Below are 56479 nucleotides of genomic sequence, written 5' to 3'. Positions count from 1 at the left end.
GCGACTTGTCGCCGTGCAGCGCCGAAGTCTTCAGCCCGTCGCGCTCGAACGCACGCGCCAGCCGGGCCGCGCCCAGCTTCGAGTTGACGAACACGATGCTCTGGGAGATGGAACGGTCGCGCAGCAACTGGCGCACGGCACGGCGCTTGTCGTCTTCTTCGACGCGGTAGAAGCGCTGCTCCACGGTGGACGCGGTGGCGTTGGGCCGCGCCACTTCCACCAGCACCGGGTTCTGCAGGTAGCTCTGGGCCAGCTTCTTGATCTCGGGCGAGAACGTGGCTGAAAAGAGAAGCGTCTGCCGCTGCTGCGGCAGGTAGCTGAGGATGCGCTGCAGGTCGGGCAGGAAGCCGATGTCGAGCATGCGGTCGGCTTCGTCGAGCACCACGTACTCGACCTGGCCGAGCGAGCAGTTCTTGGCCTGGATGTGGTCGAGCAGGCGGCCCGGGGTGGCGATCAGCACCTCCACGCCCCGCTTCAGCTCAGCCGTCTGCGGCGCCATGTCGATGCCGCCGAACACGACGGTGGAGCGCAGCTGCGTGTGCCTGGCATAGGCCTTCACGTTGACGGCCACCTGGTCCGCCAGCTCCCGGGTGGGGGCCAGCACCAGGGCACGCACCGGGTGGCGCGCCGGCGAAGCGCTGGAGTTCTCGTGCCGCAGCATCTTCTGCAGCAGGGGCAGCGAGAAGGCGGCCGTCTTGCCGGTGCCGGTCTGGGCCGCGCCCATCACGTCGCGCCCCTCGAGCACGATCGGGATGGCCTTGGCCTGGATGGGGGTCATCGTCGCGTAACCGGAGTCGGCTACGGCGCGCTGCAGCTTGGCATCGAGCGGCAGGGTATCGAAGCGCGCCGGGGCCGGCTGCTGTTCCACGGGGATTTCGGTCATCCGGGGATTATCCGCGAGTCGACGGTTTGGCCTTGCGTACCACAAGGACTCTGGGTGTGTTGAAGCGCACGATGCTGCGGTACAGGGACACGTACGAAGCCACGAACACGGCGATGAAGGCCGCCAGCACGCCCGTGCTATCCCACCACAGGACGGCCGGCGCGACCGACAAGGAGCAGAGGAGCCACAGGTACGGCGAAGTCATCGAGTTGCGGCGCACCAGCACCTCGGCGTCCTTGCTGCCGACCGCCCAGCGCATCAGCCGGCGGTAGATCAGCGTGTGCAGGTGGATGCCGTCCGGCATGCCGATGGCCCGCCCGCGCACGAACTTGCGGCGATACATGGAGAACATCGTCTCGAAGATCGGGTAGGCGCACAGCAGCACCGGAAAGATCGGTGACACGTCCGGATTGCGGTGCACCAGCAGGATGCTCAGCTCGACGAGGACAAAACCGAGGAAGTAGGCCCCGCCGTCGCCGAGGAAGACCAGGCCTCGCGGGAAGTTCCAGAGGAAGAAGCCGAGAGACGCCCCGACGGTTGCGAGCGCCAGGCCGGCGACGAGCGGGTCACCGACCTGCAGGGCCACATAGGCCAGGCCCGACAGCATGATGGACGAGCACATGGAAGCCAGGCCGTTCATGCCGTCGATGATGTTCACCGAGTTGGCAACACCGGCCACCATGAACAGCGTGACCAGCCAGGCGCCGAGCGGAATGCTCACCACCAGCTCGAGGCCCGGAATGTCGGTGCGCAGGATGATGGCGTCGAGCAGCCACACGCCCAGCGCCCCAGACAGCACCGTGGCTGCCAGGCGCCTGCGCGGTGAAATGCTTTTCGTGAGGTCCTCCCACAGGCCCACTGCAAACGCCGGCAGGCTGCAGAGCAGCATGGCCCAGACCAGCCAGCTCTGGCTGGCCGAACGGCTCGAAAGCGCCGCAACACCGAAGGCGAATCCGACGAAGATGCCGATGCCGCCGATGCGAGGCACCGCGCGTGCATGCATCTTCTGGGGACCGGAGAGGTCGAAGTCGCCGGTGATGTGCCCATGCATGCGCGCCGAACGAATGACAAGCAAGGTAGCCACGGCAGCGGCCGCGAACGCGAGAAGCAGGACAAAAAGCATCGCGCGAGTGTAACGGCGCACCACTGCACCTTCATCATCCGAAACAACGGGTGATGAAACCGGCTCCCTCGAGACACGGCCAGTAAACTCGGCCCCGTCACAGTTGCGACCGGCGGGCACCGCCCTTCAGACAAGTTCACGAAACATGATCCTCATCACTGGCGGCGCCGGCTTCATCGGCGGCAACTTCGTCCACCACTGGTTTTCGCGCAGCGACGAGCCCGTGGTCGTGCTGGACAAGCTCACCTACGCAGGCAACCCGCTCACCATTGCCGCCCACCTGAAGAGCGGCCGAGCCACGCTGGCCAAGGCAGACATCTGCGATCGCGAAGCGGTGCGCGGGCTGCTTCAGCAGCACCGCCCGCGCGCGGTGCTGCACTTCGCCGCCGAGAGCCACGTCGACCGCTCGATCCACGGCCCCGGCGAGTTCATCCAGACCAACATGGTCGGCACCTTCAGCCTGCTGGAGGAGACCCGCGCCTACTGGAGCGCGCTCGCCGGCGACGAAAAGGCAGCCTTCCGCTTCCTGCATGTCTCGACCGACGAGGTCTACGGCTCGCTTTCCGAGACGGACCCCGCGTTCAGCGAGACCACGCCCTACGCGCCGAACAGCCCTTACTCGGCCAGCAAGGCGGGCAGCGACCACCTGGTCCGCGCCTACCACCACACCTATGGCCTGCCCACGCTGACCACCAACTGCAGCAACAACTACGGGCCGTACCATTTCCCCGAGAAACTCATCCCCTTGATGATCCTCAATGCGCTGGATGGCAAGCCGCTGCCGGTGTACGGCGACGGGCAGAACATCCGCGACTGGCTCTACGTGCGCGACCACTGCGAGGCGATCTGCCAGGTGCTGCAGAAGGGGCGCCTGGGCGAGACCTACAACGTGGGCGGCAAGAACGAGGTGAAGAACATCGACGTCGTCACCACCATCTGCCGCAAGCTCGACGCGCTGCGCCCCAAGGCCGGCGGCGCCCGCTACGAAGAGCAGATCACCTACGTGGCCGACCGGCCCGGGCATGACCGCCGCTACGCGATCGACCCGCGCAAGATCGAACGCGAGATCGGCTGGCGGCCGGCAGAAACCTTCGACAGCGGCATCGACCAAACCGTGCGCTGGTACCTGGAGAACACCGAGTGGATCGATAGCGTGCGCACCGGCGCGTACCGCGACTGGATGGACACCAACTACGCCGCGCGATGAAGCTGCTGCTGCTCGGAAAGAACGGTCAGGTCGGATGGGAACTGCAGCGTGCGCTGGCGCCGCTGGGCGAAGTCACGGCGCTCGACCGGCAGGGTCATGACGGCATGCATGGCGACCTGTCCCGGCTGGACGCGCTGCGCGAGACGGTGGGGCGCCTGCGGCCCGATGTCATCGTCAATGCCGCTGCCTACACGGCGGTGGACAAGGCCGAAAGCGAGCCCGACGTCGCGCGTGTGCTCAATGCCGAGGCGCCCGCGGTGCTGGCCCAGGAGGCTGCGGCCAGCGGCGCCTGGCTGGTGCACTACAGCACCGACTACGTCTTCGACGGCAGCGGCAGCACGCCGCGCGACGAGTCGGCAGCGACCGCCCCGTTGTCTGTGTATGGGCAGACCAAGCTCGAAGGCGAGCGCGCCATCGCTGCCAGCGGCTGCAGGCACCTCGTCTTTCGTACCAGCTGGGTGTATGCGGCACGCGGCGCCAACTTCGCCAAGACCATGCTCAGGCTGGCCGCCGACCGGGACCAGCTGCGCATCGTCGCCGACCAGATCGGTGCCCCCACGGGTGCAGATCTGATTGCAGACGTGACGGCCCATGCGGTGCGCCACGCCTTGCGGGAGCCCGACGCGGCCGGCCTGTACCACCTGGCAGCCGGCGGCGAAGTCAGCTGGCATGGTTATGCCTGCCACGTGATCGAATGGGCCCGCGCGCGCGGACATGCGGTCAAGGTGGCCGCGGGCGCGGTACAGGCCATCCCCTCGAATGAGTACCCAACGCCCGCACGACGCCCGCTCAACTCGCGGCTGAGCACGCGCCGCCTCGAGGAAACCTTCGGCCTCGCGCTGCCAGCCTGGCAGGCCGGCGTCGACCGGATGCTCAGCGAAGTGCTCGGCTGAGGCGCCCCGCAAGCAGACCGGGGCCCCCGTCCTGGGGGGGCCTCCGTCGGTCTGCCCACACTTTTTGGCCTCAGAATCCTGCCCCAGCAAGGCACGACGTGCCTCATCCGTTTCAACGCCTCCCAAGCCTTATGAGCCTCGCAAACCCCACCGTTGCCGTCATCGGCCTTGGCTATGTCGGCCTGCCCCTGGCCGTCGCCTTTGGCAAGCAGTACCGCACATTCGGACTCGATCTGTCCAAGGAAAAGGTCGAGGCTTACAAGCGCTTTATCGACCCCACCGGCGAAGTCTCCAGTGAAGACCTGCGCTCGGCCACGCAGCTGAACTGCACCACCGACCCGGCGGTGCTGAAGGAGGCCGATTTCATCGTCGTGGCGGTGCCCACGCCGGTGGACGACGCACATCGCCCGGACTTCACGCCGCTGGTCAAGAGCTCCGAAAGCGTGGGCAAGCACATCAAGCCCGGCGCGATCGTCGTGTACGAGTCGACCGTGTATCCCGGTGCCACCGAGGAAGTGTGCATTCCCATCATCGAGCGCCTGTCGGGCCTCAAGTGGAAGCAGGACTTCTTCGTCGGCTACAGCCCCGAGCGCATCAACCCGGGCGACAAGGAACGCACGCTCACCAAGATCGTCAAGGTCGTGTCCGGTGACACCCCGCAGACGCTCGAAATGGTGCAGCGCATGTACGGCTCGGTCATCACGGCGGGCGTCTACCCGGCCAGCAGCATCAAGGTGGCCGAGGCCGCCAAGGTGATCGAGAACACCCAGCGCGACCTCAACATCGCCCTCATGAACGAGCTGGCGGTGATCTTCAAGCGCATCGGCATCGACACGCTCGAGGTGCTGGAGGCCGCCGGCACCAAGTGGAACTTCCTGCCCTTCCGCCCGGGCCTGGTGGGCGGCCACTGCATCGGCGTGGACCCGTACTACCTGACGCACAAGGCCGAGATGCTGGGCTACCACCCGCAGGTGATCCTGGCCGGCCGGCGCATCAACGACAACATGGGCAAGTTCATCGCCGAGCAGACCGTGAAGGAAATGCTGGCGGCCGACCTGCCGGTCAAGGGTGCCGACGTCATCGTGCTGGGGCTTACGTTCAAGGAGAACTGCCCCGACCTGCGCAACAGCAAGGTCATCGACGTGATCCGCGAACTCCAGACCTACGGCATTCGCGTTCACGTGTGCGACCCGACGGCCGAGTCCGCCGAGGCCGAGCACGAATATGGCGTGAAGCTCACCGCCTGGGACGACCTGCCGAAGGCGCGCACCATCGTGGCCGCCGTGGCTCACCGCGAGTTCAAGGAGCTGAGCCCCGCCGTGCTGGCCGGCAAGGTCGGCAAGGGTGGCGTGTTCGTCGACGTGAAGTGCGCGTTCGATGCAAAGGCGCTGACCGCAGAAGGCCTGAACGTCTGGCGACTCTGAAGGGATGGCGTTGTCGACAACCTACGAAAGCGTCCTCTCGGCGCTGCGCGAAACGCCGCGTCGCTGGCTCGTCACGGGCGTGGCCGGCTTCATCGGCAGCCACCTGCTCGAAACGCTGCTGCGCAACGGCCAGCAGGTCGTCGGGCTGGACAACTTCGCCACCGGCCACCGGCACAACCTCCAATCGGTGCAGGCGGCCGTGTCGCCGGAGCAGTGGGCACGCTTCCGCCTCGTCGAGGGCGACATTCGCGACCCTGCAACCTGCCAGACGGCCTGCGAGGGCGTCGACTACGTGCTGCACCAGGCCGCACTCGGCTCGGTGCCGCGCTCCATCAACGACCCGCTGACCACCAACGCAGCCAACATCACCGGCTTCCTGAACATGCTGGTGGCCGCGCGCGATGCGAAGGCGCGCCGCTTCGTGTATGCCGCCAGCAGCTCGACCTATGGTGACCACCCCGGCTTGCCCAAGGTGGAGCACCTGATCGGCCGACCGCTGTCGCCGTATGCGGTGACCAAGTACGTGAACGAGCTCTACGCCGACGTGTTCGCCCGTTGCTACGGCATGGAATCCATCGGCCTGCGCTACTTCAACGTGTTCGGCCCGCGGCAGGACCCCGAAGGCGCCTATGCCGCCGTGATCCCCAAGTGGGCGGCCGCCATCCTGCGCGGCGAAACGGTCTATATCAACGGCGATGGCGAGACCAGCCGCGACTTCTGCTTCATCGCCAACGCGGTGCAGGCCAACCTGCTGGCAGCCACGACCACCGCGCCGGAAGCCGTGAACCAGGTCTACAACGTGGCGGTGGGCGACCAGACCACGCTCAACCAGCTCTACGCGCTGCTGGCCGAGCGCCTGCAGGCGCGCCGGCCTTCGCTGTCCGTCGCGCAGCCGGTCAAGCGCGACTTCCGCAGCGGCGACGTGCGGCATTCGCTCGCCGACATCGGCAAGGCGCGCGAGCGGCTGGGCTACGAGCCGACGCATCGCATCGGGCAGGGGCTCGACGTGGCCGCCGACTGGTACACGCGAAACGTTTGACGTTTGACCGCTGGTAACCGCCGGCTCAGCAGCGGTCGTCGGGCTGCCACAATGCCGCGTGCACCACGGCACGGCAACCGACGCATTTCCCATGAGCACACTCCCCCGCAAGGGCATCATCCTCGCCGGTGGCTCCGGCACGCGGCTGCACCCGGCCACGCTCTCGATCAGCAAGCAGCTGCTGCCGGTGTACGACAAGCCGATGGTCTACTACCCGCTGAGCACCCTCATGCTCGCGGGCATTCGCGACATCCTCGTCATCAGCACGCCGCAGGACACTCCGCGCTTCCAGGCGCTGCTCGGCGACGGCAGCCGCTGGGGCATCAACCTCAGCTACTGCGTACAGCCCAGCCCTGACGGCCTGGCCCAGGCTTTCATCCTGGGTCGCGAGTTCGTGAACGGCCACCCGAGCGCCCTGGTGCTGGGCGACAACATCTTCTACGGGCACGACATCCAGGGCCTGCTGGGCAGCGCCACCTCGCGTGAGCGGGGTGCGAGCGTGTTTGCCTATCACGTGCACGACCCCGAGCGTTATGGCGTGGTGGAGTTCGATGCCCAGCAGCGCGCCCTGAGCATCGAAGAGAAGCCCAGGGCGCCGAAGAGCAACTACGCCGTCACCGGTCTGTATTTCTACGACCAGCAGGTGTGCGACATCGCGGCCGACATCAAGCCTTCTGCGCGCGGTGAACTCGAGATCACCGACGTGAACGCACGCTACCTTTCGAACGAGCAGCTCAATGTCGAGATCATGGGTCGAGGCTACGCCTGGCTGGACACCGGCACGCACGACAGCCTGCTCGAAGCCAGCCAGTTCATCGCCACGCTCGAAAAGCGCCAGGGCCTGAAGGTGGCTTGCCTGGAGGAAATCGCGTATCGCTCGAAATGGATCACGGCCGAAGCACTGGAGAAGCAGGCGCAGCCGATGCTCAAGAACGGCTATGGCCAGTACCTGCTCAAGGTGCTGAAGGAGAAGGTGTTCTGATATGAAAGTGACCCCGACTGCGCTGCCCGAAGTGCTGGTGATCGAACCCAAGGTGTTCGGCGACGAGCGCGGCTTCTTCATGGAAAGCTTCAACCAGCGCGCCTTCAACGAGGCCGTGGGCTACGAAGTGAACTTCCTGCAGGACAACCATTCGCGCTCTGCCAGGGGCGTGTTGCGCGGCCTGCACTATCAATTGCCGCCGCATGCCCAGGGCAAGCTGGTGCGGGTGGTGAGCGGCGCGGTGTTCGATGTGGTGGTCGACATGCGCCGCAGCAGCCCGAACTTCGGCAGATGGGCGGGCGAGGAGCTGAGCGCCGCCAACCACAAGCAGCTGTGGATCCCACCGGGCTTCGCCCACGGCTTTCTGGTGCTGAGCGACACGGCAGACTTCCTCTACAAGACCACCGACTACTACGCCCCCCAGGCCGAAGGTTCGGTGCGCTGGAACGACCCGAACCTCGCGATCGCATGGCCGGACGCCGGTGTCGTACCGCAGCTCTCCGCCAAGGACGTCTCCGCCCCCATCTTCTCCCAGGCTGAAACCTTTGCTTGAGGTGTAAGAAAGCTCCACTACACTTGCGCGTTCACGTCATGAACGCACCTGTGAGGAGCATGAGACAGCCGACGCCTTCTGCTGTGGATCCGGACGCAGCCGCCACCCTGGACGCGCTGCGCCTGCTGGCCGAACGGCCGGAGATGTCGCAGCGGCAACTCTCCCAGGAACTTGGCCTGAGCCTCGGCAAGACGCACTACGTATTGCATGCCTTGCTCGACAAGGGGCTCGTGAAGATCAAGAACTTCAAGCGCAGCGACAACAAGCTGGCCTACGCCTACCTGCTCACGCCCAGGGGGCTGAGCGAGAAGCTGCGGCTGACCCGCTCCTTCCTGGCCCGCAAGGAAGCCGAATTCGAGACGCTGAAGGCAACGATCGCCCAATTGCGTCAGGAAGTGGCCGCGAATCACAACCAGTAGCAGCGGACGCATCGTCCGCACACCTCCGGCACGCACTTCCTTCGCACTTTTCTTCTTTGCCCCGCAAGCCCCCACCATGAGCCTAGAGCTGTCCCCCCTGGAGCACGCGCGATTCGGCTTTGTCACTGCGCGTGGCGAGCTTGCGCCCGAGGCATCGATCGATGCAGTGCTGCAGCGCGCACACGAGCTTGGCGCCGAGGTCGTGATGCTTCGCGTGCCCACCTCGAACCTGCGGGGCGCGCAGCAGGCGCTGGCCGAAGGCGCGATCCTCGCTGACACCCTGGTCTACTACGAGGCCGCAGTCGGCGATCCAGCACCGGTCACGCTGGCTGCAGGCCTGCACCATCGGATGCTCGGACCGCAGGATGCCCAAGAGGTGGAGACGCTCGCACGCGCCGCGTTCCGGGACTATGTCGGTCACTACCATGCCGACGACCGGCTTTCGCGCGAGGCCGCCGACGAGACCTACGCTTCCTGGGCCTCCCGCTCCTGCGAAGGCCCGCCGGTGGCGGACGCCGTCATCGGTGTCGAAGACAACGACGGCAGCATCGTCGGCTTCATCACGCTCAGGCGTGCGGGCGAGCTGGCCTCCATCGAGCTGAACGCCGTGTCTCCGGACCACCAGCGCCGTGGCATCTACGCCGGCCTCGTCGGGCTGTCCATGAACTGGGCGTCGCAGCAGGGCTGCCGCAAGGTGTCGGTCTCGACGCAACTGAACAATGTCTCGGTGCAGAAGGTGTGGTGCCGGTTCGGCTTCGAACCCGCCAGGAGCTACTACACCCTGCATCTTTGGATTCCTGCTCCACGATCATGAGCACAACGCACACACAGCAGCCCATCATCATTCCGTTCAACAAGCCCTATCTCGAGGGCCGCGAGATGGGCTACATACGCGACGCCATCGCGACCGGCAAGATCTCGGGGGACGGCGCGTTCACCAAGAAGTGCCACGCCTACTTCGAATCGCGCTATGGCTTCGCACGGGTCCTGCTGACCACCTCCTGCACCGACGCGCTGGAGATGGCCGCGCTGTTGCTTGACATCCGCGAGGGCGACGAAGTCATCGTGCCGGCCTTCACGTTCGTGTCAACCGCCAACGCCTTTGCGTTGCGAGGCGCCAAGCTGGTGTTCGCCGACAGCCTTCCGGATCACCCCAACATCGACCCGCAGCAGGTCCGCGCCTTGGTCACGCCCCGCACCCGCGCCATCTGCGTCGTGCACTACGCCGGCATGGCCTGCGACATGGACTCGATCCTCGAGATCGCTGCAGGCGTGGGCGCCGTCGTGGTCGAGGATGCTGCGCAGGCGGTGGATTCCTACTACAAGGGCCGGCCGCTCGGCACTTTCGGAACCTTCAGCGCCTTCTCCTTCCACGAAACGAAGAACGTGATCTGCGGCGAGGGCGGGATGATCGCCATCAACGATCCGAAATACGTGCCGCGCGCCGAGATCGTGCGAGAGAAGGGCACCAACCGGTCCGCCTTCTTTCGCGGCGAGATCGACAAGTACGGCTGGGTCGACGTGGGCTCCTCGTTCCTTCCCTCCGACGTGCTCGCGGCCTACCTCTGGGGCCAGCTCGAGTGTCTGGACGACATCCAGCAGCGCCGCAAGGCGATCTCGGCGCGCTACAGGGCCCGGCTGGATGCGCTGGCAAAGCGCGGGTATTTCGAGCTTCCCCAGGTGCCCGCGCACGCCACCGACAACGGCCACATGTTCTATCTGGTGTGCCGCAGTCTCGCCGAGCGCACGGACCTGATCGCCGCGCTTCGAGCCAACGGCATCCTCGCGACCTTCCACTACCTGTCGCTGCACTCCAGCCCGTACTTCACCGAGCGGCACGACGGCCGGGCGCTGCCCAACAGCGACCGCTTCACCGATTGCCTGTTGCGCCTGCCGCTGTACTACGAGCTGTCCGACGAGCAGGTCGACTTCATCTGCGGCTGCATCGAAGCATTCTTTCGCACGCGGGAGCTATGAGCTTCCTGCGTGCGGGCCTGATGCTCGGCGCATCGACGGCGACCAGACTCGCCGCCGCGCTGGCCGCGGTGAAGCTGATCGTCGTCTACACCGGCGCCGACGGGCTCGGGCAGATCGGCTTCCTGATGAACGCAATTGGCGTGCTTGCCACGGTGGCTGGCGCAGGCATTCTCAACGGCGTCATCAAGCGCGTCGCCGAGACACAGGACCGCACGGCTGAACTCCGCCTCGTAACCGGGACCAGCACCACCATCTGCATCGCCTGGTCGGTGCTGGTCGGGGCTGTCCTGGCCGCGTTCGCCGAGCCGCTCTCGCAGCAACTCTTCCGGAGCGGGACGCACGCGGACGTCTTCCGCTGGCTGGCTGCGGGCCAGTTCTTCATGACCTGCGCCACGCTGCTGGGCGGCTACATGAGCGGCCATCGCATGACCTCCGAGTACGCCGTGCTGTCGGCGATCGGTTCGTTGATCGGCATGGGCGGCGTCGCCTTCGGCGTGTGGCGGTGGGGGCTACCCGGGGCCATGCTGGGGCTCGTGTGGCTCAACGCATGTCCGGGTCTGGTGATGCTTTGCTGGGCCTGCTTCGCCTGGCCGCGCGCCAGCCTCGCGCTGCTGCGGCCCACGTGGGCCAGGCCCGAAGCCGCCACCTTGTTCAAGTTCTCGCTGATGCTCAGCGTCTCTGCGCTGACGCTCCCCTTGACGCAGCTCTATCTGCAGCAGCTCATCCATGGCCACTCCGGCTGGGACGCCGTCGGCTACTGGCAGGCCGCGGTTCGCTACACCGACACGGCGACGCAGTTCCTCGCCGTGCTGCTGACCAACTACTACCTGCCCCGGCTTGCGCAGGCGAACCACACCGCGCTGATCACCCAGGTCGTGCGCGAGGCCTACGTGTTCGCCGTTCCGGTGCTCCTCGCGTTTGCCGCCCTGAGCATCCTGCTGTCCAGGCCGATCATCCTGCTGCTCTACAGCAAGGAGCTCCTGCCGGCGCAGGAGCTGTTTTCCTGGCAGGTGGTCGGCACGGTGTTCAAGCTGCTGGCCTACATCATCGGCTACGTCGGAGTGGCCCGCGCCAGCGCGCGGCTGTACATCGGTGCCGAGATCTTCCAGGCCGCGACCTTGTGCGTCACCGGCACGCTGCTGGTGGCGCAATTGGGAGCCGCAGGCGCGAGCATCGCGTATGCCATGACCTACCTCGTCTACTTCGTCGTGTGCGTCGTGGCACTGAGGATCTTCGTCTCGAAATCGAAGGAAACCTGACCCCATGCGTCACATCCTCTTTGTCTATGGGGCACTGCAGATGGGAGGCATCGAGACCTTCCTGGTTCGCGTGTCGCGCCGCCTGAGCGCTGCGGGGGTGCGCGTGACCGTGCTGCTGGCCTCCCGCAAGGGCGCCCCCGAACTGAGCGAGGAACTCGCGCGCTGGGCCAGCATCGTGTACCTGGAAGACCTGCACGTCTTCAAGGTGAAGGCCCTTCGTCGCCTGACGCTCTACCAGTTCTTCGCGCCGATCTCGCGCACCCGGGCCGAGGCACTGCTGGAAGACGTCGACCACATTCACTTCCTGGAGTCCTTCTCCATGCTCACGGCATGCCGGCTCGCCCGGCTGTGCGGGGGTCGCAAGGTGACCGGCGGCGTCTACTACCAATACGAGTTCGCGACGTGGGACATGCGCAGCTCCTATTTCGTGAATGCAGTGGCGCATACGTTGCGGCATGTCGTGCCTCCGCGGAACATGGTGTTCTTCAACGAGGCCTGCCGAAGCACCTATGCGCGCCATCTGGGACAGGACTATTCCGAGTCGGCCCTGCTGCCGATAGGGGTCGACCTCTCCCGTCTGGTTCGCCGGGATCCGGCACGTGCGCGCAAGGGTCGCGTCGTGTCGATTGGTCGCATCAATTCGTTCAAGACCTACAACTTCCAGTTTCCGCGCGCGGTGCAGGCCCTTGCCGCCAAGGGACTGCAGATCGAGTACCACGTCTATGGCGACGGTGACCGACGCCAGGCCCTGGAGGCACAGATCCGCGAGATGGGGTGCGAGCAGCAGATTCACCTGCATGGTCCGATCGAGTACGCCCGGCTGCCCGAGGTCCTCGAAGACGCCTGGCTGTTCGTCGGCAGCGGCACGGCCATCATCGAGGCGGCCGGCTGCGGTGTGCCTGCGTTGATCGGCGTCGAATCCGAACCGCAACCGCAGACCTACGGTTTCCTTCATTCGATGCCCGGCATCGACTACCAGGAAGCCGACATCGGATACGAAAAGCGCAGCTTTGCCGAGTTCTGCGAGCAGCTGCACGCCTTGTCCGACGAGGAATACGCGCAGGTCTGCGAACGCTCGGCGCGCAAGGCCGAGGAGTTCTCCATCGAACGCCTCATCGAGGGCTTCCTCGAGCTGGACAAGCGGGCCGGCGTCGTGAACGCCTCGGCTCCGTCCACGCGCAGCCTGCTGCTCTTCGCCAGCGCACTTGTCGATCGCCTTGCGCCGCGCGCACTGGGCACAGGCTTCTGGCGTCGCTACGAGGCCCGGCGCTGAAGCGCGGGCCCCCGGGATCTTTCATGCAGGTCGCCCAGCCCTCGCGTTCCTTTGCCCTCGCCATGGTGCTGCTCATCGCCACCTTGCTGGCGGCGCGCCCGATGGGGCTGGGGCTCGACGACGAGAACTACCTCGAGTACTTCAATGGCGCGCAGGAGATCCTCTCCCGCTACGAAGGACTCAGCTACGTCTTCAACGAGCCGCTGTGGCTGCTGCTGTGCTACTCGGCCAACGCCCTCCTGGGAGACGAGGGCGCCCTGCGATTCGTCATCTTTGCGAGTTCAGCATTCGCCGGAGTCGGCGTCGCGCGCATGAATCGCTGGAGCCTGCTGCCGATCGTGCTGTACTTTGCGCTGCCCACGAGCCTGAAGAACCATGTGGACCACCTGCGCCAGGGGTTCGCGCTTGGCTTGTATGTGTTCCTGTTCACCGCCGAAGGGCGATGGCGAACGCTGCGGTTCGCCACGCCGCTCGTGCATGCATCGTTCTGGGTGGTGATCGTGATCGACGTGCTGCTGGCCCGCTACTACGATCGTCACCCGGAACGCACACGCGTCGACGCCTTGAAGATCCTGCTGGTGTCCGCAGGAGTCTCGGTCGCGTTGTCCTTCGGGCTGGCGCAGGTCGCGGCGGCGCTCGGCTTCCGGCAGGCCGATGTGTACGACTTCCTCGCCTCCGAAGGCTCCGGGGCTGCATTCCTGAGCTGGCTCGTGTTGCTGCCGGTGCTGTTCGCGCTGGCCAACCGGCAGTACTTCGGCCCGTTTGCCGCCTTCCTCGGCTTCTATCTCGGCGGCTACTACTTCAGCCCCGTGGCCGCCCGCATCTTCGAGAACTCGTACTTCCTGCTCTGCTCGTCCGCACCCACGGCGTCACGCAGCAAGCGGCTGGTGTTCTGGGCGATCCTCATCGCGATGTGCATCGCCCTCGGCTTCACGGGCAGCCTGTATCCGCGCCTGCTGGGCATGTCCGCTGACTGAGGAGTCCTGGCATGACGAGCAGCCCCTCTCCATGAACGGTTCTTCCTGCTGATGAAAAAGATCTGCTTTGTGATCACCACCCTGTCCACGGGCGGGGCTGAGATGATGCTGCACAAGCTGCTGCAGAACATGGACCGCTCGGAGTTCGACCCGGTGGTGATTTCGCTCACGGACATGGGAGAGATCGGTCCGCGGATCCAGGCCCTGGGCATCCCGGTCATTGCACTGGGCCTGCGCAAGTCGCTGCCGAACCCCGTCGCGCTGTTCCGGCTCGTCGCGCAAATCCGGCGCTTCCTCCCCGATGTGGTCCACACCTGGATGTACCACCCGGACCTGCTGGGTGGCATTGCCGCGCGGCTGGCCGGCGTGCGGCGGGTCGCCTGGTGCCTTCACCAGGCGAACCTGTCAAAGATGGCCAACAAGCGGACGACGCTGATGATCATTCGCCTGTGCGCCCGCCTGTCGCGCCACCTCCCCGACCGCATCGTCTCGTGCTCGCAGCGGGCCCTGGACGCCCACGTGGAGATCGGCTACGACCGCTCTCGCAGCTGCGTCATCCCCAACGGTTTCGAGCTCGCCCGGTTCCGCCGGGACCCGCAGGCGCGCGAGTCGGTGAGATCCGAGCTGGGCATCAGCCAGGATGCCCCGATCGTCGGACTCTTTGGTCGACACGACGTGCAGAAGAACCACGCAGGGTTCATCGAGGCCGCGCGGCGCGTGCGTGATGCGATACCCCAGGTCCGGTTCGTGTTGGCCGGCGGTGGCGTGACCGCGGACAACCACGAGCTGACCGCCAAGGTGAGGTCCGTCGGCTTGTCCGACGCCACGCACCTGCTGGGGCGGCGAGACGACATGCCCCGCCTGATGGCCGCGATCGACGTGCTGGCCTCCTCGTCCTTCGGGGAAGCCTTTCCCAACGTCCTCGGCGAAGCCATGGCATGCGAGGTGCCTTGTGTCGCTACCGACGTAGGGGACTGTTCCGAGATCGTCGGCGACGCCGGGTACGTCGTGCCGTCGGGCGACATGGAGGCTCTTGCCAGCCGGCTCGTCGAGGTGATTCGGATGCCTCCGGAAAAGAGAAGCCTGCTCGGCGAGGCCGCCCGTCAGCGCATTGCGCAGCGCTTCGAGATCGGCCACGTCGTCAGGCAGTACGAGCAGGTATATCGATCGATGATTGAAGAGATCCGTTGATGTGCGGTTTTGCAGGCTTCCTTGTTCCGACAGGATTCGGCGCTGACGTTGCCCGCGCGACGGCAGCCCGCATGGGCGACGTCATCCGCCATCGCGGACCGGATGACGGCGGCATCTGGCTCGACGCAGCGGCCGGCATTGCGCTGAGCCACCGCCGGCTGGCGATCGTCGACCTGTCACCGGCCGGCCACCAGCCGATGTCCTCGGCCTCCGGCAGGCACGTCATCGCCTTCAACGGCGAGATCTACAACCACCTGGAGATGCGAGCCCGGCTGGAGGCTGAAGGCCTGGCCTGCGCATGGCGTGGTCACTCCGACACGGAGACGCTGTTGGCCGCGATCGACGCCTGGGGGTTGCAAGCCGCGCTGACGGCCGCGGTAGGCATGTTCGCCCTGGCCTTGTGGGACCGGCAACTGCGTACCTTGCATCTCGCGCGCGATCGTGCGGGTGAGAAGCCCCTCTACTTCGGCTGGCAAGGCGAAGGCCATGCGCGCGCACTGCTGTTCGGCTCCGAGCTGAAAGCACTGCGCGCGCACCCCGCGTTCGCCGCCGCCGTCGACCGTGACGCGTTGGTGCAGTTCATGCGCCACGGCTATGTGCCGGCTCCGCGATCCATCCACCGTGGAATTTCCAAGGTGATGCCCGGCATGGTGGTCACCATCGACGCGTCGGGTGCGGTGACGAGAAATGAAGCGTTCTGGTCCGCCACGCAGGCCATGCTCGACGGAACGGCAAACAGCCTGGTGCTGCCCGAGCAGGAAGCCGTCAACGAACTTGAACGCGTCCTGCGGTCTGCCGTGGCCGGACAGATGGTGGCCGATGTCCCACTGGGAGCCTTCCTCTCCGGCGGCATCGACTCCTCCACAGTCGTGGCACTCATGCAGGCCCAATCCTCGCGTCCCGTGCGGACGTTCTCGATCGGCTTCCATGAAGAGGGCTTCAACGAGGCGGAACATGCGAAGGCCGTCGCAGCCCACCTGGGCACCGACCACACGGAGCTCTACGTCACGGCACAACAAGCCATGGACGTCGTGCCCTTGCTGCCGTCGATGTACGACGAGCCGTTCGGCGACTCCTCGCAGATCCCCACCCGCCTGGTCTCCCATCTCGCCAAGCAGCATGTCACCGTCGCGCTGTCGGGCGATGCGGGCGACGAGCTCTTTGGCGGCTACAGCCGCTATGCGATCACCCAGCGCCTGTGGGGCAAGCTGAGCCGGATCCCGCTGCCGCTGCGGCGAGCCATCGCGAGTGCGTTGCGCAGCCTGCCCGAGACCGCATGGAACCGCCTTGCTGCCTTTGGGCCTGGAGGTCTGCGCGGCAGCAATGGCTACGCGCGCCTCGGCGAGAAGATCCACAAGGGTGCGCGTGCCATGTGCAGCCCTGCCCTCGATGCGCTCTATCTCGAGCTGGTGTCGCAGTGGTCGGACCCCGCCTCCCTGGTGCGTGGCGGCACCGAGCCTGCCACGGTGCTCACGCAGGCGGATCCGGCGCTCGCCTCGCTGGCGGGGGTGCCTCGCATGATGGCGCTGGACTTGTTGACCTACCTGCCGGACGACATCCTGGCCAAGGTGGATCGTGCCGCGATGTCGGTCTCGCTGGAGACTCGAGTGCCCATGCTCGACCATCGGGTCATCGAGTTCGCATGGCGCCTGCCCATGGAGCACAAGATCCGTGACGGCGTGTCGAAATGGGCCTTGAGGCAGGTGCTCTACCGCCATGTGCCCCGCGCCCTGCTCGAGCGGCCGAAGATGGGTTTTGGCGTGCCGATCGACCATTGGCTGCGTGGGCCGCTGCGCGACTGGGCCGAGGCGCTCCTGGATCCGCGGCAGCTCGAGGCGGGCGGGCTGCTCGACCCTGCGCCGGTGCGCCGCGCCTGGGCCGAGCACCTGCAAGGCGTGGCCAACCGCCAGCACCAGCTGTGGAACGTGCTGATGTTCCAGGCCTGGAAGCAGTCGGTGGATGCTGACCGGAACGCGCCTCGATGAGGATCCTCTACGTCGTCAACAACGCGGCCTTCTTCTGCTCGCACCGGCTGCCGCTGGCCCTGGCTGCGCGAGCCGCCTGCCATGAGGTGGCACTGGTCACAGGGCAGGCCGGCAGCCCCACGCTGGAAGCCGACGCATTGCAGCGGCTGGCAAGCCTGGGCATTCCTCACACCGCGACCGGCTTCCGCAGCGGCGGCCTGCACCCGTTCGCCGAGGCCAGGGGGCTGTTCGAACTGGCCCGCACGATGCGGCGCTGGCGGCCAGACCTGGTGCACTGCGCCTCGCCCAAGGGCCTGCTCTACGGCGGACTTGCGGCGCGCATGACCGGCTGTCCGGCCCTGGTGCTGGCGGTCTCCGGCATGGGCTCGCTGTTCACCGGCGAGGGCAGCACGCGCCTGATCTGGCTGCGCCGCGCTTACTCGGCCATCGTGCGCATTGCCTACGGGCACCCGCACCGCCGGGTGATCGTGCAGAACTCCGACGACTGGGCCCTGGTGTCGAAGGCCGGGCTGGCCAGTGAAGCTGATCTGCGGTTGATCCCGGGCTCAGGGGTTCCCCTGGGCCGCTACGTCGACCTGCCCCTGGAAGGGCGCCAGCAGATCGTGGTGCTGCCCGCCCGCCTGCTGAAGGACAAGGGCGTCGAGGAATTCGTCGAGGCGGCCCGCCGCATCCGGCAGTCGGGGAGCCCTTGGCGCTTCGTGCTCGTGGGCACTGCCGACTATGAAAATCCATCGGCCATACCGGAGTCCCGGGTCCGGGGCTGGGTCGACGAAGGCGTGGTCGAGTGGTGGGGGCACCGGACGGACATGGCCGAAGTGCTGGGCCAGGCACCGATAGTCTGCCTGCCCTCCTATCGCGAAGGCATGCCCAAGGCGCTGCTGGAGGCCGCCGCCGCCGGCTGCGCCGTCGTTACCACCGATGCAACAGGCTGCCGCGACGCGATCGAACCCGGCGTGACCGGCGACCTCGTGCCCGTGGCGGACGCGGTGCAACTCGCGGCCACCCTGCGACGGCTCATCGACGAGCCGGCGCGCCAGCGCGCCTATGGCGAGGCAGGACGCCATCTCGCTCGCCGGCGGTTCGACCTCGAGGCCGTCGTGAAGGCGACCCTGGCGATCTATGGCGAACTCCGTGGCTGAGCGGCTGCCGCTCCTCCGTTGCAGCCGCCGCGGCAGCCCCGGCACAATCGGCTCCGCCCTCTCACCTTCTCCCAAGCCATGTCCGTGAAGCCCCTCATCGTCATCCAGCTGAACGAGGTCAATTTCGACGTCGTCCGGCACTACGCCGGAAAGTACGACGACCTCCCGGCGTTCAAGAGCCTCCTGAACGACTTCCGCGCGCTGGAGACCTTTGGCGAGCAGCGTTACGAGGAGCTGGAACCCTGGATCCAGTGGGTTTCCGCGCAGACGGGAAAGACCTACGCGGAACACGGCGTCTTCCGGTTGGGCGACGTGGTCAACACGCCTGACAGCCTGGTACAGATCTTCGAGGTGCTGGAGTCCAAGGGCCTGCGTGTCGGCGCCATCTCGCCGATGAACGCCCGCAATCGCCTGCAGCGTCCGGCCTATTTCGTGCCGGATCCGTGGACCGATACGCCCTCGGACGGTTCAGGCTTCTCCCGCCGCCTCACCGAGATGCTGCGCCAGACCGTGAACGACAACGCCTCGGGCCGTATCACCAAGCGCTCCCTGTTCACGCTGGCCGAGGCCGTGCTGCGCAGCTTCCACTTCCGGGGCACGACCGACCTGCTTCGCCTGATCCGCGGCACGCGGCGCAAGCCCTGGACCAAGTCGCTCATCCTCGATCAGCTGATTCACCTCGTGCACCGGTCGCTCTGGCGGCGCGCCCGCCCGGACGTGTCTTTCGTGTTCCTCAACGCCGGGGCCCACATCCAGCATCACTACTTCTTCAACGCCGAAATCGACCGCAAGTCCTCGGCGAATCCGGCCTGGTATATCGCCCCCGAGGCCGATCCGGTGCGTGACATGCTGAAGGTGTACGACCGCATCCTGGGCGACTACCTGGCACTCACCCGCCAGGGCGTGCGGCTGATGGTCGCCACCGGCCTGACCCAGGTGCCCTACGACCGGGTGAAGTACTACTACCGGCTCAAGGAACATGCCCGCTTCCTCAGCCTTGCCGGCATCTCGTGCCAGCGGGTGCTGCCCCGCATGACGCGCGACTTCGAAGTGTTCTTCGACGACAACGCCCAGGCCCAGGCGGCCGCCGAAGCGTTGGGCGCCATGCGGATGGAGCGGACGGGGGCCGTGGTCTTCGGCGAGATCGAGCTGCGCGAGCGCGGCTTGTTCGCCACCCTCACCTACCCCGACGAGATCACGCCGGACGACGCCATCGTGACTGCGAACGGACGGATCGAGCGCTTCGGTGAACTGGTCGCCTTCGTCGCCATCAAGAACGGCATGCACAGCACCCGTGGATTCGCATTCGTCTCCCCGGACGTCCAGGAAGCCCTGCCCGCGCCCCCGGTGCACGTGGCCGAGCTGTTCAACCTGACCCAACGCCTCTCCATGTCCTGACCGCCGCGGAGGCAACACGACACAAGCTGTGCGGATCTTCCTTACAGCTCGTGTGACGCCTCCGATAAAGTGCAGGATTCATCAAGTTTTCAAAGTGAACGACATGCCGGCGAATACGCTTGGTCGCCGATTCCTGCGGATCGGCCAGCGACTCAGCCTCGCGTTGTGCGTGACGGGGCTTGCCGGTTGCGGCGGGGGCGGGGCCGACGGTCCGGCGCCCGTGAGCCTCGACTCGGTGTTTCCGGTTCGCGGCAGCGCCGCGGGGGGCACGAGGATCCAGCTGACCGGGCAGGGTTTCTCTTCCAGCACCCAGGTGAAGGTGGATGGGCAGGCCTGCGAAGACACCACGGCGCTCAGTTCTTCATCTCTCACGTGTGTGACCCCTGCCCATGAGCACGGGAGCGTGGACATCCAGGTGTTCAACTCGGACGGAGGGCTGGCCAGGCTCCCTGCCGCCTACACCTACCGCCCCAGCGGCAGCGACATCACGAGCTTCGGCATCCTGTCGGCAGCCCCCTTCAAAGGCATTTACCCAAGCCCATATTCCGCGAAGCTCGAATCGGTGATCACCGGGTTCGATCTCGCGACGGCAACGCGTTCCTGGGTCGTCAACGACAAGCCTTACAGCGAAGGCGACACCCTCACCCTGGAGGCCGGAAGCCATACGGTGAGCCTGACCGTGCGCGACGCAACCGGCGACAGCGACCGCGTGTCATACACCATCGTCGTCGGCGAGCCGACGGAGCCGAGCATCAGCCTCGAAACCGAGAGCGAGACGTTCACCCTCAGTCCCGGCACCTCGATCTCCGTGGTGAACACGGGCTTCCTCCCATTGCTCAACCCCAGGCTGGTCGGGGCGGGCAAGCCCGACTACGTGGACTGGCCCGGCTACCTGAACAGCCTCGCCCGGCTCGGCAACCTGCCGACGGATGCATCCGAAAGCAGCCGGGCAAGGCTGCTCGAGGCAGCCTGGAAGGACCTGTCCAACGCGACGGTTCACGTCTGCTCGCCCGGCCGGGAAGCAGAGAACATCTACGATCCCGTCCTGCTGGTGCGAGGCTATGGCTCCGAGTGCTGCTCGAATGCATCCCGGGCACTGGCCTACCTCGGATCCCTTCTCGACATCCCGGCTCGGGTGAGGACGACCGCGGCCCATGAGTTCCCGGAATTCACGGTGGGCGGCAGGATGTTCATCCTGGACCCGGACCTGCGCTTCCGATTCTGGGGGGAGGGCCAGCTACCCCTGAGCGCCTGGACCACCAACAGCACACCGGTGTCGCTTGAGAACGTGACCCGCTACACCGCGGAGACGCCCAAGGGCGAGTATTTCGAAGCCCAGCCTGGTGGGACCCTGCCGATCTGGAGTTCGACCCAACACCCCGAGCAGTCCATTCGTGCCTTCTACTTCTCGGGCATCGTCGGGGAATCCGTCTGGGGCTATCACGAGGCATTCTCGAACTCGAGCTACGTCCTCTACCCGAACGAGAAGATGGCCTTCCAGCAGTCCTCGGCCTATGTTCCGCTCCAGTGGCGCAACAGCGACGGCAGCACAGCGGATGGCAACCATGCACCTGCCGTCGGCAAGGTGGTGTTCAAGCGGGTCTGGTCTGCGAGCGGCCCACGAGCCTTCCAGGAGGACAGCGAAGGCAACCGGACGATCCCGCTGAATGACCTGCCCTATCCGATACAGGACCTGGTCTTTCACTTCAGCAAGCCGATCACTCCCGAGGACATGTGGCTGACCTCGGACGGCAATACCTGGCGCATCGGCGACTTCACCTCGAATACCTGGACGGTGTCGGCTCAACAACTGCGGGTTCTCCGCCACCTCTCGGACCTGACGGCCGTGGTCCCGCAAAGCCAGAACCTGGTGGCCGTGGACATCGGCATGCAGTTCAACCCTGGCATCTTCGGTGACCCCACCGGCGCCGTATCAGTGGACTACGCGGACGACAGCGGCACCTGCCAGCGCCAGTTGAGCGTCAACACCGCCGGCGGCATGAAGGAACTGGTCATCGGCTCTGCTCTCTGTGATCCACAGGGCCCGCAGAGGGTGGCAACCAGCTACAGCCTCCAAAGGGGCAAGCCGGGTGTGAGCGTGATCTCAGGCTATGGCAACTCCTACCAAGGCACCTGGGGGCTTGCCGCCGCAGCGGGCGTGCGGGCCTACGCCGAGATCTCGCTGCCGCGGACGCCTGGCCTCCCGGGAATGCTGCGGGCGACAAACGAGGGCCTTTTCGCCGATTGGCAGATCCACGACGGCATCAACTGGATTCCCCTCAGCGCGACCGACGTGGCGACCTCGCAGTGGATCACGCTGCCGGCCACTTCTTCGCCCACGACCCGCCTGCGGGCAACCCTTCGACAGGCGCCGGCCGCAAACAGTACCTATCTCAGCTACCTGAGCCTCATCGAAGGACGGGGCATGACGCGACTTCCCTTCGTCGGCGCGACGACCGATTAGCATCGGTGGCCATCGCAGCTCCCGGACAAGGATGGCCATGGACACGATTCGGTACACATTCGGCAGGCGGGATTGGCTGCTCGCCGCCTCGGCGCTGGCGTTGGCGCCCGCGGCGTGGGCAGCACCTGCCGCTTCGCCCGGCCCGAAGGTGCAGCTCAGCCAGTACGTGACCGAGCCCGGAGCCGACGACACGGACGCCTTTGTCGCGGCCCTCACGGCGGCAGTCGGTGGCACGCTCGTCGTGCCAGCCATCGAGTTGACGCTGCGACCGGTGACGGTGCCGTCCAACGTACGCATCGAATTGGCACCCGGCACGGTGCTGAAGGCCAAGTCGGGATTCGGTCCCAATGACCGCCTGCTCAACATCACCAATGCGACGAACGTGACCATCATGGGCAATGGCGCGACGGTGCAGATGCCAAAGGCCGAATACAAGGAAGGTGAGCAGCGCCACGGGGTGTTCATCTTCGGCAGCTCGGACGTGCAGATCCACGATCTGGTGTCGCGCGACAGCGGTGGCGATGGCTTCTACATCGGCCGCTCGGGCAAGCCCGGCACCCACAGCCGGCGCGTGTTGCTCAACAACTGCCGGGCGATCAACAACCGGCGCCAGGGTCTCTCGATCGTTTCCGGGGAGGACATCGAGGTGCGCGGTGGCATCTTCGAATCGACTGCCGGCACGGCGCCTCAGTACGGCATCGACATCGAGCCCAACAACAGCGATGACGTCATCCGCAACGTCCGGCTTCTCGGCGTCCGCACACGGAACAATCGAGGCGGGGGACTGCTCATCGTCCTGCAGTCGTACGCCAACCGCGCCGACGTCAGCGCAAGCGTCGAGGTGGTCGACTTCACCTCCGAGCAAGATGGCTTGCAGGGGGCCAGCGCGGGAATTCGCCTTGCCGGGTTCGGCGGAACATGGGGAAAGAGCGTCAGCGGCCAGGTGAAGATCCGCAACGCAAGGATCGTGAATCCAGGTCACTCGGGCATCCGTCTGGACCGCTGGGACGCGGACCGTGCCCCGCTGGTCCAGATCGACGACGTGGAAATCGTGAATCCGGGTTCTGCGAGCGCGGGCGCGCAGGCCCCCGAAGAGCGCAGCGGTCTCGTCATCTGGGCCTCGCATCTGGGCGGCGCCAATTTCGGCAACCTGCAAGCCAGCCGGGTCCGCGTGCGCGACACGCGCGGCCAGCAACTCACCTACAGCCCTGTCTACATCTACGGCACACCCGGCCAGAGCGGCGTGGGTCATGCGACCCGCATCACGTTGCGCGACTGCGTCGGCGTCGGTCTCAAGCCCACCAGCGGACGGGGGCACCTGGTCGCGGCCACCGACCTGGACGAATCGAGCGTGGAGTACTCGACCGAACAGGTGGCGAGCGACGTCCCGGCCGACGACGTGGTGGCGACCCGCTCGCTGGCCGGCTACACGATCACACAAGCCTCGGGCGCCGCGATCCGCCTGCCGCCCCAGGCCACGAACCGCGGCCTGACGTGGTCGTTCCGGCCGGCAGGCAGCGGGGCGCAACTCAGGCTCCGCCCCGACCCATCGGACCGGCTCAATGTCCCGGTCGATGCGACGGGCGACCTGGTGGTGCGGCCCTCGAAGCAAGGCCTGCGCGTGCGCATGGACCCGCAGGCCGGCCTGGTTTCGACGCAGGAGCGCTGAGGCCGCAGGGGCACTCTCAGGCCGAAAACTCCGGCACCAGTGCACGCAGCCGGTCGCGAATGACGAGATCGCCGTGCTCATGCGCGGCGCTCGCCAGCCACTCGCCGACGTCCCCTAGCGCAGCCCCCTGGTTCAGGCGTGCAATGCGCAGGCGCGGGTGCTGCGTGGGCAAGGTGCTGTCCGCATCCGCCAGCAGCTCCTCATACAGCTTCTCCCCCGGCCGCAGGCCGGAGAAGCTGATCGAGATCTCGTCCACCGTGTGACCGGCCATGCGGATCATGTCCCGGGCCAGGTCCACGATCTTCACCGGCTCGCCCATGTCGAGCACATACACCTGCCCCGTCTCGCCGATCGCCGCGGCCTGCAGCACCAGCCGCGCCGCCTCGGGAATCGTCATGAAGTAGCGGGTGATCTCCGGGTGCGTCACCGTCACCGGACCGCCCTTGGCGATCTGCTCCTTGAACTTCGGGATCACGCTGCCGCTGGAGCCCAGCACATTGCCGAAGCGCACGGCCATGAAGCGGGTCCTGAAGCCGCCCTGCGCCGCGAGCTGCGAAATGGCGATCTCGGCGGCGCGCTTGGTGGCCCCCATCACGTTGGTCGGGTTCACCGCCTTGTCGGTGCTGATGAGCACGAAGCGCTCCACGCCCGCCTCGCCTGCGGCCTTGGCCGCCAGGTAGGTCCCCAGCGTGTTGTTGCGCAGGGCCGCCCAGGCGTTTTCCTCTTCCATGAGCGGCACATGCTTGTAGGCGGCTGCATGAAAGACCACCTGCGGCTTGTAGCGCTCGAAGGTGAGGCGCAGGTGCTCGGCGTCCTTCACGTCGCCGATCAGCCGCACCAGCGGCAGGTGCGGGAAGGTCTCGCTCAGTTCCTGCTCGATGGAGTACAGCGCGAACTCGCTCAGCTCGTATAGCACGATGCGGCTCGGGCCATAGCGCGCCACCTGGCGGCACAGCTCGCTGCCGATGGAGCCGCCGGCGCCGGTGATCAGCACCGTCTTGCCGCTCAGCGTGCCGGAGATGCCGCCCTCGTCCAGCACCACGGGCTCGCGTCCCAGCAGGTCTTCAGGCTCGATGTCGCGCACATTGGCCACCTTGCGGCCTTCGCGCAGTTCTTCGGCCGACGGCACGGTGAGCACCGGCAGATGCGTCTGCGCCGCCAGGTCGAGCGCGCGCCGGCGCTCACTGCCGCTGGCCGAGGGCATGGCCACCACGACGTGGCTGATGCCATGCAGCGCAGCCCAGTGCGTGGCCGAGTCGAGCGGCCCCAGCACCGGCACGCCGTTCACCCGCGCCCCGCGCTTGGCCGGATCGTCGTCGAGCAGCCCCACCACCACCCAGCCCTGGTGCTGGACGCCGACGATCAGCAACCTGGCCGCGTCCCCCGCCCCCATCACCAGCGCGCGGCGGGTTTCCTGTGAGCTCCCGGTGATGCGCCCCCGCATGTGTTCGTAGAGCATGCGATAGGCAATGCGCACCATGCACAGGCCCATCAGGCTCACCACCGGGTGCAGCGCCAGCACTGCCCGGGGCACCTTGGTGAGCTGCACCATCAGCACCACCACAGCGCCCACCACGCCGGCGATGAAGCACGCCATGGTGAGGCGCTTCACCTCGCCGAAGCCTGAGAAGCGCCACATGCCTCGGGGCACGCCGAGCAGCATGAACACCGCCAGGTACAGCGCCACGAGCCCCAGCAGCACCCAGCCGTCATAGCCGGGCCGTGCGCTGATCCAGCGCTCGAAGCCCAGGCGGAACAGGTAGGTGATGTTCCACGCCGCCGCGATGACGCAAGCGTCGAGCAGCAGCGACAGGGGTTGGCGCCAGGGGCGGATGCGGGTGAGAAAGCCGTCGAGCTGTTGCCAGGCCATGGAGTCTTCTTGGGTCGTCAGCCGCTCACGAGCGTCTTGAGGGTGAGTCCGATGATGCGCAGGTCGGTCGCGAGCGACGCCTCGTCGACGTACTGCGCCGCATAGCGCAGCTTCTGGGGCATCACCACCTCGACGTACTCGCGCTCTGGGTCGGCCGCCTTCGCGAGCAGTTCGCTTTCGCGACGGAACTCCAGCGAGGCGAGGTCGGTGATGCCCGGCCGCACCGAGAGCACCTTCTCGCGCAGGGCCGCCGGGTATTGCGCCACGTAGCGCGGCACTTCGGGGCGCGGGCCGACGAGGCTCATGTCGCCGCGCAGTACATCGATGAGCTGCGGCAGCTCGTCGAGTTTGCTGTGGCGCAGCCACTGCCCTGCCCGGGTGATGCGCGGATCTGCGCCCACGGTGATCTGCCGGTGTGCAAGGCGCGGGTCGCTCACCATGGTGCGGAACTTGTGGATGCGGAACACCCGGCCATGGCGGCCCACGCGCTCCTGGCGGAAGAACACCGGCCCGGGCGAGTCCAGCCGGATCCACGCGGCCAGTGCGATGAACAGCGGCAGCAGAACCAGCAAGCCCATGCCCGCCAGCAGGATGTCCATCAAGCGCTTGGCCATCGCAACGCGAGGTTCATTCAGCCGCGCAGGGCTTCGCGCGCGGCCGCGGCCACCCGCTCGACGTCGGCGCCGGTCATGCGGGTGTACAGCGGCAGGCTCACCATGCGCTCGTAGGCATGCTGGCTGCGCGGAAACTGCTCCGGCGACAGCCCGTAGCGATCGCGCCAGTACGGGTGCTGGTGCAGCGGGATGTAGTGGACGCTGCAGCCGATGCCGGCGGCAAACAGCTTCTCGATGAAGACATCGCGCGACACCGCGGCGCCATCGGCCAGCCGCACGACGTAGAGGTGCCACGAGTGCACGTCGCCTTCGGCCGGCTGCGGCGGCAGCACCAGCGGCAGGCCGCTCAGTGCCTCGTCGTAGCGGGCGGCCAGCTCGGCGCGCTTGCGCTGGAAGGCATGCGCCCGCTTGAGCTGCTGCAGGCCCAGCGCAGCGGCGATGTCGGTGAGGTTGTACTTGAAGCCCGGCGCGACGATCTCGTAGTACCAGCTCGGCACCTTGGCGGTGAAGCGGTCGAACGCATCGCGGTTCATGCCGTGCAGGCGCATCACCTTGGCCCGCTTCGCGAGCTCGGGGTCGCGCGTGACCAGCATGCCGCCCTCGCCGGTGGTGATGGTCTTGTTGGCGTAGAAGCTGAACACCGTGGCGTCGCTTTGCAGCGTGCCCACCAGCCGGCCGCCCACCGTGGTGGGCAGCGCATGCGCGGCGTCTTCCACCACCTTGAGGCCGTGCTTGCGGGCGATGGCCAGGAGGGCCGGCATGTCGGCCGCAAGGCCGGCGTAGTGCACCGGCATGATGCACCTGGTGCGCGGCGTGATGGCGGCTTCCACCGCCTGGGGGTCGATGTTCAGCGTCGCCGGGTCGATGTCCACCAGCTTCACGTCGGCGCCGAGGTAGCGCACCACCTCGGCGGTGGCGGTGAAGGTGTGCGTGGTGGTGATGACCTCGTCGCCGGGGCCGATGCCTAGCGCCTCCAGTGCGAGGTGCAGCCCTGCGGTGGCCGAGTTGACGGCGATGGACTCGAGCGACGGATCGCCCAGGAACTCGGTGAACGCCTGCTCGAAGCGCTTCGCCTTGGGACCGGTGGTCACCCAGCCGGACTTGAGCGTGTCCACCACCTCGGCGATCTCTTCGTCACCGATCTCGGGCAGGGCAAAGGGAAGAAAGGGTTGGCTCATGTCGAGTCGATTCACAGGGACTTGCCGATCCAGCACAGCACGTGGCTGCGCAGCAGCGGCACGGTGTTGGCGGCAGTGTAGAGCGCGGGGTGCAGCCGGCACAGCGCGCGGGCCAGCGGCGGCGCCAGCGTGACGCGCCGCGCGCGCAGCCGCGCCTGCGGGAAGAGCTCACGCACCCGCGAGAGCGGCACACCGCGCACGTCGGGATTGCGGGGGTTGTCGAAGGTGAAGTCGTACCAAAGCACGCCGCCGCCCGGCTTGACCCAGCGCCACATCGCATCGGCGAGCGCCTGCTGGAAGCTCTTGTCCAGCAGCGAAGAGAAGACGGTGGCCTGCAGCACCACGTCCTGGCTTGCGGGCTCGACGCCGGCGGTCGTCGCATCGCCGAGATGCAGGGTCACCGCAGCCGGCAGCACGGCTCGCGCCTGCGCATGGCGCTGCGGCAGCAACTCGATGCCGGTGAGGCCTTCCGGCATGAAGCCGAAGCGCAACAGCTCCAGCAGGTTGCCGCCTGCGCCGCAGCCGACTTCGGTGGCGCGGCGCGCCGACAGGTCATGCCAGCCCAGCGACGCGAACAGCTTCAGCATGGCGCGCTGTCGCTCCTGCACCGTCTGCCAGACGTCGGGCTTGAGCAGGCTGTAGCGATCGCCTGCCATGGCAGCGCGGCGCGCATAGCGCTCTGCCACGGCCCGGGTTTCTTCGTGCGGCGAGCTCATGGCTGCGCGGCGCATGCCTGCAGGAAGCGCTGCGCCAGGACCGGGTAGGTGTGGTGTGCCAGCACGAACGCCCGGCCGCGTTGGCCCATCTCGCGGCGTTGGCCGTCGCTCATGGCCGCCAGCCTTCGCAGGCCTTCGGCCACTGCCTGCGGCGACTCGGGCGCCACCGTCACGCCGCAGCCCGCCTCGGCCACCGGGTCGTTGCCCGCCTCCACCGAATGCAGCACCGGCACCGAAGCCATCATGTAGTCCATGAGCTTGTTGGGTGCGATGCCGAAGCGGTAGATCGGCACGCGCTGCCAGCCGATGTAGGCCATGTCGATGGCGGCGAGGAAGCTCGGGATCTGGGCCTTGGGAATGGGCGTGAGCATGGTCACGTTCGCCAGCCCTTCGCGCTGCACACGCTGCGCCAGGCGCTGCTTCTCATGGCCGTCGCCCACCATCACGATCTGCAGCGGCGCGTCGCGCAGCAGCGCCGCCGCATCGAGCAGGGTGTCCAGCGCGTTGGGCAGGCCGTGCGAGCCGGCATAGCCCACCACCTTGCGGCCGGCGTCGCGTGCGACCCGCAGCGCGGCCTCCACATCGGAGCGCAGGGGCTGCGGCTCGCCTTGCCATTCGTCGAGCGTGATGCCGTTGGGCACGATGGCGAGCTTGTGCAGGGCCAGCCCGCGCGAGGCCATGTAGTCGTGCACCTTGGGCAGCATGGACACCACCACGTCGGCCGTCCGGTAGGCCGTGTCTTCGGCGTATTGGCACAGCATGATGAACGGGTGCCGCCTCGACATGCCCGACAGCTCGATCGGCGACAGCGGCCACAGGTCGTGCACCTCGTACACCAGCCTGGCGCCGGCCTTGCGCGCGATGCGGCGCGCCACCCAGATGTCCATCGGGTAGGTGCTGGAGGCGATCACCAGGTCGGGCCGCATGTCGCGCACGAGGGTGCCGGCCGCAGCCCACACACGGCGCAGGAAGGCCCAGATGTTCTTCACGCGGCCCAGCCCGTTGCCCTGGTAGGGCGGGGTCGGGAACCATCGGTAGTCGATGCCGTCGATGGCCTCGGCCTTCGGCTGGTCGCCCACTTCCGGCTGGCGCGCCCGCACGTGCGAATAGCTGGCGGCCACCATCGTCACCCGGTGCCCGGCGCGCACCCATTCGCGGGCCAGGTAGTACGGGCGGTACTCCATGCCGAGTGCGGGGCTGCCGGCGTAGTGGTTGAGGTAAAGGATGTTCATGCCGGCCCCCCGGGCGCGGCCTCGCGCAGGCGGGCGAGCAGCCGGGCGATGGCGGGGGCGAACAGGCCGTGTTGCTGCACCCACGCCCGGTTGTCCCTGGCGATGGTCTGGGCCCTGCCCAGCAGCACCTCGAGGTCGGGCAGCGCCGCCAGCTCCGCATCGCGCAGGATCAGGCCGTTGCGCCCGGGTTCCACCAGTTCGCGGTTGGCCGGCAGGTCCGACAGCAGCGGGATGCAGCCATGCCCCATGGCCTCGAGCACCGACACGGCCACCGAGTCGCTTTCGGGCAGGCTCAGGTACCACTGCGCGCGGGCGTAGTGGCGCTCCTGCTCGGCCGCCGCCAGCCGCCCCACGAACTGCACCCGGCCGGCCAGGCCCTGCGCCTGCACCCAGGCTTCGAGCGCGGCACGCAGCGAGCCGTCATTGGCCACCACCAGCTTCGCAGCCGGCTGAACGGCTGCCACCGCGGCAAACGCTTCGAGCACACGCTGCGGGCGGTACAGCGGCTCCAGCCCGCGGTTGGCATAGAAGAGCCAGGGCTGCTTGCCGGGCGAAGGCGGCGGCAGGCGCTCCAGGCCGAACGGGAAGACCATCACCTCCTTCGCGCCCAGCTCGCGCATGCATTGCGCCATGTGCTGCGAATCGCTGGTCGACAGATCGCAGGCCTGCAGCACCTGGCGGGTGAGCCAGCGGTACACGCCGTGCCGTTGCGGCGTGAGCAGGATGTCGCTGCCCCAGGCCGAGCCGACGAGGCGGCCGCGCAGGCGCCAGCCGCGCCGCGCGGCCCAGGCCAGCGTGCCGTGCGAGGTGAGGTAGTGCGGGTTGATCCAGTCGGCGTCGGCCCGCTGCAGGAAGCGCCCGAGCGCGGGCAGCTTGAGCATCAGGCCGAAGTTGTCGCCGGCGTGGGCCGGCTCGGCGCCCAGGGCGAGCTGCCGGTGCAGCGGCAGCAGCGTGGCGAACTCCGGCAGGAAGTTGCGGCTGGAGGCGACCCAGAGCTCCACATGCGGCTGCAGGGCACGGGCCCACTTCAGCAGGTGCGGGCTTTCGCCGTCGCCGACCAGGGCGTAGCGCAGGCGGGTGCTGGCCATCAGCGCTCCCCTGCCCACTCGTCGTAGAGCGCGCGCAGCTCGGGGTGCCGCGCCAGCAGGGCTTCGTCCTTCGCCCGCGAATCGCCCACCACCTGCGCCGGGCTGCCGGCCAGTACGGCGAAGTCCGCAAACTCGCCGCGCACCACGCTGCCGGCCCTCACGATGGTGCCGCGACCGAGCCAGGAACCGGCTTCGATGACCGAATGCGGGCCGATGAAGCTGTAGGCGCCGATGCGCACCGGCCCGGCCACCCAGCCGGGCGGGATGGGGCCGGCGCCACCGGTCGCATACGCACGGCCGAGCAGCCGCATCGCGCGGTGCGAGCTGTGCGTGACGATGGCGACGTGGCTCGTGATCTGCACGCCTTCTTCGAGCGTGACGCCGCCGCTGGCCTCGATGTAGTTGAACGGGCCGATGTAGACGTGGTCGGCCAGCACGAGACGCTCTTCATGCTCGATGAAGGTGGAGGGCGAGATGCGTGCGTGCGGAAGCAGCCGGCCCTGTGAGCCCTCGCCGAAGACCATGCGAAACAGCAGCCCGCGCGCGAGGCGGCGGCGCCAGCGGTTGAGAGCGGCCCGCAGCGAGACGTTCACCCAGGCTCCCCTGCCTGGGGCGGCACCGCGAGCGGCCAGGTGGCGAGCTTCCAGAAGTACCAGCCGAAGTACAGCAGCGTGGCGGCCGACACGCCCCAGCCCGCGCCCTGCAGACCGCCCGTCCAGAGGCCGGCGGCCAGGCCGGCCAGGAACATGAGCTGGCCGAGCATCGAGTAGCGCAAGGCCCATCCCTGCGCGTTCCAGGCCATCGTCACCACCGCGAGCGGCGACGCGACGAAGTGCACGCCGATGTAGAGCGCAAGGCCTCGCGCCAGATCGCCGGCTGCCCGCCATTCCTCGCCGAAGAGCCGGGCAAAGGCCCAGGGCCCGGCGAGCCACAACGCAAGCACCAGCGGCGCCGCGATGAGGCCGAGCATCAGCATGACCCGCACGACGTCGGCGCGAGCAGCTGCGGTGGCCAGCCCTTGCGACTGCGCGAGACGCGGGTACAGCGCCTGCGACACCGCACTGCCCACCAGCGTGGCCGGCGCCTTGAGGTAGCGCAGCGTGAGCCCCCAGAAGCCGGCGGCCGGCGCCCCGGCCATGGCCGCGATGAGCGAAAGCGACAGCGTGTCGAGCAGCGCGCCGTTGAAGGCGTGCGGCGTGTTCAGCAACGGGAAGCTGCGGTGCTGCCGCGCCGCCGCGAGCAATTGCGCCCGCGGCACCTGCCACCAGGCCGCCAGCCGCAGGCGCGCCTGCGCCATGAGCAGCAGCACCGCCGCGCCGGCAGCGGCGAGGGGCGCCACGATCAGGCCGGCGAGCCCCGCCTGGGCCACGCCCGCGGCCGCCTGCGCCAGGGCGCCCCCGCCGTGCTGCACCACGCGGCTCGCCGCCAGCGCCTTGAAGCGCTGCTCGCGCGTGGCGAGCAGCGTGGCCACCGACATGGCGCCCAGCGCCAGCACGGCGACCGGCAGCCACAACACCCAGGTTGCGCCGGTCCGTGCCCACCACACGACCGCGCCCGCCGCGCACAGGAGGGTGGTCAGCAGCAGCAGCCAAGCCGACAACGCCAGGAGGGACCGGCCCTCGTTGTCGTCGCGCGCCAGCGGCAGCGCGAACTCGTAGCGCGCACACGCGACCACCGCCGCATTGGTGGCCACCGCCATGAACAGGTGGTACAGGCCGAAATCCTGCGGCGTGTAGAGCCGCGTCAGCAGCGGCCCCAGCAGCAGCGGCAGCAACTGCGCCAGAGCGCCGCCGGCCAGCAGCGTGAGCACCGCTCGCAGCAGCCCGGGTGGCGAACCTGTGTCGGCTGCGGGTGCGTGCATCAGGGCTGGTGTCGCCATGCCGGAGGGTCAGGCCGCCAGCGCCCGGCGCAGCGCCACGAGCACCCGGTCCTGATCGGTCGTGGACAGGTCCGCGCTCATCGGCAGACTCAGCACGCGCTCGGCCGCCGTCTCGCTGTGCGGAAGGTTGCGAGCCGGTGCGAAGCCCCTGTAGGCCGGCTGGCGATGCAGCGGCTTCGGGTAGTGCACTGCAGTCGGGATGCCGGCGTCCTGCAGGGCGGCCTGCACACGTGCGCGGTCGGGCACCAGCACGGTGTACTGGCCCCAGACGCAGTTGCGGTCCGGCCGCACCGCCAGTCGCTGGACGCCGGGCACGGCGGCCAGCAGCTCGTGGTAGCGCGCACCGATGGCCAGCCGCTGCTGCAGCTCCCATTCGAAGCGCTCCAGCTTGGCCAGCACCACCGCACACTGCAGCGTGTCCATGCGCCCGCCGACGCCGACACGCGTGTGCGTGTAACGGGCGCTCTGACCGTGCACCCGCAGCTCGCGGCAGGCCTGCGCCAATTCGTCGTCATTGGTGAAGACGGCGCCGCCATCGCCATAACAGCCCAGCGGCTTGCTGGGAAAGAAGCTGGTGCAGCCGAAGGTGGACAGATTGCAGCTGCGACGACCCTGGTAGGTGGCCCCGAAGCTCTGCGCGGCATCTTCGATCACCGACAGGCCGTGGCGGGACGCAACGGCGTTGATGGCTTCCATGTCGGCCACCTGGCCGTACAGGCTCACCGGCATGATGGCGCGCGTGCGCGGCGTGATAGCGGCCTCGATGAGGCTCGCATCGATGTTGCAGGTGTCGGGTTCGATGTCCACGAACACCGGCCAGCCGCCCAGCAGCACGATCATCTCGGCGGTGGCGGCAAAGGTGAACGGGGTGGTGATGACCTCGTCGCCGGGCTTCAGGTCCAGTGCCAGCAGCGAGATCAGCAAGGCTTCCGTGCCGCTGGCCACGGTGATGCAGTGACGGGCGCCGGTGTATGCCTGGAGCGCCTCCTCGAGTTCGCGGACCTCCGGCCCCATGATGTACTGGCCATGGTCGAGAACCCGCTGGATGCGCGCGTCGATGGACGTCTTCAGGGCCGCGTACTGCGACTTGAGGTCGATGAATTGCATGGGGGGCTCATTCGAGAGGTTGCAGCGTGTCGCCGTGCAGGCGGTAGCGCTCGCCGGTGGACGGGCAGGCAGCTTCGCCCTCGCCCCGGACGGGCAGGGCCAGGCGCTCTCCGTGGCGGCTCATCCAGCCGATGCGCCGGGCCGGCACGCCCACCACCAGCGCGAAGTCGGGTACGTCCTTCTGCACCACGGCGCCGGCGCCCACGAAGGCGTGGCGGCCGATGGTGACGCCGCACACGATCGTGCAGTTGGCGCCCAGTGTGGCGCCCTGCCGCACCAGCGTGCGGCGGTACTCGCTCTTGCGCGAAACGGCGGCACGGGGGTTGTAGACGTTGGTGAACACCATGCTGGGGCCGCAGAACACGTCATCTTCCAGCGTCACGGCGTCGTAGACGGAGACGTTGTTCTGGATGCGCACGTTGCGGCCGATCTGCACGTCGTTGCCGACGAAGACGTTCTGCCCCAGTGCGCAGCGCTCGCCGATGCGGGCCCCGGCGCTCACATGGCAGAAGTGCCAGACCTTGGTGCCTTCGCCGAGCTGCGCACCGTCGTCCACGATGGCGCTGTCGTGTTTCCAGTAGGCCATGTCAGAAGACCAGCGGCAGGCCGACGCGCACGCCGTCGCGTGCCGAGCGGTAGGCCGCGATGATGACTTCGAGCGAGCGCAGGCCCTCGTAGCCGTCCACTTCGGCGCTGGCCTCGCCGCGCAGCGTGCGGATCACGTTGTCGTAGTAGAGCGGGTGCCCGAAGCCGTAGACCGAGGGCGTCGCGTAGCTGGCGTTGCGAACGTCCGCATCTTCGGGGCGCGGCTCGTCGAATTCCCAGTGCTGGATCTCGTTGACCGCCACGCCGCCCATGCGCACCGTGCCGCGCTCGCCGAGCAACGTGATGCTGCCTTCGAAGTTCTTGCCGTGGGTGAGCATGGTGACGTTGATGGAGGCGAGCGCGCCGGAGCGCAGCCGCAGCGACATCACGCCGGTGTCCTCGGCCTCGATGTCGCGCGCCAGGGTGGCGGTGTACGCATGAACGTTGTCCACCGGCCCGATGAGCCAGTCGACCATGTCCACATAGTGGCTGGCCTGGTTCATGAAGGCGCCGCCGTCCATGTCCCAGCGGCCGCGCCACGGTGCCTCGTCGTAGTAGCTCTGCGGGCGCGTCCAGAACACGTTGACGTTGGCCATCACGATGCGGCCGAAGCGTCCCTGATCGATGGCCTGCTTGAGCCGCTGCATGGTGGCGTTGAGGCGGTTCTGCTTCACGACGAACAGCTTCACCCCGGCGTCCCGACAGGCGCGCACCATGGCCATGCCTTCGTCCCACTTGGTGGCCATCGGCTTTTCGGTCAGCACGTGCCGGCCCGCCTGGGCCACCTTGATGGCCTGCCGCGAATGCAGCCCGCTCGGGGTGGCCAAGATGACCACGTCGGCGTCGCTTGCGGCCAGCAGCGCATCGAGCGAGGCATGAGCGGCGGCGCCGGTCGCAGCGGCCGTTGCCGCGAGCACGTCCGCCCTGTTGTCGCACACCGCGACCAGTTCGGCGCGTCCGGTGTGGCGCTCGAGGGCCGCGATGTGATTCCTCGAAATGCGGCCGCAGCCCACCAGGGCGAAGCGGATCTTTCTGTCAGTGACGGGATGCGGTGCACTCATGGAAAACCGTGCGCCCACTCGAGGGAAGCCGGGCAAAGCGGCAAGTTTACCGGGGCACCGCGGGCGCGGCCCTAAAATTGCCAGCAAATTCAACGAGTTGACGATGACCTCCACGCCCCAACCGCAAGCCGCCCCCGTCGCAGCCGACGACAACCAGCTGATCGCCGAGCGCCGCGAAAAGCTCGCCGCCATTCGCGCCCAGGGCGTGGCCTTTCCCAACGACTTCAAGCCGCGCGACCATGCGGCCGACCTGCACCGGCAGCACGAAGGCAAGACCAACGAGGAGCTCGAATCGCATCCGCTGGTCGCCTGCATCGCCGGCCGCATGATGCTCAAGCGCGTGATGGGCAAGGCATGCTTCGCCACGCTGCAGGACGGCTCGGGCCGGCTGCAGATCTACGTGACGGCCGACGGCGTGGGCATGGACGCGCTCAATGCCTTCAAGCACTGGGACCTGGGCGACATCCTCGGCTGCGAAGGCACGCTCTTCAAGACCAAGACTGGCGAGCTGACCATCAAGGTGTCGAGCATCCGCCTGCTGACCAAGAATCTGCGGCCGCTGCCCGACAAGTTCCACGGCATGGCCGACCAGGAGCTGAAGTACCGCCAGCGCTATGTCGACCTCATCATGGACGAGCAGGCGCGCGCCCGCTTCGCGGCTCGCAGCAAGGCGGTCGCTTCGATCCGCCAGTTCATGGTCGAGCACGGCTTCCTCGAAGTGGAAACGCCGATGCTGCACCCGATCCCGGGCGGCGCCAACGCCAAGCCCTTCGTCACGCACCACAACGCGCTCGACCAGGAGATGTTCCTGCGCATTGCGCCGGAGCTGTACCTCAAGCGCCTGGTGGTGGGCGGCTTCGAGCGCGTGTTCGAGATCAACCGCAACTTCCGCAACGAAGGCATCTCGGTGCGTCACAACCCCGAGTTCACCATGATGGAGTTCTATGCGGCCTACTGGAACCACCACGACCTGATGGACTACACCGAGGCCCTGCTGCGCCACGCGGCGCGCAAGGCCACCGGCTCGGCCCATGTGAAGTACCAGGGGCAGGACGTGGACCTGGAGGCGCCGTTCGCGCGCCTGTCGGTGCGCGACTCCCTGGTCAAGTACGCCGGGCTGTCGGAGGCCGAGTCGCGCGACGCCCGGGTGCTGCACGACAAGCTCAAGGCCCTGGGCGAGGAGCCGCCGGCGCACTGGTCGCTGGCCGAGCTGCAGTTCGGCCTGTTCGAGGCAGCCGTGGAAGAGAAGCTCTGGCAGCCGACCTTCATCATCGACTACCCGGTCGAGGTGTCGCCGCTGGCCCGCGCCTCGGACACCGACCCGACCATCACCGAACGGTTCGAGCTGTTCATCACCGGCCGCGAATTCGGCAACGGCTTCTCGGAGCTGAACGACCCGGAAGACCAGGCTGCGCGCTTTGCCGCCCAGGCCGCCAACAAGGATGCCGGTGACGAGGAGGCGATGTACTACGACGCCGACTTCATCCGCGCGCTCGAATACGGCCTGCCGCCCACCGGCGGCTGCGGCATCGGCATCGACCGGCTGATGATGCTGCTGACCGATTCACCCAACATCCGCGACGTGATCCTGTTCCCGGCGCTCAGACGGGAAGGGTAGTGACCAGTGATCGGTGACCAGTGACTTGTGACTGGTCAATGCAAAAGCCCCGGCACCTTGCGGTGCCGGGGCTTTGTTCCTTGTGGGCGACCCGTCACTGATCACAGTCACTGATCACCAGTCACAAGTCACTCTTACTTGGCTTGCGCGTACTGCGGCTGGGCTTCCTTGGCGGCGGGGGCCAGGAACACGCCGTAGTCGGCCGGGTTGTACTCGGCACGCACGTCGGCGCGGGCCTTCGGAGCCTGGGCACGCACCGGCTCGCTCACCTGCTGCTGTTGCACGGTGGGCAGGAACACGCCGCTGTTGGCGGGGTTGCGCTCGGCGAACCAGCTTTCGGTGCGGGCACGCTGCTGAACCTGAGCGCGCACCGCTTCACGGGTTTGCGTGCTCTGGGCTTGCGGTGCCAGGAAGACGCCGTAGTCCTCGGGCTTGGGATCGGCAGCTTGTGCGCTCGTGGCAGCAACGGCGACAAGAAGGGTGGCAACGGTGGCAGACAGCTTGTTCATGACAGTTCCTTTCGCACATCCGGGTTGGGTAGGTTGGGTGGGCTGGCGTCGGTGGATGCGCATCCGGCGTCGTCCATGGCCGTAACTTTAGAATTCACGGATTCGAAGATAAATCGCAAAATCGCGAACCAACCGTTCCTGAATTTGCAACTATCCGCGAACGGCCGTGAGGGGCTGGCGCCAGGACGATGGCCCTGCGATTCCCCGCAAAACGCTCTACGCCCACCCGCGGGCGATGGATGCACAAGGCCGAGTGCCCCCATCCCCTCGTTCGCGGGCAGCAGCGACAATCGCCGTCTTCTCACACGACCCCCTGCCCCACCGTGACCGCCCTGGCCCGCTCGCCCGCGCACCAACACTCCGTCCCCGGCTCCACCCGGCCCGCCCCGGTGGCCGCCCGGCTGGCTTATGCCGGCCTGCTGCCTTTCGTGCTGGGCGCCCTGCTGGTGTGGCTGGTCCGCCCCGACGCCCACCCCTACGTGGTGGACGCCCTGGCCAAGTACGCGGCGCTGGCCGTGTCGTTCCTTGCGGGCGCCCATTGGGGGCTGGCGATGCGGCAGTCGGTGCCATCGCCGGTGCCGTTTGCATGGAGCGCCCTGTTCGTGTTCGTCGCGTGGGTGGCCGTCGTGATGCCGGCCTATGCAGGCCTCGTGCTGCAGGGAGCGGCCCTCATCGGCTGCTACCTGGCGGACCGCAAGAGCTACGCATCGTCGGGCGTCGCGACCTGGCTCACGCTGCGTTTCCGGCTCACTGCCGTGGCAGCACTGTGCTGTTTCCTCGCCGCCGCCGGCAGCTGAATCACGCCCTCACCATGATCCGATACCGCATCGAAGTCTTCGACGCCAACGCGCATCTCTACCGTGTCACGCTCAAAGTGGCCGAGCCCGAGGCCGAACAGGTGCTCAGCCTGCCGGTGTGGATTCCCGGCAGCTACCTGGTGCGCGAATTCGCCCGGCACCTCTCGCATTTCGAAGCGAAGCAGGGCAGCCGGCCGGTGCGGCTGGTGCAGCGCGACAAGGCGACCTGGGTGGCCCACTGCGACGGCCGCGGCGCCCTGACGGTGAGCTATCTCGTCTACGCCTTCGACACCTCGGTGCGCACCGCCTGGCTCGACGCGCAACGCGGCTTCTTCAACGGCACCAGCGTGTTCCTGCGGGTGCACGGCCGCGAAGCCACGCCGCACGAGCTGCAGATCGGCAGCCTGCCGCGCGGCTGGGAAGTGGCCACCTCGCTGCCTGCCGCCAGGTCGGGCGGCCGCGGCCTGCATGAGGCGGCCGACTATGACGAGCTGGTCGACCACCCGGTGGAGCTCGGCCGCTTCTGGCGCGGCGAATTCAAGGCCGCGGGCATCACGCACGAGTTCGTCGTGGCCGGCGCCATGCCCGGGTTCGACGGCAAGCGCCTGCTCGCCGACGCCCGCAAGATCTGCGAAGCCCAGATTGCCTTCTGGCACCCCGACGGCGCCAGGCCGCCCTTCAAGCGCTACGTGTTCCTGCTCAACGCGGTGGACGACGGCTACGGCGGCCTGGAGCACCGCGCCAGCACCGCCCTCATCGCCAACCGGCGCGACCTGCCGCGCACGGGCATGCAGGGCCTGCCCGAGGGCTACGTGACCCTGCTCGGGCTGATCAGCCACGAGTACTTCCACACCTGGAACGTCAAGCGCCTGAAGCCGCGCGAGTTCGCGCCTTACGACTACACGCGCGAGAACTACACGCAGCTGCTGTGGTTCTTCGAAGGCTTCACGTCCTACTACGACGACATCTTCCTGGTGCGCGCCGGCCTCATCGACGAGGCACGCTACCTCAAGCTGGTAGCCAAGACGGTCAACCAGGTGCTGGGCACGCCGGGCCGGCAGGTGCAAAGCGTCGCGCAGTCCAGCTTCGACGCCTGGGTCAAGTACTACCGCCCGGACGAAAACAGCAGCAATGCCACGGTGAGCTACTACACCAAGGGCTCGCTGGTTGCGCTGGCGCTGGACCTCACCCTGCGTGGAGAAGGCAAGGGCACGCTCGACGCGGTGCTGCAGGCGCTGTGGCAGCAGAGCCAGGGCGGCCCGATCGACGAAGCAGACATCCTCTCCGCGCTGCAACAGGTCGGCAAGCGCAGCTACCGCCGCGAACTCGGCGCATGGGTGCACGGCACCGGCGAGCTGCCGCTGGCCGCGCTGCTCGAAACCCACGGCGTGGCCTGGAAGCAGGATGCCCCGTCGGCGGTGCAGCGCCTGGGCGCGCGCGTGAACGAAGCGAACGGCAGCCTCAAGGTGCAGTCGGTGCTGCGCGGCAGCGCGGCCGAGGCCGCCGGCTTGGCGGCAGGCGACGAACTCATCGCCCTGGGCGACTGGCGCCTGCGCAAGCTCGACGACCTGGTGCTGCTGCGCGCCTTCGACCAGCCGCTGCCGCTGCTGGCTGCACGCGACGGCCGCCTGCTGCATCTCACGCTGCCCACCACCACCGCGGCTCAAGGCACCGTGACCCTCACGCCCAACACGCAGGCGGGCCATCCGGCGAACAAGCGCCGTGCCGCCTGGCTGGCGCCGCGTTGACGTCCGGCGCCTGCGCCCGGCCGCCGTTGCTGCTGCTGTCGCGACCATGAAGCCGTTGCAGCGCCGCGCTGCCTTCGTGGCGCTGGTGCTCGCCGTCGCGCTGGCCCACCTGCTGCTGGGCCGGCACTTCGCGAGCCAGATGGCCCTGCTGCACGAGGCCGCGCGGCTGCCGCCGCGCCTGCAGGCCACCTACGTTCGCACGCTGGCAGTGGCCGAGGCACCGGCGACGGCGAAACCCTCACCCCCGCCGCGCCCGCGCAAGCCGGCCCGCCTGGCCTCGCACGTCGCCGCCGTGGCCGACACGCCCGCATCCGCGGCATCGGCCGCCGAGGCACCGGCCTCGGTGCCCGCTGCGCCGCAGGCAGTGGCCGAGGCGGCTTCCGTCCCACAGCCGCCCGACCCGGCAGCCTCTGCGCCGGCAAACGTGGCACAAGCGGCGCCGCCCGCTGCATCGGCTGCTGCCTCACAGCCGGGCGAGGGCTTCTCCTGGCCGGCTTCGACGCGCATCGACTACGTGTTCAAGGGGCAGTGGCAGGGCGAGGTGCAAGGCACGGCCCAGGTCGAGTGGGTGCATGCGGGCGAGCGCTACCAGGTGCATGTCGAGCTGTTCGTCGGGCCGCGTTTCGCGCCACTGGCCACCTGGCGCATGAGCAGCGACGGCCGTGTCACGCCCGCCGGCCTGGCGCCGCAACGCTACGACCAGGAAACCAAGGTGGCCTTCGGTTCACCGCGGCGAGCCGGCATGCGCTTCGGCGAGACGGAAGTGCAACTCGCCAACGGCAGCCGCCTGCCGCGCCCGCCGGGCCTGCAGGACACGGCGAGCCAGTTCGTGCAGCTCACCTATGTGTTTTCGGTCACGCCGCAGAAGCTGCGCGCCGGCGAAAGCGTCGTGCTGCCGCTGGCCTTGCCGCGCTACATCGCGAACTTCGTCTACGACGTCGTGGGCGAGGAGACGCTGTTCACCCGCTTCGGCGAGCTGCAGGCCTTTCACGTGAAGCCGCGGCGCGAGGTGCTGCGCAGCGGCGACCGCAGCGTCGAAGTCTGGATCGCCCCGCGGCTGCAGTACCTGCCGGTGCGCATCCGCATCGTGCAGGACGAAGCCACCTGGCTCGACCTGCTGATCGACGAACTGCCCCGGCAGGCTTCGAGGTGACGCGACGGGTTCAGGCGCCCGTCGTGCCGAACCCCGAGGTACCGGACATGTTGGCCGGCGTGATGATGTCGTCCTGGAATTCCAGGGCACGGGCGGCGCCGAGCTGGTCGCGGATCACGTTGCGGGCCGACAGCAGGGCCGCCTGCAGCTCGTCGGGCGACTTGGCCGCCTCGATGCGCATGTTCACCATGTCGCCCAGCGGTCCCATGCGGTCGGAGATCCAGCGCACGGCGCGACGGCGCGATTCCTCGGGCGTGCGAGCCTCCGATCCCGACACTGCAGGCGCCGTTGCAGCCGCACCCGCCGACCTCGCAGCCGGCTTGTCGGGCGTGACCACCGCCACCTCGATGAAGCCCTCGTCCTGCAATGCCTGCAGCGTCTCCTCCGGCTGTGCGGCAATGAGCTTGCGCAGTTCTTCGTCGTTGCGCTTGCCGTCGATCAGGATCAACGCCGAGCGCAGGCGCGGCACCAGCTTGAACTGCCGGGTGGAGATCTCGGCCTGGCCTTTTTCAGTCTTGCGGTAGATGGTGCCCATGCATGCGAAACGCGAACCAGCGGGCCGCAGAGCTTACCTGTTCCTGACAGTCTTGCCCACGGGGATGGGCCTGGGCCCTGCAGCCCGAGCGAGACATATTCCCTGCCGATGCTTCCGTATAGTCGGCCGATCCGACGAGGAGACCTCCCATGAGTTACGAACTTCTGACCGCCGAGGCGCGCCGCGTGTCGGCCGCCCCCGAGGCGCTGGCCTGTGGCTGGATCACGCTCAACCGACCGAAGCAGCTCAATGCGCTCAATGACGCGCTGATGGACGAGCTCGGTGCCGCGCTGCTGGCCTTCGACGCCGACGACGGCGTGGGCTGCATCGTCATCACCGGCAGCGAAAAGGCCTTCGCCGCCGGCGCGGATATCGCCGTCATGGCGCCCAAGACCTTCATGGACGTCTACAAGGGCGACTTCATCACGCGCAACTGGGAAACCATCAAGCGCGTGCGCAAGCCGGTGATCGCCGCGGTGTCCGGCTATGCGCTGGGCGGCGGTTGCGAGCTTGCGATGATGTGCGACTTCATCATCGCGGCCGACAGCGCGAAGTTCGGCCAGCCCGAGATCAAGCTCGGCATCATCCCCGGGGCCGGCGGCACGCAGCGCCTGCCTCGCGCGGTGGGCAAGGCCAAGGCCATGGACCTCGCGCTCACCGCCCGCATGATGGACGCTGCCGAGGCCGAACGCGCCGGGCTGGTGTCGCGCGTGGTGACGGCCGACAAGCTGCTCGACGAAACCGCCGCCGCCGCGGCGGCCATCTGCGAGTTCTCGCTGCCCTCGGTCATGGCCGCGAAGGAATGCGTGAACCGCGCCTATGAGCTGCCGCTCAACGAAGGCCTGCTCTTCGAGCGGCGCATGTTCCACGCCCTGTTCGCCAGCGCCGACCAGAAGGAAGGCATGGACGCTTTCCTCAACAAGCGCAAGCCGGCCTTCAAGCACAGCTGAGTCCCTGAGTCCTACCCCTAGAAAAGGACGCTGAATCCGGCTTTTCCCCGCCTGGAAAGCCCGCCGGCCCGCCGACAATGCGGGCCGGCGGCGTTTTCGGGCGGAGGGAGCCTGGAGCGGAGGGAACGGCACTGCATCAGGAGCCGGCTTCGTGCCGTCGTCCCTTGCTTGCCCCCATCCATCCAGTGCTCGTGAATCCAGCCGTTTCGTCCAGTGCCGGTGCACCCGCAACCAAGCGCGTGCTGGTCATCCACTACTCGCAGACCGGCCAGCTCAGCGCCGTGATCGAGCAGATCGTCGCGCCGCTTGCGGCCGACGCCCGCATCAGCGTGCACATCGAGACGCTGAAGCCGCTGCCCGGCTATCCGTTCCCCTGGCCCTACTTCCGCTTCTTCGATGCCTTCCCGGAGTCGGCCCACATGGTGCCGCCCGCGCTGGCACCGCTGTCGCTGTCGGGTGACGAACACTTCGACCTGGTGATCCTGCCCTACCAGGTGTGGTTCCTGGCGCCCTCGCTGCCGATCACGGCCTTCCTGAAGCACCCCGTCGGCCGCAAGCTGCTCGCCGGCAAGCCGGTGGTCACCGTGATCGCCTGCCGCAACATGTGGATGCTCGCGCAGGAAAAGCTCAAGGCCCTGCTCGCCGACGCCGGCGCGCGGCTCATCGACAACGTGGTCCTCACCGACCCGGGCCCCACGCTCGCCACCTTCATCACGACGCCGCGCTGGCTGCTCACCGGCCGGAAGGCCGGCTTCTGGGGCATGCCCGACGCGGGCGTGAGCCCGGCGCAGATCCGGGGCACGCGCCGCTTCGGCCTGGCACTGCGCGACGCCTTGCACCAGGGCCTCGAGCAGCAGCCGGGGCCCCTGCTGAACGGGCTGGGCGCGGTGCAGGTGGAGCCCCACCTCTACCTCAGCGAAAAGGCCGGCACGCGCGGCTTCTACCTCTGGGGTGCGCTGCTGCGGGCCGCCGGCGGCCCGGGCAGCCCGCAGCGCGTGCCGCTGCTGGCCTTCTATTCGGCCTTCCTGGTCGTGGCCATTGTCACGATCGTCCCCGCCAGCTTGGCGCTGCAGGCGCTGCTGCGGCCGTTCCTGCGCGGGTGGCTCCATAGAATCAAGCAGCAGTTCGAACTTCCGTCCGGGTCGGGCACCGACCGTCTTGCGTCGTATGAATGAAGTATTTCTGACCCGCACGGGCGCTTTCCTGCCCTTCGCGCCGGTCGGCAACGAAGAGATCGAGGAAGTTCTGGGCCAGGTGGGAGGCAAGGCCTCGCGGGCGCGCCGGCTGGTGTTGCGCAGCAACGGCATCCAGTCGCGCCACTACGCCATCGACCGCGCCACCGGCCTGCCGGCCATGAGCAATGCACAGCTCACCGCGGCCGCCATCCGTGCGCTCGGCCCGGACATCGGCGACATCGACTGCCTGGCCACCGGGACCTCGCTGCCCGACCAGCTCATGCCCAACCATGCGGTCATGGTGCATGGCGAGCTCGGCTGGCCGGCGCTCGAGGTGGTGTCGTGCGCCGGCATCTGCCTGGCCGGCACCGCGGCGCTCAAGCACGCATGGCTCTCGGTGCGCGCCGGCGACGCCCGGCGTGCGGTGGCCACCGGCTCCGAGCTGGCGTCGCCCATCCTGATGGCGCGCAACTTCGACGCCGAGGTCGAGCACAAGGTGAAGGAGCTCGAAACCCGGCCCGAGATCGCCTTCGAGAAGGACTTCCTGCGCTGGATGCTGTCCGACGGCGCCGGCGCGGTGCTGCTGGAACGCGAGCCCCGCGGCCCGCTGTCGCTGCGCATCGACTGGATCGAGCTATCGTCGGCCGCGCACCGCCTGCCGGTGTGCATGTATGCCGGCGCCGAGAAGAATGCCGACGAATCACTCACCGGCTGGCTGAGCTTCGAGGCGCGCGACCGGCACGACCTGTCGGTCATGGCGGTGAAGCAGGACGTTCGCCTGCTCAACGACAACATCGCCCGTGCGATGCGCGACTCGCTCGAGATGCTGATGCAAAAGCGCCCGCTGAAGGTCGACGACGTCGACTGGTTCCTGCCGCACCTGTCGTCGCAGTACTTCGCCCAGGCGGCGGTCGACGGGCTGGCCCATGCGGGCCTGCCGATCCCGCGCGAGCGCTGGTTCACCAACCTCGCCAGCAAGGGCAACACCGGCTCGGCCTCGCCCTACATCATGCTCGACGAGCTGTTCCGCTCCGGCCGCATCGAGCGCGGCCACAAGCTGCTGATGTTCGTGCCCGAGAGCGGGCGTTTCTCCAGCGGCTTCGTCTACATGGAAGCTGTCTGATGGATCTCGATTCCGTTCCGCAGGAAGGCAACGCCACGCTCGGCGGCCACCGCAAGGCGGTGTACGCGCGCGATGCGCAGGGCCGCATGGTGATCGCCGCGTCGCGCGGCTGGGAGGCCGAAGAGATCGTCACGAGCCATGCGGTCGAGGCGCTGCAGGCGCAGGCCGAAGCGGCACGCTCGCGTGTCGAGGCCGGCCTCGCCTCGCCGCTCGAGTACTGGATGTACGCCCGCCGCATGGACGTCGGCCTGCTGGCCCAGAGCACCGGCTTCTGGCGCTGGCAGGTGCGCCGCCACCTGCGGCCGGAGGTCTTCTCCAGGCTGTCGGCCGCCAAACTGCAGCGCCATGCCGACGCCCTGGGCCTGCCGGCCGACCTGCTCAAACGCCTTCCATGACCCTGATGACGCCACAGGCCACCCCCTTCGACCATCGTCACGCGGCGCACTGCGAAAGCGGTGTCATCGCCAACCTGCTGCGCCATCACGGCGTGCCCATGACCGAAAGCCTGGCCTTCGGCCTCTCTGCGGCGCTGTCGTTCGCCTACATCCCGCTGCTCAGAATGCAGGGCATGCCGATGGTGGCCTACCGCATGCCGCCCAAGTCCATCATCAAGGGCCTGCTGGCGCCCCTGGCGGCGCGGTTCCGCTTCGAGACCTTCCGCACCCCGGCCGCCGGTCGCGCCCGGCTCGACGCACTGCTCGCGCAAGGCCAGGTGGTGGGCCTGCAGACCTCGGTGTACTGGCTGCCCTACTTCCCCGAGGACATGCGCTTCCACTTCAACGCGCACAACCTGCTGGTCTACGGCAAGGCGGGCGACGACTACCTGGTGAGCGACCCGGTGTTCGAGGAGCCGGTGCGCTGCGCAGCCGCCGACCTGGACCGTGCCCGCTTCGCCAAGGGGCTGCTCGCGCCCAAGGGCCTGCTGTACTACCCCCAGGCCATCGGCCACAAGGTGGTCGATGCGCAGGCGGTGAAGGCGGCCCTGCGCAAGAACGCCCGCATGATGCTGGCGCCGGTGCCCATTGCCGGGGTGCGAGGCATGCGGCTGCTGGCGCGCAAGATCGAGAAGCTGCCGCCCGCCGAGGCCCACAGCGCCGCCTTCATCGGCCACGTGGTGCGCATGCAGGAAGAGATCGGCACCGGCGGTGCGGGCTTCCGCTTCATCTACGCCGCCTTCCTGCAGGAGGCCGCGCAGCTGGCGCAGCTGCCGCAGCTCCAGGGCTTCTCCGAGCGGCTCACCATCATCGGCGACGGCTGGCGTGCCTTCGCGCTGGCGGCGGCCCGCATGGTCAAGGGCCGCGATCCGCTCGACCCGCCCGGGCTGGCCGCACGGCTGCGCGAGCAGGCGTCGCAGGAGGAAGCCTTCTTCCGTGACCTGCAGGCCGTGGTGCGCTAGGGCCATGCTCCAGATCCGCGACCTCGGGTTTCGCTACCCGCGCGCCGACAAGCCCGCGCTGGACGGCGTGTCGCTGCAGGCGCAGCGCGGCCGCGTGTTGGGGCTGCTGGGACCCAACGGCGCCGGCAAGACCACGCTCATCTCCCATCTGGCGGGCCTGCTGCCGGTGAGCCAGGGCGAGATCCTCGTCGACGGCCTGCCGCTGCAGGCCGTGCGCCGCCGCGAGCCCACCCGCATCGCCGTGGCGCCGCAGGAATATGCCTTCTATCCGATGCTCGACGTGCGCGAGAACCTCGCCTGCTTCGGCGCCGCCGGCCGGCTGTCGGGCGCAAGGCTGGCACAGCGCATCGAGGCCTGCCTCGCCTTCGCCCAGCTCGAACGCTTTGCGGCGACACGCGCCGACCGGCTGTCGGGCGGCCTCAAGCGGCGTCTCAACCTGGCCATCGCGCTGCTCCCCGAACCCGAGCTGATGCTGTTCGACGAGCCCACCGTGGGGGTCGATCCGCAATCGCGGGCCTTCGTGCTCGACGCCATCAGGAGCCTCGCGACGCAGGGCGCAGCGGTGATCTACACCTCGCACTACATGGAAGAGATCGAGGCCATCGCCGACGACGTGGTGATCCTCGACCACGGCAAGGTGCTGCGCGACGGCACGCTGGCGGCACTGCTGGCCGAAGGCGCCATGCAGCTCTCGCTCGCGGCCGACGGCATAGATCCGGCCGCCCTGCTGGCGCTGTTGTCGCGCTTCGGCACGCCCGAGCAGCATGGCGATCGCGTTGCGCTGCAGGTGGCCGCGCCGCACACGCCGGCCGCCGTGCTGGCCGCTGTCGAAGCCGCCGGCGCGCGCGTGCGCCAGGCGGACTTCGGCCGCTACAACCTGGAGCAGCTGTTCATGGCACTCACCCACCGCTCGCTGCGCGACGACTGACCGATGCTCGCGGCCCTCATCAAGAAGGAACTGCTCGCGCTCACCCGCGACGTGCACGGCATGGCGGCGCTGTTCCTGATGCCGGTGATGTTCATCGTCATCATGTCGCTCGCGCTGAAGGACGTGTACAACCCGCCGCTGCGCACGCTGCGCCATGCGGTCGACGCGCGCGACGCCGGCGCTCCCGCCAAGGACCTGCTCGCTGCCTGGACCAGGGGCCATGGCGCTGCGGCGGAGCTGCCGCCCGACTGGCAGGCGCAGCTGCGCGACGGCCGGCTGAAGTACGTGATCTCCATCGAGGCGGGCGCCTCCGAAGACCTGGCCGAGCCCACCTTGCCCACCCGGCCGCGCATCCACCTGCTCACCGAGCCGGCACTCGACGCCAACCTGTTCAACGCCCTGCAGGCCGAGCTCATCGCGGCCGTCGGCGAGATGAAGGTGCGCGGCGTGCTCGCGGCCGCAGGCGGCGGCGCCGAGGCGCAGCAGCCGGCATCGCCGTCTTCGTCCGAAGCATCGGTGCAGGCCATGGTCACCGCCACCCGCTTTGCTGCCGGCGGCCCGCGCCCCACGGCCGTGCAGCAGAACGTGCCCGCCTGGCTGGTGTTCGGCATGTTCTTCGTGGTGGCGTCGCTGGCGGGCCTGTTCGTGCAGGAGCGCAGCAGCGGCGCACTGGCGCGGCTGCAGAGCCTGGGCGTGCCGCGCTCGATGCTGATCGCCTCCAAGGCCCTGCCCTACCTGGGCGTCAATGCACTGCAGGCCGTCCTGATGCTTGCCGTGGGCGTGTGGCTGATGCCGCGCATCGGCGGCGACGCGCTGTCGCTGGCCGGCATCGACTGGCCCGCCCTGTGCCTGGCGCTGGCGGCGGTGAGCGCTGCCGCGGTGAGCCTCGCGCTGGTGCTCGCCTGCCTGGTGCGCACCCACACCCAGGCCACTGCGGTGGGCCCCATCCTCAACGTGCTGATGGCCGCGGTGGGCGGCATCATGGTGCCCAAGTTCGTGATGCCCGCCTTCATGCAGCGCCTGGCGGACTGGTCGCCGATGAACTGGGGCCTCGAAGCCCTGCTCACCGTGCTGCTGCGCGGCGGCGATGCCGCTGCCACGCTGCCGCATGTGGCGCGCCTGGGCGGCTTTGCCGCGGCGATGCTGCTGCTGGCCCTGCTTCTCTTCCGTGCCCCTTCGTCGAAATGAACAAGCTCACCGCCACACGCCCGGAACTCATCGCCGAACTCAAGGCGCTGGTGCTCGAAGCCACGGAGAAGCAGGCACCCCAAGGCGGCCTGGCCGACGATGAAGTGCTGTTCGGCCCCGACACGCGGCTGGCGCTCGATTCGCTCGATGCGCTGCAGGTGTCGATGGCGATCCAGGAGCGCTATGGCGTGCGCCTGACCGACAGCAAGGAAACGCGGCGCGCCCTGAGCTGCATCTCGCACCTGGCGGACTATTTGCTCGCCAAGCCCACCCCATGAACGAGCTGTGGCTCGCCGGGCGAGGCCTCGCCTGCGCGCTGGGCCCCGACGTGGGCCATGCCGTGGCAGCACTGCGGCAAGGCGGCGTGGCGCCGGCGCGCTTCGAGGTGCCGGGCGGATTCGGCTGGCCCTATTTCGCGCTGCCCGCCGAAGACGGCGACTGGCTGGAGCGCACCTGCCGCACCGTGCGCCGCGTCGCCCGCGAAAGCGGCGCGCTCGACACCCCGCGCCGCGGCCCGCTGTTCGTGGCCTCCTCGTCGATCGATCTCGGCGAACGCGAAGCCAGCGGCGACTTTGAGCGGGACTTCCACGCCTTCGCCGAAACGCTGGCCGAAACGCTCGACTGGCAAGGGCCGGTGTTCACCGTCTCGACCGCCTGCACCTCGGCCCACAACGCGGTGCTGAGCGCCGGCGCCTGGCTGCGCGCCGGCGATGCGGCCGAGGCACTCGTGCTGGGTATCGAGCTCGCCAACCGGCTCACCGTGGCCGGCTTCGGCTCGATGCAGCTGCTCGCGCCTGACGCGGCCCAGCCGCTGGGCGCCTCGCGCCGCGGCCTGGTGCTCGGTGAAGCCGTGGCGGCCCTGCGCCTCACGTCAGCCCGCGGAACCGCCCGCTGGCGGGTGGCCGGCGGCGCCAACGTGGTGGACGGGCGCGACCCCGCCGGCGCGGTGCCGTCGGCCGTGGAGGCCATGTGCCGCGAGGCGCTGCAGCGCAGCGGCCTCACGGCCGCGCAGATCGGCCTCGTCAAGCTGCAGGCGGCCGGCAGCCCGGCCAACGATGCCAGCGAGATCGACGGGCTGCGGCGCGTGTTCGGCAGCGGCCTGCCGCCGCTGGTGTCGCTCAAGGCGGCCATTGGGCACACGCTGGGCGCCTCGGGCGCGGCCGAGCTGGCGCTGCTCACCGCGTGCCTCGAAACCGGTGCCTGGCCGTCATCCGTCCATGCGCACGACCCCACCCTGGGCGCCAGGCTGGCGGCGCAGGCACCGCCCGATGCGCGATACGTGCTCGCGAACATCCTCGGCTTCGGCGGTGGCCATGCGGCGCTGGTGCTCGAAGACCGTGGTGGAGCTCCCGCATGACGCAGCCCTGGCGCACCGTGGCCCACTTCGTGGCCGAGCCCCCCGAGCCGCTGTGGCGCGACGCACTGGCCGCCCGCCTGGGGCAGCGGCCCCGCCGCATCGGCACCTGGGCGGAGCTGGCGCTCTACGGTGCGCGCCGCTGCCTGGATCTGGCCGGCGAGACCAGCTTGCCGCCCGGTGCCGCATTGCGCGTGGCCAGCCTGTTCGGCCCCAACAGCGCCACGCGCAGCAGCGTCGAGCAATGCCGCAGCGGCCTGCCCATGCCCTTCGGCTTCCTGCAGAGCCAGCCCAGCCAGATGCTCGCGGCGCTGAGCCAGCACCTGGGCTGGCAAGGCGATGCGCGTTTCGTCGCCTGTCGCGACGCCGAAGCGGTGCTGGCGCTGCTGCAGCGCGAGGCCGACCACCCCACCGGCCTGCTGCTCGGGTGGGTGGAAGAAGGCAACGAAGCGCGCGGGCTGCCGATGCGCAGCGAATGGTGGCGGCTCCTGCCGCCCGCCTGAGACCGCTGCCTACTTCTTGGCGGCGGCGGCAGCGAGCTGCTTCTCGACGTCGGCCGCCGGCAGGGCGCCGGGCACCCTCGTGCCGTCCTCGAACACCAGCGCCGGCGTGCCGTTGATGCGGTACTTCTGCGCGAACGCCATGTTGCGCGCCACCGGCGACTCGCACTGGCCCAGCAGCTTGGGCGGCTGGGTGCCGTCGACCATCCAGTTGCGCCAGGCGGCGGTGCGGTCCTTCGAGCACCAGATGGCCTGCGACTTCTGCGGCGAGTCGCCGCCCAGGATGGGGATGAGGAAGGTGTAGACCGTCACGTCCTTCACGTTCGTGAGGTCTCGCTCGAACTTCTTGCAGTAGCCGCAGTTCGGGTCGGCAAACACTGCCAGCTTGCGGGTGCCCTTGCCGTTCTTCCAGACGATCGCGTCGGCCAGCGGCAGGCTTTCGAAGGCGATGGCCGACAGCTTGTTGACCCGTTCCTCGGTGAGGTTCTTGCGCGACTTGGTGTCGATGATGTTGCCCTGGACGAGGTAGTTGCCCTCGGCGTCGCTGTAGATCACCTCGCTGCCCAGGCGCAGCTCGAACAGGCCGGGGATGGGCGTCTTGTTCACCTCGTCGATGGTCACGTCGGGGTAGCGCGACGAGAGGTTCTTGCGGATCACGGCTTCGTCGGCCAGCGCCTGGGCTGCGAGCGTGAAGGTGGCCAGCGCCACGGCGGCGAATCGACGGGTCATGGAAGGTCCTGCAGGTCGAGTAAGGAACGCGCCGTCACTTGAAGGCCTGACCGGCCAGCCAGCGCTTGAGCGGCTTCAGATGATGAACCAGAGTCAGCCCGCTGTTGCGGAGTTCCCGCAACGGCAGGCCGGGCTGTGCAAACAAATGCAGCAAACCGTCGGTGAGCTGCGCCATGGTCCAGGTGGGCGAGGCGCGTTCGCGCACATAACGCGACAGCAGCCGCTCGTCGCCCAGCGGCCGCCACGACTCTTCGCGCTGGCGCTCGGCCAGCACGCGGGCCAGGGTGGCCACGTCGCCCAGGCCGAGATTGAGGCCCTGTCCGGCCAGCGGGTGCACCACATGGGCCGCATCGCCCAGCAGTACCCAGCCGGGGCCGCACCAGCGCGCCGCGCGGCCGATCGACAACGGCCAGGCGGCGCGTTGCGAGGCCAGCTTCAGCATGCCGGGCGCCGGGCCGGCGGCTTCGTTCAGGGCGGCGTTGAAATCCGCCTCGTCGAGCGCCATCAGCTGCTGCGCCCGCTCGGCCGGCACCGACCACACCAGGCCGAACGACCGGCCGGCTTCCGGCCGGTCGAAAGGCAGCAGCGCCAGCACGTCGGGCGAGCGGAACCATTGCCAGGCCACGCCCATGTGTTCGCGTTCGCACACCAGCCGCGCCGCCACGGCGGTCTGGCCGTAGGCATGCTGTTCGAAGCCGGCACCCAGCGCCTCCCGTGTGGCCGAGGCCTTGCCTTCGCACACCGCCAGCAGTTCGGCCGGCGCCGGCTCGCCGACGAGGCTCACATGGGGCGCGAAACGCAAGGCAGTGGCCAGTTCCTGCTCGAGGGCCGCGGCATCGACGATCCAGGCCAGCTCGCGCACCCGCTGTTCCCAGGCCGAGAACTCCAGCCGGCCTCGCGAGTCGCCTTCGATGCGCATGTCGAGCACCGGAGTGGCCGCGCCTTGGGCGGGCAGCGATTCCCACACCTTGAGTTCGGCCAGCAGCCCGATCGAGCCGGCATTGAGCGCATAGGCTCGCACGTCTTCACGCGCGGCTGCGGCACCCGGCGGCTGGGCCGCCTGCACCAGCGCCACGCTGAAGCCCTGGCGCGACAGGGCCAGCGCGAGGGCCTTGCCCACCGCACCCGCACCTTGCACGCAGACGTCGAATCTTTTGGTCACCAAGGCATTGTAGGCAGCGGCCTGCCCGGCAGATGCCGCATGCACAATGTCACGTCCACCGATTTCTGCCACAAGCAATGAAGATCTGGATCCGCCGTGTGCTCATCGGGCTCGGCGTGCTGCTTGCGCTGCTGGTCGCCACCGCCGCCTACCTCGTCGCGACCTTCGACCCCAACCGCTACCAGGGCCTGCTGATCGACTGGATGCGCGAGAACCGGCAGCGCACCCTGGCCATCGGCGCCCCCATCGAACTGAAGGTCTTCCCGCGGCTGGGCGTGAAGCTGGCCAAGGTGTCGCTCAGTGAACACAAGGCGCCCCAGGAGTTCGCCGCGTTCGACGAAGCCACGCTGTCGGTCGACCTGCTGCCGCTGCTGCGCAGGCAGCTGGTGATCGACCGGGTGCAGGCCAAGGGCGTGCGGCTGGTCTACCAGCGCGATGCGCAAGGCCGCAGCAACATCGACGACCTGCTGGCCTCGGACCCCAAGGATCCGCCCGCCGACCCCGGGGCAGACGCCGGCAAGCCGCTCGCGTTCGACGTGGGCGGCATCGACTTCGAGCAGCTGCAGGCCACGGTGCGGGACGCGAAGGCCGGCCTCGACGGCGAACTGGTGATCGCCCGGCTGAAGACCGGCCGGCTGGCCAATGGCGTCGAGTCGGACGTGGACCTGGCCGCCCGGCTGGCGATGAAGCAGCCGCGCGCCGCGGCCACGCTCGAAGGTTCGTTCAAGCTGACGCCCGAGCTCGGCACCAGCTCTGCAAAGGCGCGCGACATCAAGGTGTCGCTCAAAGGCGAAGTTCCCGGCGCGAGCGGGCTGGACATGCTGGTCACCGGCGCTGCGGCGTACAACGGCGCCAACGGCGCGGTGCAGGCCGACAAGCTCGACGTCAAGCTGGCCGCCGTGCAGACCGCCGGCCTGCGCCTGAAGGACAGCAGCGCCTCGATCCAGCGGTTCGACTACCAGCCGGCCGGCAAGGTGATCACGCTCGACAGCCTGAAGCTGCAGCTGTCCGGCCAGCGCGCCACCGGCGAGCCGGTGGCGCTCAAGCTCGACTGGCCGCAGCTGGGCGTGCAGGGCGAAAGCCTCAAGGGCAGCGCGCTGCAGGGCGAGTTCTCGATGAGCGGCGCGACCACGGTGAAGGGCCGCTTCAGCTCGCAGGCGCCGGCCGGCAGCTTCGACGAGCTGCGGCTGCCGGGCGTGCAGTTCGACTTCGACGGCACGAGCGGCGCCCGCAAGCTCGCGGGGCAGGCGCGCGCCGAACTGCGCGTGAAGCCCGCCGCCGGCGAGCTGGCCATCGAAGCCCTGAACCTGCAGAGCACTGCGCAGGACCCGGCGCTGCAGCCGCTGAAGGTCGGCGTCACCGGCCGCGCGCAGGCCAGCGCACGCAACGCGCTGTGGGCGCTGGCGGGCAGCCTCAACGACAACGACTTCACCACCAAGGGCCAGGCCAACCTCGCAGGCGACGTGCCGCATGTGCAGGCCGAAGCCCGCTTCCAGGCGCTCGACCTGAACCGCCTGCTGCCCAATGCGGTCGGGCCGAAGCCGGGCGCCGCGTCGGCGCCGGCGCCGCTGGCCGCCCAGCCGGCCGACACGCCCATCGACCTGTCGGCGCTGCGTTCGCTCACCGGCCGCTTCAGCGTGCAGGCCGGGCAGCTGGCGGTGAAGCAGTACCGCCTCGCCGATGCTCGCATCGAGGCCACGCTCGACGGCGGCATGCTGCGGGTGCAGCAGCTGGCTGCCCAGGCCTGGGGCGGCCGCTTCGACGTGAAGGCGCTGGCCGACGCACGCGCCAGCCGCGTCACGGTGCAGGGGGTTGCCCAGGGGGTGAACATCAACGCGCTGCTGAAGGACGTGGCCGACTACGAGAAGCTCGAAGGCACCGGCCGGGTGACGGTGGACCTCGACACCGCCGGCAAGACGGTGGGTGAGATGAAGTCGCGCCTCTCAGGCACGGCCGCGGTGCAGCTGCGCGACGGTGCCGTGCGGGGCATCAACCTCGCCAAGTCGCTGCGCCAGGCCAAGGCGGCCCTGGGCCTGCAGAAGGACGAAATGCAGAAGGCCCAGCAGACGGAGAAGACCGACTTCTCCGAGATGAACATGAGCTTCCAGATCGCCGACGGCGTGGCCCGCAGCAACGACCTCGATGCCAAGAGCCCGCTGCTGCGCGCGGGCGGGGCCGGCAGCATCGACGTCGGCCGCAACCGCATCGACTACGTGGCCCGCGCCGCCGTGGTCGGCACGAGCAAGGGCCAGGACGGCGCCGAGCTCGCCGCGCTCAAGGGCCTGACCATCCCGGTGCACCTGAGCGGGCCGCTCGACGCCGTGGGCTGGCAGATCCAGTGGTCGCAGGTGGCCGTGGGGGCGGCCGAGGCGACACTCAAGAACCGCGCGGAAGAGAAGCTGAAGGAAAGGCTCGGCGAGAAGCTGGGCCTCAAGCCGCCGGCCGGCAGCGCCAGCGGGCCGGCAGGTGCAGCCAGCTCGCCGCAGGATGCCGCGCGCGACAAACTCAAGGAAAAGCTGAAGGGGCTGTTCAAGTGAGCGATGACGTGGAGGTCCGGGTGGCGTCCCTGTACGTGCACCCGGTGAAGTCGTGTGCGGGCATCCCGGTGCCGGAGGCGCTGCTCATCGAAACCGGCTTCGAGTTCGACCGCGCCTGGATGCTCGTCGACGAGTCGGGCGTGTTCGTCACGCAGCGAGAGCTGCCGAAGCTGGCGCTCGTGCGGCCCCAGCTGCGCCACGCCGACATGGTGTTGCGTGCACCCGGCATGCTGGCGCTGCACATCGCGCTCGACGCGGTGGAAGCTCCCACCCGCGTGCGCGTCTGGAAGGACGAGGTGGCCGCCTATGACATGGGCGACCTCACGGCCCAGTGGTTCAGCGACTTCACCGGGCGCAAGCTGCGCCTCGTGCGCTTCGACCCGGAGCAGAAGCGGCTGTCGAGCCGCCAATGGACCGGCGACATCGAGGCCGAGAACGCCTTCTCCGACGGCTATCCGGTGCTCGTGACCTCGGTGGCCGCGCTCGACGGCCTCAACGAACGGCTGGCGGCGAAGGGCGTGCCGGCCGCCGTGATGTCGCGCTTCCGCCCGAACCTCGTGCTCGACGGGCTCGATGCACACGGCGAGGACTTCCTCGACGAGATCCGCTTCGACACCGACGAAGGCCCCATCCGCCTGAAGCTGGTGAAGCCGTGTGCCCGCTGCACCATCCCGAGCGTGGACCCCGACACCGGCGAGCAGGGGTTCGAGCCCGGCGACACGCTCGGCACCTACCGCGCCGACTCCCGGCTGGACGGTGCCATCACCTTCGGCATGAATGCGGTGATCCTCGAAGGCGTGGAACGGGTCCTGAAGGTGGGCATGACGGGCACGGCCGGCATCGCGTTCTAAGGTCTGTCAACGCGATGTACTAGCTGGTACAAAATGCGCGCATGAAGCCAGATGCTCCCGCCCGCGCCCGCCGGGCGCCCGCCGCTGCCGCAAAGGCAGGTGCCGACGCCACGCCGCCGCGCACCAACGACCCCGACCGCACGATGCAGAACATCCTCGAGGTCGCCACCGAGGAGTTCGCGAGCAAGGGCCTGAGCGGCGCCCGCATCGACGAGATCGCCGCCTCCACGCGCACCAGCAAGCGCATGATCTATTACTACTTCGGCAGCAAGGAGGGGCTGTACGTCGCGGTGCTCGAAGAGGCCTACCGGCGCATCCGCGCCATCGAGGCCGAGCTGCACCTCGAGGACCTGCCGCCCGAAGACGCGCTGCGCAAGCTGGTCGGCTTCACCTGCGACTACCAGCTCGCCAACCCCGATTTCATCCGCCTCGTGATGACCGAGAACATCCACCGCGGCGAATTCCTGGCGCAGTCCAGGACGATCCAGCAGCTCAACGTGCCGGCCATCAACGCGGTGAAGGACGTGTACCGCCGCGGCGTCGAGGCGGGCGTGTTCCGCTCGCACATCGACCCGGTGGACCTGCACATGTCCATCAGCGCGCTGTGCTTCTTCAACGTGTCGAACCGGCACACCTTCTCGCTCATCTTCAAGCGCGACCTCGACTCGCCCGCCGCCATCGTGGCGCGCCGGGACGCGATCATCGACATGGTCGTTCGCTACGTCCGCAAGTAGCCCGATAGCAGGGTTCTTTGCCCGTCGCGGGTTTACCCGCATCGCAAAACTAACTAGTTCGTACATTATTTGAGCACGGCTTGCGCCTGCTCAAGGAAGCAGCGTGCGCCGCCGGAGAACAGGAGACGAGATGACCCGCTGGATCGACCGCTACTGCCGCCTGCTCGATGCGATTTCAGCGTCGTGCCTGGCGCTGATGGTGGTGCTGGTGTTCGGCAACGTGGTGCTGCGCTACGCCTTCAGCTCGGGCATCACGGTGAGCGAGGAGCTGTCGCGCTGGCTGTTCGTGTGGATGACCTTCCTGGGC

53 protein-coding genes (1 of these 53 cut by a window edge) are annotated in these 56479 nt (G+C 68.3%); 36 read left to right on the top strand and 17 right to left on the bottom strand.

The window, feature by feature from the left end:
- Window positions 1-883 carry the 5' portion of a DEAD/DEAH box helicase gene (locus tag E8D38_RS16250; RefSeq protein ID WP_140633026.1) on the bottom strand. It extends 551 nt beyond the left edge of the window, so only the first 883 of its 1434 coding nucleotides appear in the window; its start codon is at window positions 881-883; its stop codon lies beyond the left edge, outside the window.
- Between the two features lie 7 nt (window positions 884-890).
- On the bottom strand, window positions 891-2126 hold the full coding sequence (locus tag E8D38_RS16245) for an MraY family glycosyltransferase (RefSeq protein ID WP_342779550.1): 1236 nt from the start codon (window positions 2124-2126) through the stop codon (window positions 891-893).
- A 25-nt stretch (window positions 2127-2151) separates the two neighbouring features.
- Between E8D38_RS16245 and rfbB the strand changes: the two genes are divergently transcribed.
- The 18 genes from rfbB (at window position 2152) to E8D38_RS16155 (ending at window position 23855) form a co-directional block, all read left to right on the top strand.
- Window positions 2152-3213 carry a dTDP-glucose 4,6-dehydratase gene (gene rfbB, locus E8D38_RS16240; RefSeq protein ID WP_140633023.1) on the top strand — a complete coding sequence of 354 codons (1062 nt, stop codon included), beginning with the start codon at window positions 2152-2154 and terminating at the stop codon, window positions 3211-3213.
- Window positions 3210-4106: a dTDP-4-dehydrorhamnose reductase gene (gene rfbD, locus E8D38_RS16235; protein WP_140633020.1), complete on the top strand. Its 897-nt coding sequence runs from the start codon at window positions 3210-3212 to the stop codon at window positions 4104-4106. The genes rfbB and rfbD overlap by 4 nt, the downstream gene beginning before the upstream one ends.
- A 131-nt stretch (window positions 4107-4237) precedes the next feature.
- Complete coding sequence (locus tag E8D38_RS16230) at window positions 4238-5530, top strand: nucleotide sugar dehydrogenase (RefSeq protein ID WP_140633017.1); 1293 nt, start codon at window positions 4238-4240, stop codon at window positions 5528-5530.
- Window positions 5531-5534: 4 nt separating this feature from the next.
- Window positions 5535-6569, top strand: a complete 1035-nt coding sequence (locus tag E8D38_RS16225) for an SDR family oxidoreductase (RefSeq protein WP_140633014.1) — start codon at window positions 5535-5537, stop codon at window positions 6567-6569.
- Window positions 6570-6660: 91 nt separating this feature from the next.
- A complete protein-coding gene (gene rfbA, locus E8D38_RS16220; RefSeq protein WP_140633011.1) occupies window positions 6661-7551 on the top strand; it encodes a glucose-1-phosphate thymidylyltransferase RfbA in 891 nt (296 codons plus the stop codon).
- Window position 7552: 1 nt separating this feature from the next.
- A complete protein-coding gene (gene rfbC, locus E8D38_RS16215; protein WP_140633008.1) occupies window positions 7553-8104 on the top strand; it encodes a dTDP-4-dehydrorhamnose 3,5-epimerase in 552 nt (183 codons plus the stop codon).
- Window positions 8105-8163: 59 nt separating this feature from the next.
- Window positions 8164-8523 carry a MarR family EPS-associated transcriptional regulator gene (locus tag E8D38_RS16210; protein ID WP_219851766.1) on the top strand — a complete coding sequence of 120 codons (360 nt, stop codon included), beginning with the start codon at window positions 8164-8166 and terminating at the stop codon, window positions 8521-8523.
- A gap of 76 nt (window positions 8524-8599) precedes the next feature.
- Window positions 8600-9337 (top strand): GNAT family N-acetyltransferase, encoded by a 738-nt coding sequence (locus E8D38_RS16205; RefSeq protein ID WP_140633005.1) that lies wholly within the window; start codon window positions 8600-8602, stop codon window positions 9335-9337.
- Window positions 9334-10500, top strand: a complete 1167-nt coding sequence (gene rffA / locus E8D38_RS16200) for a dTDP-4-amino-4,6-dideoxygalactose transaminase (RefSeq protein WP_219851764.1) — start codon at window positions 9334-9336, stop codon at window positions 10498-10500. Before E8D38_RS16205 ends, rffA begins: the two co-directional genes overlap by 4 nt.
- Entirely contained in the window at window positions 10497-11759 is a 1263-nt protein-coding gene (locus E8D38_RS16195) for an O-antigen translocase (protein WP_140633002.1), read from the top strand. Before rffA ends, E8D38_RS16195 begins: the two co-directional genes overlap by 4 nt.
- A 4-nt stretch (window positions 11760-11763) precedes the next feature.
- Window positions 11764-13032 carry a glycosyltransferase family 4 protein gene (locus tag E8D38_RS16190; protein ID WP_140632999.1) on the top strand — a complete coding sequence of 423 codons (1269 nt, stop codon included), beginning with the start codon at window positions 11764-11766 and terminating at the stop codon, window positions 13030-13032.
- 23 nt (window positions 13033-13055) lie between these two features.
- Window positions 13056-14009, top strand: a complete 954-nt coding sequence (locus E8D38_RS16185) for an EpsG family protein (protein WP_140632996.1) — start codon at window positions 13056-13058, stop codon at window positions 14007-14009.
- Window positions 14010-14060: 51 nt separating this feature from the next.
- Window positions 14061-15200: a glycosyltransferase family 4 protein gene (locus tag E8D38_RS16180; protein ID WP_140632993.1), complete on the top strand. Its 1140-nt coding sequence runs from the start codon at window positions 14061-14063 to the stop codon at window positions 15198-15200.
- Window positions 15200-17185 (top strand): asparagine synthase (glutamine-hydrolyzing), encoded by a 1986-nt coding sequence (gene asnB / locus E8D38_RS16175; protein ID WP_140632990.1) that lies wholly within the window; start codon window positions 15200-15202, stop codon window positions 17183-17185. The genes E8D38_RS16180 and asnB overlap by 1 nt, the downstream gene beginning before the upstream one ends.
- Window positions 17182-18324 carry a glycosyltransferase family 4 protein gene (locus E8D38_RS16170; protein ID WP_140632987.1) on the top strand — a complete coding sequence of 381 codons (1143 nt, stop codon included), beginning with the start codon at window positions 17182-17184 and terminating at the stop codon, window positions 18322-18324. Before asnB ends, E8D38_RS16170 begins: the two co-directional genes overlap by 4 nt.
- 18 nt (window positions 18325-18342) lie before the next feature.
- Entirely contained in the window at window positions 18343-19722 is a 1380-nt protein-coding gene (locus tag E8D38_RS16165; RefSeq protein WP_140632984.1) for a hypothetical protein, read from the top strand.
- A gap of 103 nt (window positions 19723-19825) precedes the next feature.
- Window positions 19826-22186, top strand: a complete 2361-nt coding sequence (locus E8D38_RS16160; protein ID WP_246099530.1) for an IPT/TIG domain-containing protein — start codon at window positions 19826-19828, stop codon at window positions 22184-22186.
- A 37-nt stretch (window positions 22187-22223) separates the two neighbouring features.
- Entirely contained in the window at window positions 22224-23855 is a 1632-nt protein-coding gene (locus tag E8D38_RS16155) for a right-handed parallel beta-helix repeat-containing protein (RefSeq protein ID WP_181179176.1), read from the top strand.
- A gap of 16 nt (window positions 23856-23871) precedes the next feature.
- Here the strand turns inward: E8D38_RS16155 and E8D38_RS16150 are convergent, their stop codons facing one another.
- From E8D38_RS16150 to E8D38_RS16100, 11 genes are read right to left on the bottom strand one after another with little or no spacing between them, the layout of a single operon-like run.
- A complete protein-coding gene (locus E8D38_RS16150; RefSeq protein WP_140632975.1) occupies window positions 23872-25725 on the bottom strand; it encodes a polysaccharide biosynthesis protein in 1854 nt (617 codons plus the stop codon).
- Window positions 25726-25742: 17 nt separating this feature from the next.
- Complete coding sequence (locus E8D38_RS16145; protein ID WP_140632972.1) at window positions 25743-26339, bottom strand: sugar transferase; 597 nt, start codon at window positions 26337-26339, stop codon at window positions 25743-25745.
- A gap of 17 nt (window positions 26340-26356) precedes the next feature.
- Window positions 26357-27517: a DegT/DnrJ/EryC1/StrS family aminotransferase gene (locus E8D38_RS16140; protein WP_181179175.1), complete on the bottom strand. Its 1161-nt coding sequence runs from the start codon at window positions 27515-27517 to the stop codon at window positions 26357-26359.
- 11 nt (window positions 27518-27528) lie between these two features.
- Window positions 27529-28233, bottom strand: a complete 705-nt coding sequence (locus tag E8D38_RS16135; RefSeq protein ID WP_140632966.1) for a class I SAM-dependent methyltransferase — start codon at window positions 28231-28233, stop codon at window positions 27529-27531.
- Window positions 28230-29465, bottom strand: coding sequence for a glycosyltransferase family 4 protein (locus E8D38_RS16130; RefSeq protein ID WP_140632963.1), 1236 nt, complete (start codon window positions 29463-29465; stop codon window positions 28230-28232). The genes E8D38_RS16135 and E8D38_RS16130 overlap by 4 nt, the downstream gene beginning before the upstream one ends.
- Window positions 29462-30553 carry a glycosyltransferase gene (locus tag E8D38_RS16125; protein WP_140632960.1) on the bottom strand — a complete coding sequence of 364 codons (1092 nt, stop codon included), beginning with the start codon at window positions 30551-30553 and terminating at the stop codon, window positions 29462-29464. Before E8D38_RS16125 ends, E8D38_RS16130 begins: the two co-directional genes overlap by 4 nt.
- Window positions 30553-31134, bottom strand: coding sequence for an acyltransferase (locus E8D38_RS16120; RefSeq protein ID WP_140633135.1), 582 nt, complete (start codon window positions 31132-31134; stop codon window positions 30553-30555). The genes E8D38_RS16125 and E8D38_RS16120 overlap by 1 nt, the downstream gene beginning before the upstream one ends.
- Window positions 31135-31142: 8 nt before the next feature.
- Entirely contained in the window at window positions 31143-32414 is a 1272-nt protein-coding gene (locus E8D38_RS16115; protein ID WP_140632957.1) for a lipopolysaccharide biosynthesis protein, read from the bottom strand.
- A 27-nt stretch (window positions 32415-32441) separates the two neighbouring features.
- The gene (locus E8D38_RS16110; RefSeq protein WP_140632954.1) at window positions 32442-33539 is read right to left on the bottom strand and encodes a DegT/DnrJ/EryC1/StrS family aminotransferase; all 1098 of its coding nucleotides are present in this window, start codon (window positions 33537-33539) and stop codon (window positions 32442-32444) included.
- A 7-nt stretch (window positions 33540-33546) separates the two neighbouring features.
- Window positions 33547-34125, bottom strand: a complete 579-nt coding sequence (locus E8D38_RS16105) for an acyltransferase (RefSeq protein ID WP_140632951.1) — start codon at window positions 34123-34125, stop codon at window positions 33547-33549.
- A 1-nt stretch (window position 34126) separates the two neighbouring features.
- Window positions 34127-35185, bottom strand: coding sequence for a Gfo/Idh/MocA family protein (locus E8D38_RS16100; protein WP_140632948.1), 1059 nt, complete (start codon window positions 35183-35185; stop codon window positions 34127-34129).
- A gap of 103 nt (window positions 35186-35288) precedes the next feature.
- Here E8D38_RS16100 and lysS point away from each other — a divergent pair, with 103 nt between their 5' ends.
- Window positions 35289-36803 carry a lysine--tRNA ligase gene (gene lysS, locus E8D38_RS16095; protein WP_140632945.1) on the top strand — a complete coding sequence of 505 codons (1515 nt, stop codon included), beginning with the start codon at window positions 35289-35291 and terminating at the stop codon, window positions 36801-36803.
- 134 nt (window positions 36804-36937) lie between these two features.
- Here lysS and E8D38_RS16090 read toward each other — a convergent pair whose 3' ends face one another.
- Window positions 36938-37312 (bottom strand): hypothetical protein, encoded by a 375-nt coding sequence (locus E8D38_RS16090; protein ID WP_140632942.1) that lies wholly within the window; start codon window positions 37310-37312, stop codon window positions 36938-36940.
- A 323-nt stretch (window positions 37313-37635) separates the two neighbouring features.
- Between E8D38_RS16090 and E8D38_RS16085 the strand changes: the two genes are divergently transcribed.
- Genes E8D38_RS16085 through E8D38_RS16075 form a run of 3 tightly spaced genes read left to right on the top strand, consistent with a single transcriptional unit; the run spans window position 37636 to window position 41010 of the window.
- Entirely contained in the window at window positions 37636-38109 is a 474-nt protein-coding gene (locus E8D38_RS16085; protein ID WP_342779547.1) for a DUF3429 domain-containing protein, read from the top strand.
- A 14-nt stretch (window positions 38110-38123) separates the two neighbouring features.
- A complete protein-coding gene (locus E8D38_RS16080) occupies window positions 38124-39857 on the top strand; it encodes a M61 family metallopeptidase (protein WP_140632939.1) in 1734 nt (577 codons plus the stop codon).
- Between the two features lie 46 nt (window positions 39858-39903).
- Entirely contained in the window at window positions 39904-41010 is a 1107-nt protein-coding gene (locus E8D38_RS16075; protein WP_140632936.1) for a DUF3108 domain-containing protein, read from the top strand.
- Between the two features lie 10 nt (window positions 41011-41020).
- Here E8D38_RS16075 and E8D38_RS16070 read toward each other — a convergent pair whose 3' ends face one another.
- Window positions 41021-41545 carry a hypothetical protein gene (locus E8D38_RS16070; protein WP_140632933.1) on the bottom strand — a complete coding sequence of 175 codons (525 nt, stop codon included), beginning with the start codon at window positions 41543-41545 and terminating at the stop codon, window positions 41021-41023.
- A 149-nt stretch (window positions 41546-41694) separates the two neighbouring features.
- On the opposite strand from E8D38_RS16070, the gene E8D38_RS16065 reads away from it, so the two are divergent.
- The 10 genes from E8D38_RS16065 (at window position 41695) to E8D38_RS16020 (ending at window position 50162) form a co-directional block, all read left to right on the top strand.
- Window positions 41695-42495 carry an enoyl-CoA hydratase gene (locus tag E8D38_RS16065; RefSeq protein ID WP_140632930.1) on the top strand — a complete coding sequence of 267 codons (801 nt, stop codon included), beginning with the start codon at window positions 41695-41697 and terminating at the stop codon, window positions 42493-42495.
- 191 nt (window positions 42496-42686) lie between these two features.
- Window positions 42687-43670: a dialkylrecorsinol condensing enzyme gene (locus tag E8D38_RS16060; RefSeq protein WP_140632927.1), complete on the top strand. Its 984-nt coding sequence runs from the start codon at window positions 42687-42689 to the stop codon at window positions 43668-43670.
- On the top strand, window positions 43663-44793 hold the full coding sequence (locus tag E8D38_RS16055; RefSeq protein WP_140632924.1) for a beta-ketoacyl-ACP synthase III: 1131 nt from the start codon (window positions 43663-43665) through the stop codon (window positions 44791-44793). Before E8D38_RS16060 ends, E8D38_RS16055 begins: the two co-directional genes overlap by 8 nt.
- Window positions 44793-45188 carry a DarG family dialkylresorcinol biosynthesis protein gene (locus tag E8D38_RS16050; protein ID WP_140632921.1) on the top strand — a complete coding sequence of 132 codons (396 nt, stop codon included), beginning with the start codon at window positions 44793-44795 and terminating at the stop codon, window positions 45186-45188. The genes E8D38_RS16055 and E8D38_RS16050 overlap by 1 nt, the downstream gene beginning before the upstream one ends.
- Window positions 45185-46189 carry a BtrH-related acyltransferase DarH gene (darH, locus tag E8D38_RS16045; RefSeq protein WP_246099524.1) on the top strand — a complete coding sequence of 335 codons (1005 nt, stop codon included), beginning with the start codon at window positions 45185-45187 and terminating at the stop codon, window positions 46187-46189. Before E8D38_RS16050 ends, darH begins: the two co-directional genes overlap by 4 nt.
- 4 nt (window positions 46190-46193) lie before the next feature.
- Window positions 46194-47117, top strand: a complete 924-nt coding sequence (locus E8D38_RS16040; RefSeq protein ID WP_140632917.1) for an ABC transporter ATP-binding protein — start codon at window positions 46194-46196, stop codon at window positions 47115-47117.
- A gap of 3 nt (window positions 47118-47120) precedes the next feature.
- Window positions 47121-48305, top strand: a complete 1185-nt coding sequence (locus tag E8D38_RS16035; RefSeq protein ID WP_140632914.1) for an ABC transporter permease — start codon at window positions 47121-47123, stop codon at window positions 48303-48305.
- Window positions 48302-48583: an acyl carrier protein gene (locus tag E8D38_RS16030; RefSeq protein ID WP_140632911.1), complete on the top strand. Its 282-nt coding sequence runs from the start codon at window positions 48302-48304 to the stop codon at window positions 48581-48583. The genes E8D38_RS16035 and E8D38_RS16030 overlap by 4 nt, the downstream gene beginning before the upstream one ends.
- Window positions 48580-49662, top strand: a complete 1083-nt coding sequence (locus E8D38_RS16025) for a beta-ketoacyl synthase N-terminal-like domain-containing protein (protein ID WP_140632908.1) — start codon at window positions 48580-48582, stop codon at window positions 49660-49662. The genes E8D38_RS16030 and E8D38_RS16025 overlap by 4 nt, the downstream gene beginning before the upstream one ends.
- The gene (locus E8D38_RS16020; RefSeq protein ID WP_140632905.1) at window positions 49659-50162 is read left to right on the top strand and encodes a hypothetical protein; all 504 of its coding nucleotides are present in this window, start codon (window positions 49659-49661) and stop codon (window positions 50160-50162) included. Before E8D38_RS16025 ends, E8D38_RS16020 begins: the two co-directional genes overlap by 4 nt.
- Before the next feature lie 9 nt (window positions 50163-50171).
- On the opposite strand, the gene E8D38_RS16015 is transcribed toward E8D38_RS16020, so the two are convergent.
- Together E8D38_RS16015 and E8D38_RS16010 are read right to left on the bottom strand one after the other, a co-directional pair.
- Window positions 50172-50888: a DsbC family protein gene (locus E8D38_RS16015; RefSeq protein ID WP_140632902.1), complete on the bottom strand. Its 717-nt coding sequence runs from the start codon at window positions 50886-50888 to the stop codon at window positions 50172-50174.
- A 34-nt stretch (window positions 50889-50922) separates the two neighbouring features.
- Window positions 50923-52050: an FAD-dependent monooxygenase gene (locus E8D38_RS16010; protein WP_140632899.1), complete on the bottom strand. Its 1128-nt coding sequence runs from the start codon at window positions 52048-52050 to the stop codon at window positions 50923-50925.
- Between the two features lie 77 nt (window positions 52051-52127).
- Between E8D38_RS16010 and E8D38_RS16005 the strand changes: the two genes are divergently transcribed.
- The 4 genes from E8D38_RS16005 to E8D38_RS15990 all read left to right on the top strand — a co-directional run.
- Window positions 52128-54587, top strand: a complete 2460-nt coding sequence (locus tag E8D38_RS16005; RefSeq protein ID WP_181179173.1) for an AsmA family protein — start codon at window positions 52128-52130, stop codon at window positions 54585-54587.
- Window positions 54584-55438 carry an MOSC domain-containing protein gene (locus E8D38_RS16000; RefSeq protein WP_140632892.1) on the top strand — a complete coding sequence of 285 codons (855 nt, stop codon included), beginning with the start codon at window positions 54584-54586 and terminating at the stop codon, window positions 55436-55438. Before E8D38_RS16005 ends, E8D38_RS16000 begins: the two co-directional genes overlap by 4 nt.
- 41 nt (window positions 55439-55479) lie before the next feature.
- On the top strand, window positions 55480-56172 hold the full coding sequence (locus E8D38_RS15995; RefSeq protein WP_140632889.1) for a TetR/AcrR family transcriptional regulator: 693 nt from the start codon (window positions 55480-55482) through the stop codon (window positions 56170-56172).
- A 130-nt stretch (window positions 56173-56302) separates the two neighbouring features.
- Window positions 56303-56479 (top strand): TRAP transporter small permease (locus E8D38_RS15990; protein WP_140632886.1); only part of this gene is annotated, 177 nt, incomplete at its 3' end.

This window comes from Methylibium rhizosphaerae (assembly GCF_006386545.1).
Taxonomy (GTDB): Bacteria; Pseudomonadota; Gammaproteobacteria; order Burkholderiales; family Burkholderiaceae_C; genus Pseudorivibacter; species Pseudorivibacter rhizosphaerae.
Note: the sequence above shows the minus strand (reverse complement) of the source record. Positions and strands in the feature narration are given on the sequence as shown.

Excerpts from the sequence above, each read along its gene's own strand:
- E8D38_RS16155 (WP_181179176.1), top strand. The coding sequence starts at position 22,224 with ATGGACACGATTCGGTACACATTCGGCAGGCGGGATTGGCTGCTCGCC.
- E8D38_RS16035 (WP_140632914.1), top strand. The coding sequence starts at position 47,121 with ATGCTCGCGGCCCTCATCAAGAAGGAACTGCTCGCGCTCACCCGCGAC.
- E8D38_RS16195 (WP_140633002.1), top strand. The coding sequence starts at position 10,497 with ATGAGCTTCCTGCGTGCGGGCCTGATGCTCGGCGCATCGACGGCGACC.
- E8D38_RS16110 (WP_140632954.1), bottom strand. The coding sequence starts at position 33,539 with ATGCAATTCATCGACCTCAAGTCGCAGTACGCGGCCCTGAAGACGTCC.
- E8D38_RS16170 (WP_140632987.1), top strand. The coding sequence starts at position 17,182 with ATGAGGATCCTCTACGTCGTCAACAACGCGGCCTTCTTCTGCTCGCAC.
- E8D38_RS16075 (WP_140632936.1), top strand. The coding sequence starts at position 39,904 with ATGAAGCCGTTGCAGCGCCGCGCTGCCTTCGTGGCGCTGGTGCTCGCC.
- lysS (WP_140632945.1), top strand. The coding sequence starts at position 35,289 with ATGACCTCCACGCCCCAACCGCAAGCCGCCCCCGTCGCAGCCGACGAC.
- E8D38_RS16135 (WP_140632966.1), bottom strand. The coding sequence starts at position 28,233 with ATGAGCTCGCCGCACGAAGAAACCCGGGCCGTGGCAGAGCGCTATGCG.
- E8D38_RS16140 (WP_181179175.1), bottom strand. The coding sequence starts at position 27,517 with ATGAGCCAACCCTTTCTTCCCTTTGCCCTGCCCGAGATCGGTGACGAA.
- E8D38_RS16225 (WP_140633014.1), top strand. The coding sequence starts at position 5,535 with ATGGCGTTGTCGACAACCTACGAAAGCGTCCTCTCGGCGCTGCGCGAA.
- darH (WP_246099524.1), top strand. The coding sequence starts at position 45,185 with ATGACCCTGATGACGCCACAGGCCACCCCCTTCGACCATCGTCACGCG.
- E8D38_RS16090 (WP_140632942.1), bottom strand. The coding sequence starts at position 37,312 with ATGAACAAGCTGTCTGCCACCGTTGCCACCCTTCTTGTCGCCGTTGCT.
- rffA (WP_219851764.1), top strand. The coding sequence starts at position 9,334 with ATGAGCACAACGCACACACAGCAGCCCATCATCATTCCGTTCAACAAG.
- E8D38_RS16205 (WP_140633005.1), top strand. The coding sequence starts at position 8,600 with ATGAGCCTAGAGCTGTCCCCCCTGGAGCACGCGCGATTCGGCTTTGTC.
- E8D38_RS16050 (WP_140632921.1), top strand. The coding sequence starts at position 44,793 with ATGGATCTCGATTCCGTTCCGCAGGAAGGCAACGCCACGCTCGGCGGC.
- E8D38_RS16180 (WP_140632993.1), top strand. The coding sequence starts at position 14,061 with ATGAAAAAGATCTGCTTTGTGATCACCACCCTGTCCACGGGCGGGGCT.
- E8D38_RS16210 (WP_219851766.1), top strand. The coding sequence starts at position 8,164 with ATGAGACAGCCGACGCCTTCTGCTGTGGATCCGGACGCAGCCGCCACC.
- E8D38_RS16100 (WP_140632948.1), bottom strand. The coding sequence starts at position 35,185 with ATGAGTGCACCGCATCCCGTCACTGACAGAAAGATCCGCTTCGCCCTG.
- rfbC (WP_140633008.1), top strand. The coding sequence starts at position 7,553 with ATGAAAGTGACCCCGACTGCGCTGCCCGAAGTGCTGGTGATCGAACCC.
- E8D38_RS16130 (WP_140632963.1), bottom strand. The coding sequence starts at position 29,465 with ATGAACATCCTTTACCTCAACCACTACGCCGGCAGCCCCGCACTCGGC.
- E8D38_RS16190 (WP_140632999.1), top strand. The coding sequence starts at position 11,764 with ATGCGTCACATCCTCTTTGTCTATGGGGCACTGCAGATGGGAGGCATC.
- E8D38_RS16080 (WP_140632939.1), top strand. The coding sequence starts at position 38,124 with ATGATCCGATACCGCATCGAAGTCTTCGACGCCAACGCGCATCTCTAC.
- E8D38_RS16040 (WP_140632917.1), top strand. The coding sequence starts at position 46,194 with ATGCTCCAGATCCGCGACCTCGGGTTTCGCTACCCGCGCGCCGACAAG.
- E8D38_RS16185 (WP_140632996.1), top strand. The coding sequence starts at position 13,056 with ATGCAGGTCGCCCAGCCCTCGCGTTCCTTTGCCCTCGCCATGGTGCTG.
- E8D38_RS16150 (WP_140632975.1), bottom strand. The coding sequence starts at position 25,725 with ATGGCCTGGCAACAGCTCGACGGCTTTCTCACCCGCATCCGCCCCTGG.
- E8D38_RS16125 (WP_140632960.1), bottom strand. The coding sequence starts at position 30,553 with ATGGCCAGCACCCGCCTGCGCTACGCCCTGGTCGGCGACGGCGAAAGC.
- E8D38_RS16230 (WP_140633017.1), top strand. The coding sequence starts at position 4,238 with ATGAGCCTCGCAAACCCCACCGTTGCCGTCATCGGCCTTGGCTATGTC.
- E8D38_RS15995 (WP_140632889.1), top strand. The coding sequence starts at position 55,480 with ATGAAGCCAGATGCTCCCGCCCGCGCCCGCCGGGCGCCCGCCGCTGCC.
- asnB (WP_140632990.1), top strand. The coding sequence starts at position 15,200 with ATGTGCGGTTTTGCAGGCTTCCTTGTTCCGACAGGATTCGGCGCTGAC.
- E8D38_RS16105 (WP_140632951.1), bottom strand. The coding sequence starts at position 34,125 with ATGGCCTACTGGAAACACGACAGCGCCATCGTGGACGACGGTGCGCAG.
- E8D38_RS16145 (WP_140632972.1), bottom strand. The coding sequence starts at position 26,339 with ATGGCCAAGCGCTTGATGGACATCCTGCTGGCGGGCATGGGCTTGCTG.
- E8D38_RS16020 (WP_140632905.1), top strand. The coding sequence starts at position 49,659 with ATGACGCAGCCCTGGCGCACCGTGGCCCACTTCGTGGCCGAGCCCCCC.
- E8D38_RS16015 (WP_140632902.1), bottom strand. The coding sequence starts at position 50,888 with ATGACCCGTCGATTCGCCGCCGTGGCGCTGGCCACCTTCACGCTCGCA.
- E8D38_RS16115 (WP_140632957.1), bottom strand. The coding sequence starts at position 32,414 with ATGCACGCACCCGCAGCCGACACAGGTTCGCCACCCGGGCTGCTGCGA.
- rfbD (WP_140633020.1), top strand. The coding sequence starts at position 3,210 with ATGAAGCTGCTGCTGCTCGGAAAGAACGGTCAGGTCGGATGGGAACTG.
- E8D38_RS16055 (WP_140632924.1), top strand. The coding sequence starts at position 43,663 with ATGAATGAAGTATTTCTGACCCGCACGGGCGCTTTCCTGCCCTTCGCG.
- E8D38_RS16160 (WP_246099530.1), top strand. The coding sequence starts at position 19,826 with ATGCCGGCGAATACGCTTGGTCGCCGATTCCTGCGGATCGGCCAGCGA.
- E8D38_RS16025 (WP_140632908.1), top strand. The coding sequence starts at position 48,580 with ATGAACGAGCTGTGGCTCGCCGGGCGAGGCCTCGCCTGCGCGCTGGGC.
- E8D38_RS16070 (WP_140632933.1), bottom strand. The coding sequence starts at position 41,545 with ATGGGCACCATCTACCGCAAGACTGAAAAAGGCCAGGCCGAGATCTCC.
- E8D38_RS16030 (WP_140632911.1), top strand. The coding sequence starts at position 48,302 with ATGAACAAGCTCACCGCCACACGCCCGGAACTCATCGCCGAACTCAAG.
- rfbA (WP_140633011.1), top strand. The coding sequence starts at position 6,661 with ATGAGCACACTCCCCCGCAAGGGCATCATCCTCGCCGGTGGCTCCGGC.
- rfbB (WP_140633023.1), top strand. The coding sequence starts at position 2,152 with ATGATCCTCATCACTGGCGGCGCCGGCTTCATCGGCGGCAACTTCGTC.
- E8D38_RS16005 (WP_181179173.1), top strand. The coding sequence starts at position 52,128 with ATGAAGATCTGGATCCGCCGTGTGCTCATCGGGCTCGGCGTGCTGCTT.
- E8D38_RS16065 (WP_140632930.1), top strand. The coding sequence starts at position 41,695 with ATGAGTTACGAACTTCTGACCGCCGAGGCGCGCCGCGTGTCGGCCGCC.